This window comes from Vibrio sp. LQ2, from assembly GCF_023920125.1.
GTDB classification, from domain to species: Bacteria; Pseudomonadota; Gammaproteobacteria; order Enterobacterales; family Vibrionaceae; genus Vibrio; species Vibrio fluvialis.
Genome location: NZ_CP085308.1, coordinates 1,669,185 through 1,726,855, shown reverse-complemented (window position 1 = coordinate 1,726,855; position 57,671 = coordinate 1,669,185). Strand labels below are relative to the sequence as shown.

Genomic DNA, 57,671 nt, shown 5'->3' with positions numbered 1-57,671 from the left:
GCGGAACACATCACTTTGCGGTGAATTGCCCAGAAACGACGATTCAAACAGTAGTGGCAGCTCTTTCACCACCACGCTAAAACGATCAAGTAGTGACGCGCCGAGATACTGAGTCGATGATTTTTCAAACGTCTTGTCGTCGGCCAGATCCAAATTGGACACTTCGCCCGCTTTGTACAGCACGGTATCGTCCTGAGTCACTGCGACAAACGTCAGCTCAGGGTACTTATCCAGCGAATCTTTCAGGTAGGCATCCATACCGCGAATCTGATCGAATGGTACGCCCGCATCAACCGCCGTAGTCAGATCATCATGCACACTCTGCGCAATGGCATTCGCTTTCTTCAGCAGCTCAGGTTTCACCGAAAAGTTGAATTCCACCAGCGTGTAAACCGCGCTCAGTCCCGAGGCAATAAAGGCGCTCAGAATCGTAATCAGAATCAGACGGCGGTTAATAAAACTGGCCATACTTTTGGCTTTGTTCATGAACGAACCTCAGTGTTTTGAGTCGATGGCTGACTGACCGTCAGGTCCTGAAGTTTTTCCAGCTCTTCAGAAACCAGTGACTTCATCTTTTCGCTTTGCTTAATTTGCTCTGCCAGACTTTGGGTCATCTGACCTTGCGGGATCTGTTCAAGACGTTTTTGATCGCCAGTGGAGTAACCGTGGATGAGCTTAATGACGTTGGTGACATCACCAAAACCAATACGGATGATGAAAAACACCAGCAACGACGCGAGCAGGAAAATCACCACGGTGGCTTCGAGCAGATGCAAACGCACCAACGCGTACACACCAAACAGGGCGGATTTGTTGTAGACGATGACAATGCTGCCAGCGAACGCACCGAAGCTGTCGTAAATTTGCAGGCCACTGTAGAGTTCTGAGTCGTCGCTCAGCGTCCACCTCGGCTCACTGGATTTAAGGGCGCGGCGAACCACGTCTTCAGGCAAGCTTTGTACAGGGCTATCGTCAGCATAAGACTGCACCAACGGTTTGCCATGCTGATCGATCAATGCCACCGCAACCACATTCGGTTCACGAACACGGGCTTGCTCAATTTGTTGTTTGAGGTTTTTAGCGGACTGGTAGGGAATGCCGAGACGTTCGACCCTTTCCACCGAATTGGCGAGTGAGGAGGAGATCACTTCCAGTTTTGAAGACACCACGTGCGACATCAGGCTGTCGAACTTCATGTAGTTCATTAAGTACAGCAAACTGAGTACGGAAAGGAGGATCACCCAAACGGTAATCACCAACCGTAGATGCACTTCAAAGAAAGCTCTCATATATACAGTTACCCAGCCAATATATTGTTATTCACTTATTCACAAGCGAGATACTAGATTGGGAATTTGCATAAATTGTGCAGCTTGCGATTTTTCTCACTCAGAGTGAACTCAGATCACAAAAAAATATCGTTTTTGCCGAATTATTAATCATAATTTAGCATTAACTTATAAATAAAAAGCTAAATTAACATTACTTAAATTACTAATATTTAAAGGAATTTTTTAGAATATTAGGCTGCGTTATTAATAGGAATATATTGAAGGTTGCGGAGAGAAATCATCAGTGAATATGCGGCTTTCTCATTGAGGAATAATAGCCAATATAAATGTAAGGATATAAAAGCAGCGAAACTCTTTTTGCTAAATCAAAGCGATTCATCAACAAAACTATCGATAAGTACAGCACACTCCATACGCCACCTTTAGCGGTAAATCTGCCACTACGACACTTTTGCCTGAAACATTGGACAATAAAAAGCGCCACACTTAACCAGTGGGGCGCTCTTGAATTTACTGGGCGAAAAAATCGCGCTTACAGATATTCGCACAAATATGCAGTCGCAACGGCTACCTGCAGATCAAAAGAGGAATTACCTTCCACTTCAAACGCTTCACCTGAGTTGAACGTTACCCAGTCTGCATCAGTCGCGCGTTTAATGGTCAACGCACCTTTCACAACGGTCATGCGCTCTGGTGCACCTGTACCGAAGGTGTATTCGCCCGGCGCCATAACGCCGACGGTGATTTCATTACTATCCTGCTGAAAACCCAAAGACTTTACGTTGCCTTCGAAATAGCTGTTCTCTTTAATCATTGTTCTTCCTTGTCAAATTTAATGCTTGCCGAGTCGCTGCCTGCGCGAACGGACGTTCTGTTTTTAACTCAAGAGCGCGCTTTACACAAGCGATTGTCACCCCTTTGGCTGCGACTTTTACACCGACACGCCACATCACTATTGACCTCTTTGGTGCGGCATCTTCCTTCCGTTGGTAACAGCATTGATAGAAAACTCAATTTTTGAAGCAAGATCATAATTTATTGTGGGAAATTTGCGCTCACTTTGCGCCTACTCCACTCTATGTTTCTCTATTTTTGCGATACTTTTGCAACAGATAGACGCCAACTGCTCCATGTTATTTTCGCGCGACCATTTTATGAAAAAAATAAATGGTGCCGCCGAGATAGCCTCGCCAGACGAGGTCACGCGTGCAGACACAGAGTAGCCGGGACAGGAGTAAATCACGGTGGCAACAGGGAACAAGCGAACCAAAACAGACAAGATGAGAGCGGGATCGCCCAGACTATCGAAAGCCAACATGTTCAGAATCGTCTTCTGGAGTGGTTTGTCTCTGCTCGCCTGTGCATTCGCGGCTCTGCTGCTGTTTAGCTACAAAGATTATGTCAATCCCGAACAGGTATATGGCTCCTGGATAGAAATCGGCACACCCAGTTATCAGACAGAGATCCTGACGTTCAATGAGCAAGGCGTATTTCGTAACAGTCGACTGGTGAGTACCAACTTCGAGTACGATGGCAAAAATATTGAGGTCGAAACCGGTTTGGGTCGCATGACCTACCAAATCGCTGGTACAAGAAATTCACCGCAGTTAAAACGGGTAGAGCCCACAATACCAATTCAACGCTTCATCAAAGAAGGGTATGAAGACACGATTGAAGAGGGTGAAGGCACCGCAGGCCAAGCCAGAAGATCGGCACTCTCCGCCCACTTCAATGAGAAATAGCACTTAACCCGTCAGAACATTATCTTCCGGATATTTGAGGAGTGTCGCCTGTGGGCGAGCCAGCATGTAAGCCAGAGTGAGCGGGCCAATACGGCCGATGATCATTACGGCAATCATGATGTATTTACCCGGCTCACTCAGCTCCGCGCTTAATCCCGCACTCAGTCCCACCGTTGCAAATGCGGAGATGGTTTCAAACAACACCACTTCGAAACGCGCGTTCTCTGTCAACATCAGCAGAAACATCGCCGTCGTCAATAAGGCGCCGCTTACCACAATGATGGCCAACGCTTTGGTCACTGTCGGCCAGTTAACCGTGCGGTGGAACATCACCACATGATTTTTCTGCCGCAAGAAAGCCCAGGTTGCCACAAATGCCACGGTAAAGGTTGAAACTTTAATCCCGCCCCCGGTAGACGTAGAACCTGCCCCAATAAGCATGAGGATGATCATGATCAGCATCGCTGGCTGAGTCATCTGCGCGACATCAATACTGTTAAAGCCAGCGGTACGGGCGGTTGCTGATTGGAAAAAGGCCGCCAGCCACTGCTGCCAGAGCGGCAGGGATTGCATCGTCTCCGGGTTGCGATGTTCCAACGCCCAAAACAGCAACGTTCCAACCAGCAGCAGACCCGGCGTGGCAATCAGCATGATCTTGGTGTGCAAGCTGAAGAAACGCCAGCCTGAGCGCCAGTGCGCCCATACATCGCCAACCACCGTAAAGCCAAGGCCGCCAAAAATAAACAGCCCCGCCAAGGTGAGCAAAATCGTCGGATCGCTGGCATAGCTCGTCATACTGTCGGAAAAGAGTGAGAAGCCCGCATTGTTAAATGCCGAGACGGCGTGGAACAGCGCGCAAAACAGCCCTTCCGCCCAGCCCAGTTGCGGCACCCAACGAAACGACAAAATGACCCAGCCAATTCCTTCGGCAATGAGAGCAAAAATGATGATGCGTTTTACCAGCCGCTGCAGGTTGACCGAACGATCCTGCCCCAGCGCATCTTTGGCTATCGCCTGTTGTTTGAGGCTCAGACGCACGCCAAACATGTACAGCAGCACCGCTGAAAGCGTCATCTGACCAAGGCCACCGATTTGCATCAGCAGCATCAACAGAATCTTGCCTTCAATCGTAAAATGCGTGCCGGTATCGACCACCCCAAGCCCGGTCACACTGATGGCGGACGTGGCGGTGAAGAGCGCATCGGTAAAACTGAGTCCGGTTTTTGAAAACACAGGTAACGTCAGCAGTACGGCCGCTGGAACGAGTACCGACAGAAAACTGACCAGAATGATTTTCGGTTCTGATCCGCTTTTGTTGTTCTTATCTTTATCCAGCGCGTAAAAAATGCCGCTGCGTTCGAGAGACATCATAAAGTTTTCAACTGTTTGGTGAGGGTTTGTTGGGGGCCAACGACAATCAGCATGTCACCAATTTCCATCACGGTATCGAGCGATGGCGCTTTCGTCATTTCAGGGCCACGCTTAAAGCCCAGCACCTGAACACCGTGTTCCTGACAGATCGCCATTTCATCAATCCGCTTGCCCATCATACGTGAACCAATCACGACCTCAGTCAATGCCAACCCGCTGCCCAGTTCGATGAACTCCAGCACGCGGCGGTCGAGCATTTTACGGGCTACGCGAATCCCCATATCCCGTTCCGGCATGATGACGTGGTCTGCGCCCACTTTCTGCAGAATCTTCACGTGGAACTTATCGTTGGCTTTGACCCACACCGATTTGGCACCGGATTCCTTCACCACCAGGGTTGCGAGAATGGAAGCGTTGATGTCTTCACCAATCGCGACCATCACCATGTCGTAGTCTTTCAGTTTGAGCTCAAATACGGTTTCTTCAATGGTGCAGTTCGCCACAATTGCCTGAGTCGCGTAGTTCATTGCCGCCTTGACTTTTTCTTCGTCGATATCGACCGCCAGCACTTGCGCGCCAGCTTCTGTCAGCTCCTGACAGACCGACAGCCCAAAACGTCCCAACCCAATCACTGCAAACTGCTTGTCACGAATTTTCATTATGTTGCCTTATACGAATACTGACGTAAGGCAGAGCCTTCACTCTGCAATCTAATAGCGGGTAGTGCTCCTCATTTTATAACTCAAACGCAGAGCGGATGGAAATCATCCGCCGCGCCATCTATAGAGAATCCCTGCATTTTCTGCTAGTTTTAGCCACAAATTTTCATCGATAAGAATACTCATGAGCATAGACGATTTACTGATGCGCTTTCAGGCATCCCCCTATTTAAAAGACTGGGACAACAGTGTGTTGTTTATCACCCTCGCCAGCTTTGTGGCCTGGGGGATCTGGCGACTCTCTTATCGCTATCTGTTCAATCTGACCGAAAAAACTAACTTTCATTGGGATGATCTGATCCTGCACGCGCTGAAAACGCCAATCAGTACCTTGATCTGGTGCTGGCCGGCAACCATCTCGCTGGGTCTGCTGCTTGATGACCATTTTCAGACCAAATTTAACTGGTTGCAAAACACCAAGAAACTGATGTTGATCACCATCTTTGTCTGGATTCTGCTGCGTCTGGTGTCTGAGGTAGAACACTACATTCTCAAGCAGCGTAAACGTGATGAGACCACAGTGCAGGCTGTATCGAAAGTGACGCGTTTAATCGTGATTATCACGGGAATGTTGTCGATCATGCAGGCATTTGGTTTGAGTCTCAAAGGGCTGCTGACATTTGGTGGTGTCGGTGGTCTGGTGGTGGGTCTGGCGGCCAAAGATCTGCTGTCGAACTTCTTTGGCGGTCTGATGATTTACTTCGATCGCCCATTCAAAGTCGGTGACTGGATTCGGTCTCCGGATCGCCAGATAGAGGGGACGGTTGAACGTATCGGCTGGCGTATGACCATTATTCGCACCTTCGATAAACGCCCGCTGTATGTACCGAACTCGGTATTCAGCAACATCGTGGTGGAGAACCCGTCACGCATGCAAAATCGTCGTATTAACGAAACCATCGGCCTGCGTTATCAGGATGCAGACAAGATGGAGACCGTGATCAACGAAGTGCGTGACATGCTGAAAAATCACCCGGACATCGATGCACATCAAACCCTGATTGTGAATTTTAACGCCTTTGGTCCATCGTCGTTGGATTTCTTTATCTACACCTTCACGAAAACCGTCAACTGGATTCGTTATCACGAAGTGAAGCAGGATGTGCTATTGAAGATTATGGCCATCATTCAGAAAAATGGTGCCGACATTGCGTTCCCGACCCGCACGCTGATCATCGACCCGACCAGTGCCGGCGAAGTGCCTGAGCCCCCCGCGCGTCCATGATAGTTCTGAAGCGATAAATAAAAAACCGCCAATATGGCGGTTTTTTATTGTCTATGCAGCTCTCAGTTTTGTGCTGCCACTTCACGCTGCACCGGATCTTCCTGATGTTCAGCCAGCCAGTAAAGCCAGATCATCCCCAGACACAACACAATACAGACACCAAACAACCAACTAGGATTGAGTGATTCAATCACCACACCACCCACTAATGGTGCGATAGCAAAGCCCAGTGAGTAGAGCGCCGCCGCACCGAAGTACGAGCCGCGTAAGTGAGCCGGCGCCATCCGGTCAATCTGCACATTCAGAGTCGGGAACGCGATTACTTCACCCATGCTGAGAATAAACCCGGCAATGTACCAGCCATAAGGCCAATCGGTCGGGGTAAACAAAAATCCAACCTGCGCCAGCATCATTAACACCATGCCGATACGAGTACGCACAAACAGCGGCACATGTTCTAGCCACTTGAGCGTCGGGAACTGAAAAATGATGATGGTCAGCGTATTGACCAGCACCAAGCTGGCGACAAGCTGCGCCGCATCCGAGACGCTGGAACGTACAATCACCTGCGGAATCGACGACTCCATCTGCGCATAGACAAACATCATGATGAAGTTGGCAATCATCATTTTGACGAAGATGCTGTCTTTGCTGATCACACGCAGTGTGCGGGCAAAGTTCGGCAACAGAGAAGTATCCGGTTTGACGTGATGGCCTTTGCGTTCAATCGCCATCAGCAGCCACAGTGCATAGATCAGGTAGGTGATGCCCGTTGCGATAAACAGCACCTGAGGATGCGCTAAGCCGAGAGTGATACCAATCAGCGGGCCAATCGCACCACCGAGATTGAGTAAGAAATAGCGAATGTTCATCGCCAGTTCGCGATCTTTGAGGTTGCTGAGGTTATCGCCCAACACGGCTTTCGCCGGCGCTTCAATCATCGGGCGCATCAAGCCCGCCAGAATGATCAACACGTAGAAATGCCAGCTCTGATTCGCCATGCCGATACCGGTGTACGCAACTGACGCCGCCAACGCCCCCGCCACCATGACCCATTTGCGACCAAATTTGTCAGACAGGTAACCAGAATAGAGCCCGGTGACCGCACCGACAACCGCCGAACTTGCGAGCATAGTGCCCACTTCCACTGCTGTCGCGCCATAATCCTGATAGAGAAACACAATCAGAAACGGCCAGGCCATAAAGAAACTGGTGCGAGCAAACAGGGTGCCGGCCAATACCGTCCAGACTGAGAAGTTAAAGCGCTGTATCCTCTGCCATTCAAATAAACTTTCTTGTTTTTCCATACATTCTCCTAGATCCGCCTGACGTTATAATTGCGCGACAATTGTCACACTTTTGGTTGTTTTATCGCCAATATAGAGAGAAAAGGTAAAGAAAGATAGCGATATTTGGCCTTTGATTCATGAAGAAACGGAATAAGAAAAACGTTTAATAAAACCTAATTTATACAGTTAGTTAGATCATCTTCTCTGCAAATAAAAAGCCGCACAATACAGCGTATTGCACGGCTCTGAATGTTTATTTCCAGAATATTTACAGTGTAAAGAAGGAAAGCTGTTCTTTCTGCTTTTCTGCTAAGCGAGACAGTTCGTTACTCGCGCTGGCGCTCTGGCTGATACCCGTCACGTTCTGCTGCACAAGCTCCGACATATTGACCACGTTGCGGTTGATGTCTTGCGTGACCTGAGACTGCTCTTCAGCGGCGGTCGCAACCTGAGCGTTGGTGTCGTTGATTGCCGATACCGATTCCGTGATGCCAATCAGAGCATCGTTGGCTCGCTGCGCCAGTTCATTATTGCGATTCAGCATCTCTAAGCTGGTTTGCATGCTTTCATTGGCTAGCACCGACTGACTTTGCAGCTCTTCGATGATGGACTGAATCTCTTCGGTTGATGCCTGAGTACGGGCTGCCAGCATGCGTACCTCATCCGCCACCACTGCAAAACCACGGCCTGATTCGCCTGCGCGCGCCGCTTCAATTGCAGCATTCAGCGCCAACAGGTTGGTTTGGTCAGACACGCCACGAATCACTTCAATAACATTGCTGATTTGTTCAGACTGCTCTTTGAGGCGCTGCACCACTTGCGCCGCATCGTTGAGCGCCACAGACATCTGCTCGCTTGCCTGACCGCTTTCCATAAAGATAGACAGACCCGATTGCGCCAGACCGTCTGCTTCACGCGCCGTCGCATCGGCTGACGTCGCGTTATCACTGACGTTATTGGCTGTGCTCGCCAGCTCGTTCACTGCCGACGCCACCTGTTCAATTTCCATCAGTTCCTGCTGCGCGTTGCTTTCTGCCTGAGTCATGACCGCCGCCAGCTCCGTCGCCGCCGAAGCCACATCTTCACTGATGCGTGTCAGTTGGTCGACCGTCGCGTGCAACTGCTCTGCGGTTTGGTTGACGTCTTTGTTCAGGCGTGCAATTTCGTTATCGCCGTCCGCATCAGCACGCACTGACAGATCGCCTTGCGCCAGTTTACGCATCACCGCTTGCAGACGTTGAATCGGCGCCACAATTTTGCCCGACAGCAACCAAGCCGCACCGAGTGAAACCACAAGTACAGACAGTACCGTCCACATTGCATTTTGCATCACTGCTGCGCTGTCTTTGGCGCTCTGTTCCATCGATTGGGTAGCGTAGTGGTTCACTTTCTGCGACAGGTCATTGATCGATTCCACCATGTGGTTACCGACTTCGCGATATTGTGTCACAAAGCGTTGATAATCCTGCTCGGTCACTAAGCCTGCATCACGACGAGTGAAAAATTCCACCGCGCGCTCAGACATATCGACATATTCGACGATGTTCTGCTGAACGTGTTCGATTTCTTCGTCGTACAGCTTTTGCTTCTGCATCTCTTCCAGCGTTTGATCAACCACTTTCAGGCCGGTTTTCAGCTCGCGCAGGAACACTTCGCGGCGTGCTGGATCGTAAATCGCGTATACCGCGCTGATGCGTAATGGATAGATAGTGTCATCAACACGTGCCAGCGTATCTTTGTACTGCACCAGCGCGTGTGTATTGTTCGCAACGGCGTGCTGTTCGTGAATCAGATTGGATTTGGTCACCCAAAGTGCGATCAGCAGGGCCACCGTGAGAAAAGCGACAGGCAGTAAAACCTGAACTCTTATTGATATGTTTTTCAATGAAAACTGCATGCTACACCTCAAGAAAGAAAAGATTGCGTCCATGCAGCGGGCGTTAGCCCAGAGAGTTAATTCGGCGCCGAGATTAGACAAAGATCACATTTTTGTCCAGCGTTAAAACCACATAAATCATAATGTTAACAGCGGAAACGTTTGGTTTCTCTCGCGCCGGAGAAATGTGAATCAATCATGACAATTTATGAAGAAATATATAAAAATGGCCACCCAAAGGTGGCCATTGAAAGTCAGCGCATAAACAGGCTGCTTACTTGCGCAAGGCGTTAAGTTTGGCCTGTGCTAAACCGAAGATGGTATCCACCGGATAACTGCCGTCATCCGTTGCAACGCCAGCGGGTTTTCCGGTGAAAATTTCAATCGCTTCAATCACATGGTCTATCGCCCAAATGTGAAACTCACCTTTTTCCACCGCTTTGACGATATCGGCGCGCAACATCAGATTATGCGTATTCGAACGAGGAATGATCACCCCTTGAGTATTGTGGCGCCCTTTGATGCCACACACGTCGAAGAAGCCTTCAATTTTCTCATTCACCCCGCCAATCGGCTGCGATTCACCGAACTGGTTCATTGAACCGGTAATCGCAATATCCTGACGGTTCGGCTGTTTGGAGAACGCCGACACAATGGCACAGAACTCTGCCATGCTGGCACTGTCACCATCCACACCACCGTACGATTGTTCGAACGTGATGGTTGTGGTCAGTGGCACCCGCGCCGTGCGGCCAAAGACCGAACTCAGATAAGCCGACAGAATCATTACCCCTTTCGAGTGAATGCTGCCGCCCAGATCCACGCTGCGCTCGATATCGATGATGTCGCCATCACCGTATGACGTCGTCGCGGTAATCCGGTTTGGCGCGCCGAATGCGTGATCGCTGGTCGCCAGCACCGACAGCGCGTTCACCTGACCAATCGCCATGCCTTCGGTTTGCATCAGCGTAGTGCCGTTCACAAAGCTCTCCATCACCCCTTCTTGCAGGCGATTGACGCGCATTTCCTGATTCTTCAGCGCCTCATCGACGTGGTTCTGACGAATCATATTCGAGTTCGCCTGACGAGCCACGTAGTTAGACTCACGCAGCAGATTGGCAATGTGCGCCGAGTGCAGCGACAGCTTGTTTTGGTCGCCGGTGATGCGCGAACTGTGTTCAATGATGCGGGCAATCGCTTTACGATCACAATGCAGCATGTTGTTGTCGTGCACGATGCTGGAGATAAAACGGGCGTAATGCAGCTCAGAATCGGCGGTACGCTTCATTTCATCTTCAAAATCAGCGGTGACACGGAACAGCTCACTGAACTCAGGATCGTAGTGCGTCAGCAACTCATAGGTGCGGTAATCACCAAACAGAATGATTTTCACATCCAGAGGGATCGGTTCCGGATCAAGCGATACAGTACCCGTCAGCGTCACTTCTTTTTCCAGAGAAGTAAAACTCATCTGACGTGAACGTAGCGCGCGCTTGAGGCCATCCCACACATAAGGCTGCTCCAGCACTTTCACCGCGTCCATCAGCAACACACCGCCGTTGGCCTTGTGCAGGCTGCCAGCACGAATCAGTGAGAAATCAGTAAACACGGTCCCTTTGTAGGTCGCGGTTTCGATGTAACCGAACAGCGAGTGATAGTTCGGGTTCTCTTCCACCACAATAGGAAAATCTTCTTTGTTGCGGCTGACCAGCACGTTCACTTTGTAACGACGCGGCAATTTTTTGTCCAGCGCCGCACTGGCCAGTTCACCCTGTTCACCGGTTTCATCCAAAAAGATATCGACGTTTTCGACGATATCTTTTTGCAACTCGGTCAGGTAGGTTTTGACTTCGGAGTACTTGGAGTAATCGTGTTTCAGCTGCTTGATAAAGTGACCAATCACATCCAGTGTGACGTCGTCATTCAGCTTTTTAATTTTTTCGCTGTACGACTCTTCCCACTCGGTCAGCTGGCGCACCATATTGCGCAGCGCTACTTCCAGCTCATCGATTGTCTGGCTGAACTGTTCCTGCTCTTTTTTGCTTAGCGCATCAAAGGTCTCTTCGGTATGCAGCTCTTCGCCGTTCATGGCAACGAACTGATAATCCCCCTGAGAGGTAATAGTCAGGCTGATATTGCGTTCTTTGGCTTTGCGGGTGATCTCTTCCAGCTCATCCTGCTGCTTTTGAGCCAGCTGGTTTTTCAGCTTTTCGGCACGGGAGAAGTAGAGCTCATTGTCAAAGGCAAGCGGAATAGCGTTCATCAGCTTCACCATCAGTTTTTCGATATCCTGACGGAAAGCCTGACCCACACCGCACGGCAGTTTGAGTACACGCGGAGTACGAATGTCATCAAAATTCGCCACGTAGCACCAATCGAACAACTCGGCGATTTCATGTTTGTGGCGGCTGAGGTAACGCAGAATCATGGTGCGCTTGCCAAGGCCATTGCGCCCGATGGCGTAAATGTTGTAGCCCTTTTCCTTGATGGACATGGCAAATTCGACCGCTTTTTGTGCGCGTTCCTGGCCAACGATTTCATCAATGGGAGCCAATTCTTTGGTAGATTTACACGGCAGTTTTTCTAGCTCTGCAACATGGTAGAGCTGCGCTGCGTTCAATTGTTGAATCGCCATACTCCCCTCCTTTGGTATTTATACTTCTTGTTTTGTAGCCTAAGTGTAGATGTAAAGCATTGACTTTTTAGTGACTTAGACTGGATTCGCGCTCAAGCGAACAAATAATAATCAATTTACACCCTCAAGCGGGTAATCACTGCGGCGAACAATATCCAACTTAAAAATGACAATCATTTGCAATTGATAGTTATTTGCATTTAAATATTCTCCATCGATGCACAGGAGGCGGACTATGAATCTGCAACAATGTTGGACCACGTATCTTCAGGCGGAAAAATTGCTCGAACAGGGCCACTGGCCGCAGGCACACTATTTGTTTGAGGATGTGCTGCATCATCTGCCGCACCACATTCAGCATGCTACGCACGACGAGAACACCAAGCCCTGTCAGATGAGCTGCCTGATCGCCGGATTGCGCGACGCGGCGGTTTATCAGTCAGAAATCCTCAACAACATGGGTCAGTACCAGCGTGCGTTTGAGGTACTTAATCAGTCCTATGCGCTGCTGCAGTTCATGTCGATTGAAGAATCGGATTTGGTCGCCGCCGTCTCTCCTGTGCTGGAAAAAAACAGTAATGATTTGCTGCGTCACATCGGCGCGTTCTGTCTCGCGCAGCGCAATGCCTCTTGGCAACTGGAATATGAACAGGTGGAAAAAGCACACCACTATTTCACCCAACTGAAGTCTTATCGCGAGCTGCAAAGCGGCGCGCCCGTGATCAATTGATAAGGATGTACAATGTCACACTCTCCTCTGTTGCAGGTCCGAAACCTGTCGGTCAGTTTTCAAACCAATGACGGCGTGGTTAATGCGGTCAACAATGTCAATTTCGAACTGAATGTCGGTGAAACGCTGGCCATCGTCGGAGAGTCCGGCAGTGGCAAATCCGTTTCAACCAACGCGCTGATGCAACTGTTGCCTAACAATGCCCGGATTGATGCCCAGTCGAGCATCGTGTTTGAAGGCGAAGAGCTGCTGGAAAAAAGCGAAGTGCAGATGCGCCGGGTGCGCGGCGATCGCATCGGGATGATTTTTCAGGAACCGATGACCTCGCTCAATCCATACCTGCGCGTGGGCATTCAGGTAGCGGAAGCGATGATGTGTCACCGCAAAGTGTCGATGGCTCAGGCCAAACAGCGCGTGTTGGAGTTGTTTGAACTGGTGCACTTGCCAAATCCGCAGCAGGCATACAGCAAGTATCCGCACGAATTTTCCGGCGGCCAATTACAACGCATCATGATTGCGATGGCGCTGATCAACGAGCCCGACATTCTGATTGCCGACGAGCCCACCACCGCACTGGACGTGACGGTGCAGGCGGAAGTGCTCAAGCTCATCAAAGAGATTCAGAGCAAAATGGGCATGGCGATTTTGTTCATCACCCACGATTTGGGCGTGGTGCGTTATGTCGCGGACCGCGTACTGGTGATGTGCAAAGGCGATGTGGTCGAAGAAGGTGATACACAGGAACTGTTTACCAACGCTAAGCACGACTACACCCGTATGCTGATTAACGCCATTCCTAAAGGCAGCAAAGATCCGGTTGATGCAAATGCACCCGCGCTGCTCAAAGCAAGCGACATTCGGGTCAAATTCCTGATCAAACCGCATTTTATTGCCAGCCGGAATCAGTATTTCGAAGCAGTGAAAGGCATTTCACTGGAACTCAAACAGGGTGAAACGCTCGGCATTGTCGGCGAGTCCGGCAGCGGCAAATCGACACTGGGCCGCGCACTGATCGGCCTGCTGCCATCAACAGGCGAAATTGAGTTTAAAGGCATGGACTATCGCAAGCTGAGCGAAGTGCAGCGCCTGACGCTGAAAAAAGACATTCAGATGGTGTTTCAGGATCCCTACGGTTCCCTGTCGCCGCGCATGACGGTCGGCGAAATCATCACCGAAGGATTGCTGGTGCATCAACCGCACATCAGCAAAGCTGAACGTCTGCAACGGGCACGCAAAGCACTGGAAGAGGTGCGTCTGGATGCCAGCGCGATCAACCGCTATCCGCACGAGTTTTCTGGGGGTCAGCGTCAACGCATTGCGATCGCGCGTGCGCTGATCCTGGAACCATCATTCATTCTGCTCGACGAACCGACGTCGGCCCTCGACCGTTCGGTGCAGCTGACCGTGATTGACTTGCTCAAAGACATTCAACAGCGCCGAAATATCGGTTTTCTGTTCATCAGCCACGACCTCAGCGTGGTGAAAGCGCTGTCGGATCGCGTGATGGTGATGCAAAAAGGCGAAGTGATGGAACAAGGCAGCGCCGAGGATATTTTCCATCGTCCGCAGCACGACTACACCAAGAAACTGATTGCCGCTTCGTTTGATATCGAAGACGAGGTCGCCGCGTAATCAAACTGTCATTGAGCGTCGCCATACTGGCGCCGTCAATATGATTGATATCGGTTTGGCCGCCGATCGATAATGCCGCACGGATGCGGCATTTTTCTTTTCTGGTGCGAAGCCATAACTACGAACCAATAACAAAAGGCTCAGAAATAGTGGGAAATGGCCAAGTAACGGGCGCGAATGTGCTCAATCAGCAAACGGACTTTGTTCGGCGGCTGGCGGGTAAACGGATACACCGCGTAGATGCCGAGTTTCTTGCCGACCTGCTCCGGGAAAATGTCCACCAACTCACCATTTCGAAAATCGTGATACACCAAGCAACGCGGTACGTAAGCAATGCCATGACCACCGAGCGCCGCTTTACGCAGCGCCGTAGCATTATCCGTCGTGAAGGTGCCTGACACGCGCACAATGTAGTTGCCTTTGGCGCTTTTGAACTCCCAATCGGTCGCCCCTGTCGTCTGGTAAGCGTATTGCAGGCAGTTATGATTGACCAAATCTTCCGGCTTAATCGGTTTGCCGTTACGCGCAATGTAGGATGGCGACGCGCATACCACCCATTGTGAATCCAGAATATGGCGCGCGATAAGGCTGGAATCTTCGAGATAACCCGTGCGGATCACCAAATCAAAGCCACCTTCCACCAGATCCACGAAGCGGTTATCGAGCGACATTTCCACCGTCAGCCCCGGATGCAGGTTACAAAATTCCGCCACCGCATCCGCCAGAATCAAATCACCCGAGATGCTGGGCACCGACATGCGTATGTGACCGCTGACATTTTCGCCAAACCCCGCCACCGCATCCATCGCTTCCTGAGTGGCTTGCTTCACATTTTTCGCACTCGCCAGCAACGCCTTGCCCGCTTCGGTCAGGGTCAATTTACGCGTTGTTCGATATAATAGCTGAACGCCCAATTCCTCTTCCAGTCGCGCCATTCTTTTACTAACTACCGAATTCGTAAGGTTATTTTGTTCAGCTACCTTACTAAAACTGCCCAGCTCTACCACCTGAGAAAACAGAATTAAGTCGTCTGCACGCATTCGATTATGCCAATTTTGGAACTAATTATTTTCATTATTTCCCTATATCACCAAAAAATAAAGGGGTACATTCACGCCGAATTAACAAACCCATCACAACTATAAAAATTTGTAACACCGAGCTCTAACGTCTTAACCCGTATCCTACAGCACGCGTTAAGCCATCATTTACGGATGGAGAGCTCAAGGACGAGGAAGTATTCCATGAGCGACACTTTATTAGCATTGGTTGCGTTTTCACCGATTGTGGTGGCAGCCATTCTTCTGGTTGGCCTGAACTGGCCAGCGAAAAAAGCCATGCCGGTCGCCTTTGCGCTGACCGTGGCGATTGCTTTGACATTTTGGGACATGACGGCCAACCGCGTGTTGGCGTCGGTTCTGCAAGGATTGGGGATCACCGTCACCGTGCTGTGGATCGTGTTTGGGGCGATTTTCCTGCTCAACACACTGAAATACACTGGCGCGATTACCGTGATTCGCAATGGGTTTACCAACATTTCACCTGACCGCCGCATTCAAGCCATCATCATCGCCTGGTGTTTCGGCTCATTCATCGAAGGCGCTTCCGGTTTCGGCACGCCCGCAGCCATTGCAGCGCCTCTGCTGGTTGCCATCGGTTTTCCTGCGCTGGCAGCGGTGCTGATGGGCATGATGATTCAGTCCACGCCGGTTTCATTTGGCGCGGTAGGTACACCGATTCTGGTCGGTGTGAACAAAGGGCTGGATACACACAACATCACCGAAGCTCTGGTGGCGCACGGCTCAAACTGGGACGCATACCTGCAGCAGATCACCGCCAGCGTGGCGTTAATCCACGCCAGCGTCGGCACTTTGATGCCCGTGCTGATGGCGATGATGCTGACCCGTTTCTTTGGCAAAAACCGCAGTTGGACCGAAGGTCTGAGCATCCTGCCATTCGCGCTGTTTGCCGGCCTCGCGTTCACGGTTCCTTACGCGCTGACTGGCGTGCTACTGGGTCCTGAATTCCCATCACTGGTGGGTGGTCTGTTCGGTCTGACGATTGTCGTCACCGCAGCGAAAAAAGGCTTTCTGGTGCCAAAACAGAGCTGGGATTTCCGCCCGGAAAACGAATGGCCAGCGGAATGGCTCGGCTCACTGAAAATGGAACTGGATGACATCAAAGGTAAACCGATGGGCCTCGCGCTGGCGTGGCTACCGTACGTGCTGCTGGCGGTCATTCTGGTGCTGAGCCGCGTGAGTGCGGATTTCAAAGGCCTGCTGCTGAGCGTAAATCTGGCGTTCAACAACATTCTCGGCGAAGTGGGCGTGAGTGCCTCGATTGCACCACTCTACCTACCAGGCGGCATTCTGGTGTTCGTGGCTCTGCTGGCCGTCTTACTGCAAGCGCGCAGCCTCAAACCGATGGGTCAGGCGCTGGGCGAATCGACCAAAACTCTGATTGGCGCAGGTTTCGTGCTGGTATTCACGATTCCCATGGTGCGTATCTTCATCAACTCAGGCGTGAACATGTCAGATCTGGCGAGTATGCCGGTCACCACTGCGAACTTTGCGGCGGGTCTGGTGGGCAGCGCCTTCCCGGCTCTGAGCGCAACGGTAGGAGCACTGGGCGCCTTCATTGCCGGTTCGAACACGGTCTCTAACATGATGTTCAGCCAGTTCCAGTTTGAAGTGGCACAAACGCTGAGCGTGTCGAGCGTTATCGTCATCGCACTACAAGCGGTCGGCGCGGCAGCCGGCAACATGATTGCCATTCACAACGTGGTGGCGGCGTCGGCAACGGTCGGCCTGCTCGGTCGTGAAGGTGCGACACTGCGCAAAACCATCATTCCAACTTTCTACTACCTTGTAGTAACAGGATTAATTGGTCTGGCCGTGATCTACGGTTTCCACATGACCGACGCGTTAATGAACTCTTAAGTCAACGATACCCCGCCAACCTGACGCTGCGCACCAAGCCTCCCCCCAGCAGCGTCCGGGTTGTCCGGGATAAACAGGCATCTGACCTGTATGAGCTAACATTAGGAATGTATCTATGATTATTTCGGCATCTACCGACTACCGTGCTGCGGCGAAAGCCAAACTGCCTCCGTTTCTGTTTCACTACATCGATGGCGGCTCCTACAGTGAACATACCCTGCGCCGCAATACCGACGATCTGTCCGACATCGCGCTGCGCCAACGTGTGCTCAACGACATGTCACAGCTTGATCTGTCGACCGAACTGTTTGGTGAATCGCTGGCGATGCCGATTGCCCTCGCGCCAGTCGGCCTGACCGGCATGTACGCTCGCCGCGGCGAAGTGCAGGCGGCCACCGCCGCAAGTAACAAAGGCATTCCGTTTACGCTCTCCACCGTCTCAGTATGTCCGATTGAAGAAGTGGCGCCCGCGATTGACCGCCCGATGTGGTTTCAGCTCTACGTACTCAAAGATCGCGGCTTTATGAAAAACGTGCTGGAACGCGCCAAAGCCGCCGGCGTGACCACGCTGGTGTTTACAGTGGACATGCCAGTGCCGGGCGCACGCTATCGCGACATGCATTCCGGCATGAGCGGCCCAAACGCGGCTGCACGCCGCGTGATGCAAGCCATGACGCACCCAAGCTGGGCGTGGGATGTGGGTCTGCTGGGCAAACCGCACGATCTGGGCAACATCTCCACCTATCGCGGCACACCCACCAAACTGGAAGATTACATCGGCTGGCTGGGCGCGAACTTCGACCCGTCGATTTCGTGGAAAGATCTGGAATGGATTCGTGATTTCTGGGACGGCCCGATGGTGATCAAAGGCATTCTGGATACCGAAGATGCCAAAGATGCGGTACGTTTTGGTGCTGATGGTATCGTGGTTTCGAACCACGGTGGCCGTCAGCTCGACGGCGTCCTTTCGACCGCGCGTGCGCTGCCAGACATCGCGGATGCGGTGAAAGGCGACCTGAAGATTCTGGTCGACTCCGGCATCCGCACGGGCCTCGATGTGGTGCGCATGCTGGCACTGGGCGCCGACTGTACGCTCCTCGGCCGCGCCTTTGTTTACGCACTGGCCGCCCAAGGACAGGCCGGGGTGGAAAACCTGCTCGACTTGTTTGAAAAAGAGATGCGGGTCGCCATGACGCTGACCGGCGCCAAAACCATTCAAGACCTGTCGCGTGAGTCGCTGGTCAAAGGATAAACCCCAAGAAGGCTTCGAAATTCCATTTTGAAGCCTTCTTTCATGACACTGGAAGCTATGATGAATCAGTCACCTACTGCCGAACATTATCGTCAATTAGAACAGAAACTGAGCAGCAAAATCGACCCGGAACGTATCGTGACTCAGGAGGCCAAGCGCCTCGCTTACGGCACCGACGCCAGTTTTTATCGTCTGGTTCCCAAAATCGTGCTGCGCCTGAAATCACTCGACGAAGTGATTTTTGCCATTGAATGCTGCGGCGAACACGGCATTCACTTCACCTTTCGCGCAGCAGGCACCAGCCTGTCGGGTCAGGCGGTGTCCGATTCTGTGCTGATCACCCTGACCGACGATTGGCGTGGTCACCAGATCCTCGATAATGGCGACAAAATACTCCTTCAACCGGGCGTGATTGGCGCCGATGCCAATAAATACCTTGCGCCGTTCCAGCGCAAAATCGGCCCGGACCCGGCGTCGATCAATACCTGTAAAATTGGCGGCATCGCGGCCAATAACGCCAGCGGCATGTGCTGCGGGACGGCGCAGAACTCGTATCGCACCGTCGACAGCATGAAAATCGTCTTCGCCGACGGGTTTGTGTTGGATACCAAAGACGCCGCCAGCGTTGAACACTTCAAGCAGCACAAAGCGCATCTGGTTGCGGGCCTTGAAGCGCTGTGCGCTGAAACGCTCGCCAATCAGGAATTAACCGAACGCATTCGTCACAAATACCGTCTGAAAAACACCACCGGTTACGCACTCAATGCGCTGGTAGATTTCAGCGATCCGATTGAGGTGCTTGAGCACCTGATGATCGGCTCAGAAGGCACACTCGGCTTTATCGCCGAAATCACCTACAACACGGTCATTGAACACGCGCACAAAGCGTCGGCGCTGTTGGTGTTTGCCGATATCGAACAAGCCAGCCAAGCCGTGACTACGCTGTCTAAATCGCCGGTAGCGGCGGTTGAAATGATGGATGGCCGTGCGATGCGCTCGGTGGCCGATAAAAAAGGCATGCCAGCGTTTATCGCCGGATTGGATCTCGAAGCAGCCGCGCTGCTGATTGAATCCCACGCCAGCGATCAAGCTACGCTGGATACGCAGTGCGACGCGATCATGAGCGCGCTGAGCGATTTTCACATTCTCGAATCCGTGCCCTTTACCACCGACAGCCGCATGGTGGCAACATTGTGGGGCATTCGCAAAGGCATGTTTCCGGCCGTGGGCGCCGTGCGCGAAGTCGGCACCACCGTCATCATTGAAGACGTGGCGTTTCCGGTTGAAGATCTCGCCGCTGGCGTACGCGACCTTCAGGCACTGTTCGACAAATACGCCTACAACGAAGCGATCATTTTCGGCCATGCGCTGGAAGGCAACCTGCATTTTGTGTTCACGCAGGGCTTTGACAGCCAGCAAGAGATCGACCGCTACGGCGCTTTTATGGACGATGTTGCCGAACTGGTGGCGGTGAAGTATCAGGGCTCGCTGAAAGCGGAGCACGGCACCGGACGCAACATGGCGCCGTATGTGGAGCTGGAATGGGGCAAAGATGGCTACGCGTTGATGCAAAAAATCAAAGCGCTGTTTGACCCGCGCGGCCTGCTCAACCCGGGCGTCATCATCAACACCGATCCCCATTCGCACATCAGCAATCTCAAGCCGATGCCGGCTGCCGATGATTTGGTCAACCGCTGCATTGAGTGTGGCTTTTGTGAGCCGGTGTGTCCGTCGCGCACCTTAACGCTCTCTCCGCGTCAGCGCATTGTGCTGTTCCGTGAATTGCAGCGCCGTATTGCCGCGGGTGAAAACGTGCAGGCGAGCGAACTTGAGCAAGTATTCGAGTATCAGGGGCTAGATACCTGCGCCGCGACTGGCTTGTGTGCCGAGCGCTGCCCGGTGGGCATCAACACCGGCGATCTGGTGAAGAAACTGCGCACCGCTAAATATCAGAAATTCACCCCGATTGCGCGCTGGACGGCCGAGCACTTCTCCGCCACCACCGCCATTGCACGCAGCGGACTGAAAGCGAACCAACTGGCGACCAAGGCGCTGGGTGAGAAAACCGTCGGTAATCTGACCAACGGCCTGCGCAATCTGACCAAAGGCAAAACGCCGCTGTGGATGCCGGAGATGCCACAGGCCAACACTCATCGGCTGGCACTGGCTGCCGAGAATCTGCCGCGCCGTGAGAAAAAAGTGGTCTATCTGCCGTCGTGTGCCAGCCGCAATATGGGCCAGCAAAATGACGCGCAGGATCAGCGCCCGCTGACCGAGGTGACTTTATCACTGCTCAATAAAGCGGGCTTTGAAGTGATTCTGCCGAGCGAACTCAGCAGCCAGTGCTGCGGTATGCCTTACGACAGCAAAGGCATGACCGAACTGGCGCAAAGCAAAGCCCAGCAACTGGAAGAGGCGCTATGGGAAGCGAGCCATCACGGCACCTATCCGGTGCTGATGGACACCAGCCCGTGCGCCAAACGCAGCATGGAGCAGTTCACCAAACCGCTGGAAATTCTCGAACCAACGGGTTTTGTCAGCAAGTATCTACTGGATCATCTGGCAATCACGCCGAAACAGGAAACCGTGATGCTGCACATCACCTGCAGTTCGCGTCGCATGGGGCTGGAAAGCGAGATGCTCAAACTGGCGCAGGCGTGCGTGACTAACGTGGTGGTGCCAGAGCACATTCAGTGCTGCGGTTGGGCGGGCGACAAAGGCTTCACCACACCAGAGCTGAACGCGGCGGCGGTGCATCCGCTGAAAAAGCAAGTGCCGTCAGCCTGCTCGCGCGGCTTTAGTAACAGTCGCACGTGTGAAATTGGCCTGTCGCATCACAGCGGCATTCCGTACCAGTCGATTCTGTATCTGGTGGATGAAGTGGCACGTCCGGCTAATTAAAGTGGTTACCGGATACCACTTGGCTGAACGCTGAAAAAACAGGGAGCCGAGGCTCCCTGTTGATGGCTTGAAAATGGGCGTTAACGTCAGAATAAGCGCCGTTTCAGCCCCGCTTTTTCAAGAATACGGGTAGAGATCTCTTCCACCGACAACGATGAAGTGTTGATGTATGGAATCGCTTCACGGCGAAACAGCGCTTCGACCGTGGCCAGTTCCGTCTGACACTGCTCGGTGCTGGCATAGTCACTGCCCGATAAGCGGTTTTCGCGGATTTCGGTCAGGCGCTCAGGGTCAATGGTGAGACCAAACAACTTGTGACGGTGAATTTCAAATTCCGGCAGCAGTTTGAGAGCACGAATGTCGTCGGCAATAAACGGATAGTTCACCACGCGCAGACCAAACTGCATTGCCATGTACAAACTGGTTGGGGTTTTGCCACTGCGCGACACGCCGAGCAGAATCACATCGGCTTGATCGAGGCCTTTGGTGGAGATGCCGTCATCGTGCGCCAGGGTGTATTCAATCGCGGCGATGCGGTCAAAGTAGGTGTTGGAATCTTTGCCGACACTGCGCGAACGTTGCAGTTTGGGCGTCGGCTCCATCTGAATGTCATCTTTGACGCGCTGAACAATGCTTTCCAGCACGTCATAACAGTGCGCGGGCGCATTCAGCAGACGCGAGCGAAACTCAGGAATGACGATGGAGAAGAACACCAACGGGCGAACGCCGTTGCGCTGAAATGAGTGCTCGATCTGTTTGATGAGTTCGCTCAGTTTGTCGTCGGTTTCGACAAACGGGAAGGTCTTTTCGTTCGGCACAAAAGAAAACTGGCCGAGAACGACGTGACCTAATGTTTCACATGTAATCGCGGTTCCATCCGAAACGTAGAATACATCACGGCTTTGACAATCTATTTCCATTTTCGTTTAAACATTCAAATAAATTTTATTACGATGGTTTACATAATACCGATAATAAAACCCGGCATGCCATTACGGCCCCCACAGCTTTGAAAAATTCCTCGGAATTTTTTTCAGTTGCCACGTAATCGATTGCCCTCCCCTACAAAGCTGCAATGTTTCTGGAGAAAGACATGCAAAAGAACACCCTCTGGTTCAATAGCCTATCCATGGAAGATGTCGATAAAGTCGGCGGTAAAAACGCATCACTTGGCGAAATGGTATCTAACCTCGCCAACGCCGGTGTGTCCGTACCCAACGGTTTTGCGACAACCTCTTACGCGTTCAACCAATTCCTTGATTTTGAAGGCTTGGACGATCGCATTCATACCCTGCTCGACGAACTGGACGTTGACGATGTAGAAGCCCTGCGCAAGACAGGTGCCACCATCCGTCAATGGGTATTAGACGCCCCATTCCCTGCAGATTTAGAGCAGGACATTCGAGACAACTACGACACCCTGATTGAAGGCAACCCCGAGCTTTCTGTCGCGGTTCGCTCTTCGGCTACCGCTGAAGACCTGCCAGACGCTTCGTTTGCGGGCCAACAAGAAACCTTCCTTAACGTGAAAGGCATCGATGCGGTGCTGGAAGCGACCAAGCACGTGTACGCGTCGCTGTTTAACGACCGCGCGATCTCGTACCGCGTGCACCAAGGCTTTGACCACCGCGGCATCTCGCTGTCGGCGGGTATCCAGCGCATGGTGCGTTCAGACAAAGCGGCATCTGGCGTGATGTTCACTCTCGATACTGAATCTGGTTTCGACCAAGTTGTCTTCATTACCTCGGCTTGGGGTCTGGGCGAAATGGTGGTGCAAGGCGCGGTGAACCCAGATGAGTTCTACGTGCACAAACCGTTGCTGGAAGCAGGCCAAGCGCCGATCGTGAAGAAAACCTTCGGTTCGAAGCTGGTTAAAATGATCTACGCCAACAGCCAAGTGATCGGCAAACAGGTTGAAATCATCGACACCACCGACGCCGAACGCAATCAGTTCTCTCTGAGCGATGACGAGATCAAAGAGCTGGCAAAACAAGCGATGATCATCGAGAAGCACTACCAGCGTCCAATGGACATCGAGTGGGCGAAAGACGGCATCGACGGCAAGCTGTACATCGTACAAGCGCGTCCAGAAACCGTATGTTCACAAAGCGAACAGAACGTCATTGAGCGTTACGAGCTGAACAACAAAGCCGACATCCTGATTGAAGGCCGTGCGATCGGTCAGCGCATCGGCAGCGGCACCGTTCGTCTGGTGGATTCGCTGGATCAAATGTCACTGGTGAAAGAAGGCGATGTGTTGGTCACCGACATGACCGACCCAGACTGGGAACCAGTGATGAAGAAAGCCGCAGCGATCGTCACCAACCGTGGCGGCCGTACCTGTCACGCGGCGATCATCGCGCGTGAACTGGGCATTCCGGCGATCGTCGGTTGTGGGAACGCCACCAGCACATTGACGGACGGCGCGACCGTGACCGTTTCGTGTGCGGAAGGGGAAACCGGCTACGTTTACCAAGGCCTGTTGGACTTTGAAGTGCGCCGCTCATCGGTTGATGAACTGCCACTGCTGCCCACCAAAGTGATGATGAACGTGGGTAACCCGGATCGTGCCTTCGATTTTGCACAAATCCCGAACGAAGGGGTGGGTCTGGCGCGTCTGGAATTCATCATCAACAAGATGATCGGCATTCACCCGAAAGCGCTGCTGAACTTCGACGCGCAATCCGATGAACTGAAAGCCGAAATCACCAACCGCATTCGTGGTTACAAAGATCCGATCGATTTCTACGTCAGCAAACTGACTGAAGGCATCGCGACCATCGCCGCGGCATTCTGGCCAAAACGCGTGATCGTGCGCATGTCAGACTTCAAATCGAATGAGTACAGCAACCTGGTGGGTGGCAAGCACTACGAACCGCACGAAGAGAACCCAATGCTGGGCTTCCGCGGCGCGTCTCGCTACATCTCACCGGTGTTTGAAGACTGTTTCGAACTGGAAACGCTGGCGGTGAAACGCGTGCGCAACGAGATGGGACTGAAAAACGTCGAAATCATGATTCCATTCGTGCGTACACCAAGCGAAGCGGCATCGGTGATTGACCTGCTGGCGAAGTTTGACCTGCGCCGTGGCGAGCAAGGCCTGAAAGTGATCATGATGTGCGAACTGCCATCCAACGCGGTACTGGCAGATGAGTTCCTCAAGTACTTCGATGGATTCTCTATCGGCTCAAACGACATGACTCAGTTGACCCTTGGCCTTGACCGTGACTCCGGTGACGTGGCGCACCTGTTTGACGAGCGCAACCCTGCGGTGAAAGTGATGCTGAAGATGGCGATTGATGCGGCAACCAAAGCGGGCAAGTACGTCGGCATTTGTGGTCAGGGTCCATCCGATCACGAAGATCTGGCGGAATGGCTGATGGAACAAGGCATCAGTTCGGTCTCGCTCAACCCAGACACCGTGATTGATACGTGGATCAAACTGGGTGAAGTGGCTGCGAAATAATTCGCTCACTGCTCCATCGAAAAAGCGCCGTCTTGCGGCGCTTTTTTTATGCTTGCTGGCCAGCCAATCAGGGCCTGCGCTGGCGGATAAATTGTTTGGGCGTGATGCGGGCAATCTGTTTGCATTCGCGCGTCATGTGGGCCTGATCGGCAAAACCCTGTTCGAGTGCCAAATCGGCGAGCGACACATGAGGTTGCGCGCGCAGTTGCTCCAAGGTCTGTTTCACCCGCACGATGCGTTGATACTGTTTCGGCGTGATCCCCAGCCATTTCTGAAACTGGCGTTCGCGCTGACGCTGACTGAGCGTCTCGGGCTGGCGATGAATGATATGCCCCACATCCTGCGGCTGATACTGCGCGATCAACGCGTGGCACCAACGATATAACGTAGTAATTCTGGCGGCCGGAGAACGCGCGCTTTGCAGCGCTAAAAAGACGGTCTGTGCGGATTCGGCAAGTGGGTGGTCGCCAGCAATACGCAGCGGCGTCTCCAACCGTTCACCAAACAGCTGATAGCCTACCGCTGGATGAAAGCGTACCCCCGCCACCACGGCTCCCGGTGGCAAGCCAACCTGATGGGCCAAGGTGCTGACCGGCAGCAACACCACGCCCGGCGCCTGCCATTCGTTGTCCATTTGCACCTGCTGTTGCAAAATGAAGGTCACGCCCGTGCCTGCATCGCTGAGGAGTTGCCTGCGCACGGTTTGCTCGGTTTCAGGCGCAACAGAAACCGACCAGATTGCCTGAATCTGGTCGGCTAATAATCCCTGCGGTTTGAAAATCTCAAAATCTAAATCCAAACGGATGTTCCCACATTGCGATTAGTTGGGTTGATACAGTCCCACCTGCGGCTTAAACACTTTCACTATCCGGTTCCAGCTGTTGATGGCATTCACCGCCACCGTCAGGTTCACCATAGCTTTATCGCCAAAGGTATTCAAGGTGAGCTGATAGGCGTCATCCTCCACCGGTTGACCCGCCGTCAGCAGTTCTGCCCACGCCAACGCCACGCGTTCGGCCTCGCTGTAAAGTGGCATGTCTTTCCAGGCACTCAGTCCCCAGATTCGCTCGGGCTGCTCACCCATTTTGAGCGCGTCTTTGCTGTGCATGTCGATACAGAAAGCGCACTGATTAATTTGCGACACACGCAACTTTACCAGTTCCCAGATGGTCATATTCATGGTGTCCGACTGACGAAACTGGTCATGGAAGTACGCTTCTTGCGTGTACAAAATTTCCATGGCTTGCGGTGCGATGTGGATGTAGTTGATGCGTTTTGACATGGTCTTTCTCCTCTGTTTTTCACAGCATAAGGAAAGAGAAGCATCAGAGATTGAAGATTTTCGACATCCACCCGGCCAAGGTGAAGAATCGGTTCAGACTTTGATTGACCCGCCCTAGGCAAACCGACACAAATCGTTATGATGACAAGCTAAAACCCGATGAGAAGGTGCCCTATGACCGATGCCCTTATTGAACGATTTCCATTGCTCAAACAGCTCATTGCGCTACAAGAAACGCAATGGTTCAACCCCAACATCACCACACTGGCGGAAGGCCTGCCCCATGTTGGCCTGAGTGAGCAAGACGTGCAGGATGCGGCTGCAAGGCTGCGCCGCTTCGCGCCGTATATTGAACAGGTGTTTCCTGAAACCGCCGTCAACCAGGGCATCATCGAATCGCCGCTGGTGACCATCGATCACATGCGCCGCGCGCTGCAATCTCACTACCAAACCGACATGCCGGGCAAGCTGCTGCTCAAACTCGACAGCCATCTGCCGATTTCGGGCTCGATCAAAGCGCGAGGCGGAATTTACGAAGTGCTGGCCCACGCCGAACAACTCGCGCTGCAAGCGGGTTTACTCCACCTTGAAGACGATTACCGCACGCTGGCAAGTGATGAACTGCGCCACTTTTTCTCGCAGCATCAGATTGCCGTCGGTTCCACCGGAAATCTCGGCCTATCGATTGGCATCATGAGCGCCAAACTCGGATTTCGCGTCACGGTACACATGTCGGCCGATGCCCGTGAATGGAAAAAAGCCAAACTGCGCTCACATGGCGTCACCGTGGTGGAATACGACAGTGACTACGGCGTCGCCGTTGAACAAGGGCGCGCACAAGCGCAAAACGATCCGAGCTGCTTTTTCATCGACGATGAAAACTCCCGCACGCTGTTTCTGGGCTACGCGGTGGCCGGTGAGCGCCTCAAAGCGCAGTTGGTACAGCGTGAAATTCGCGTCGACGCCGAGCATCCGCTGTTTGTTTACCTGCCGTGCGGCGTGGGCGGTGGCCCGGGCGGCGTCGCCTTTGGCCTCAAACTCGCGTTTGGCGATCACGTGCACTGCCTGTTTGCCGAACCCACTCACTCGCCGTGCATGCTGCTTGGGGTACACACCGGTTTGCACGATGCCATCAGCGTGCAGGATTTGGGCATCGATAACCTCACCGCAGCCGATGGCCTCGCAGTCGGGCGTGCATCGGGTTTTGTCGGCCGCGCCATGGAACGCCTGCTCGATGGCTATTACACCGTCAGCGACGAAACGTTATTTACGCTGCTGAAAATGCTCAGCGATTACGAACAGATTCAGCTCGAACCGTCAGCCTTGGCGGGCATGAAGGGGCCGGTGGTCGCGCAGCGCGATCACGGCTATCTCGCTCAGCATGGTTTCAGTGACGCCCAACTCAGCCGCGCCACGCACTTGGTGTGGGCAACCGGGGGCGGCATGGTGCCGAAAGACGAAATGGACAAATACCTGCGCAGCTAGCTCGTTCTCACTTTCTCTTGGAGAAATTTGCCGCTAGCGCTGACCCGCAGCTCACCGTCAACGTGTAGCTGCGCGGTCAGCAGGTAAATTCCTCGGCGCACCGTATCGCAGTGCGCCGAAATCACCACCTGTTCCCCCACCACAATCGGGTGATGAAAACGTACGTCCAACTGCGCCGTTAACGCTTCGATGCCTTGATATAACAAACAGTGCGTCATCGCGGCATCCAGCAGCGAACTGGCAATCCCACCATGCAGCTTTCCCCGATACCCCTGATGACGCGAACAGACGGTAAAGTGACCACTCACTTGCCCGCGTTCGTCGCAAGCCAAAGCCACGCCCAATGAATAAGGATTGTGCTCGGCTGGCGAGCACACCGCGCACATTGCGTGCGATTCTAATGCCTTGGTCATCATCCACCTCACTCTCAAAAATAAAATTAGCATATGCCAATAACAAATCGGATTCTGAGGTGGAATCAATGTTTGCAGCGAACCCATGCACCTGATCGCGATTAATGAACCGAGTAACGATTCTCGAACCTGACACTAATATTGACGTGTGTAGAGCTGCTTGAGTTGCGCCTCGGTCGCGGTTTGACAGCGCGCGGCTGACCATTCGCCATTGAGCCACGAGGTCCACTTGCGGCGCGGGTTCAAAATAAAATGCACTTGGCTGCCGATGCCGCTTTCGATCGCCACATCACCGGGTTCATGGTCGAACCCTTGCGTCACGTGTAAGTGCTCACTCGTGACCTGATCGCCGTTTTTCAGCGCTTGCGACACTTCGCGGCTGTAAATGCGCAGCGTCACCGGGCCGGTTTCTTTGACCACAATACCGCCTTGCTCAAAGTTACCCGCCACGATGTGCAGCGGCGCCACAATGCACAGTTCGCCATCCTCATTGCGACTCAGGTACGCGCCTTTACCAGCTATCCCATGCAGATAAACCAGATGCCCCTCCGCCACAGTCGGCACGATGACCATGCCTTGCACATCGCTGGGGAGCCATGTTGCCGTCTTGTCTTGTCCATGTTCGCTCACCCGCGGGTTTTCCGTTGCCTGCGCCGCGCTTGATAGACCAAATGCCCATACGAGTGCCAACCAAGCTGCTATTTTAATTCGTCTCATCTTCTATTCTCCCTATTGCGCGATATCAAAGCGATTGCGGTACGGCTCGCTGCGCTGCGCCATCAGCACCAACAGCACGACCACGCCAATCACCGGAATAAAGAACACCAAACTCCACCAGCCAGAACGTCCGGTGTCGTGCAAACGGCGCACCGTCACCGCCACCAGCGGTAAAAAGCTGAGAATACTGTACGCCACTTCCACCCACGGCGGCGAACCGGCGTTGATCTCCAGCGCCACCAATACAAGGCTGACCAGCAGATTGACCAAAAAGAACATCCAGTACGCCTGACGCGTCGCTCGCCCGGAAAAACTCAGCCCAAGTTGCCACGCCTGCCAATACCAATTCATCATCGCGCTCCTTTTTCTCGCCTATGACCTCTGTCGTTAAAAATGATGTCCGGCAGTTGCGCCGAACAGGGTCACTTTGGCGCAATCCCTTGGCGGGCGAGTCCTCGATCCGGTTCGAGGACTTCCTACATCCGGTTTGAGGACCGCAACATCTTCACGTGACGCGGAGAAATCGGTAGGCTTAGCACGTTGGATTATGAAACGTTACCCATGTAAGGAAAGCCGATGATCGCCATTCCCCTGCCCTTTGTTGTCTCATTGCTGCTGTTGATGTTGGCGATCGTGTTGTGGGTCAAATCCGATGCGGCGACCAAACCCGCCAGCCTGTTTACCGCGCTCTGCGCCTTAACCACGGCCATTGTCGGCCTGCGCTGGACACTGGATATTGCACTGTTTCGCATGTTGCAGCCGGTGTGTGCCGCGCTGGTGCCGATGGCGGCCTGGCACTGTTTTCGCCGCGCCCACCAATCCGGAAGGCTCGCGCGCCTGCATTGGCTCGGGCCACTGGTGATTGCCGCCGGGTCGCTGAGCTATCCGTATTGGCATGCGCCACTGGATTTGATGCTGACGGCGCTGTATATCGGTTACGGTATCGCGCTGCTGCTGGCGTCGCGCAATGAAGCGTCGCGAGTCCGGTTGTCCGATATGGACTGGGTGCGCTACGCCGAGCGCATCGCCGGTTGCATGCTGCTGTTTTCTGCCTGCATTGATGGCGCGCTGACACTTGATTTCGCACTGTATGAGGGCCGCCACGCGATGTATGTTCTGGCGGTCGGTTACACCCTGTTGTTGCCAACCTTAGCGTTAGCGGTGGTGATGGTGGCGCAAAGTACCTTGCACGCGGCCGAAGAAGAACCGCAAGCGAGCGCGCCGGACTCTGCCGTTGAGCAAAGCGATAACAGTGCCATGAGCGATGAACACGCACAGGCGATTCTGACGCGACTCGATGCACTGATGAACGAAAAGCAGGCATTTCTTGACCCGGATTTAACTCTGGATCGTCTGGCGCGCAAACTGACGATTCCAGCCAGGCAGATTTCAATGGCGGTCAATCAGATTCACGGCCGCAACATCTCAAAAATACTCAATGAGTATCGCATCGAGTACGCCAAGCAGCGTTTGCTGCACAGCGATGAGAGCATTACGCAGGTCTATCTGAATTCCGGTTTTCAAACCAAATCCAACTTCAATCGTGAATTCAGCCGCGTGACCGGACTGACGCCCAGCGGCTTTCGCAAGAGTGTGAACTGACATGAGCTCATCCCTTGTCGAGTCGCCAACCTGAGCTAATACTTGTAGCAAGTGATTAGGAAAGTCGATGAGATGTGTGATTTCTCTTGTGCAGAGAAAGTAACGGAGGGCACATTCATGTTTAACACCGATAAGTTTATTGAGAATTGCATTCAGGCCGTCGCAGAGGGGGAACAAGCGGTTAATGCGGTGGTGTCAGAAGCCATGTCTGAGACCAGAATGGTGGCTTCAGTACTTGGCCAACAAGAGCACGCTGGTATCCATCTGCTCTACCGCTCACCTGCGCTCACAATCATCAATTTCAAGTGGGCGCCTTACATGAATTTAATGCCACACAATCATCAGATGTTTTCGGTGGTCGGTATCTATTCGGGCAGAGAAGATAATATTTTCTGGCAAAGGACGCCAAACGGCATTGAAGCTCGCGGGGCAAAATCACTCGGAGCAGGAGACGTGTGCGTACTCGATACCACTACGATCCATTCCGTGCTCAATCCGATCGGGAAAATGACGGGCGCCATTCATGTCTATGGCGGTGACTTTTTCGCGCCTCACGAACCCAGAAGCGAATGGGATCATGAAACCCTGGTCGAACATCCATGGGATGTCGAGCGGGTGAAATCCGTGTTCCGGGACGCCGAAGAGAGATTCAATGCCAGCAAAAAGCCCATCTGACGTCGATTGAGGCAGGAACGCCTCAATCATTGAATGGCTGATATCTCCAGTTAGTAGCGAAGACTCACGGTCAGGCCGACATAGGTACCGTGCTCCTCGGGAGCAATGACAGGGGCGAGCAAGTAGCGGTCGGTCACATATGCCCCGATAGCGGACCCAAGTGCGTGCGACGCCGCATCCAGAAATGCCTCTTTGCCCGTATTTGTCCCTCGCTCATATTCATAGTATTGCGACACCGCCCCTAAAGCCGTGCTGATATAAAAACCGACCCAGCCCCTATCCTCTTTAGACCACCAAGCGTCCGACGCCCATACAAATGCCCCGGCCATCGCCGCGCCGCCAACGGCATGGCTGAATTCGCTATTCACGCTGTTGTTACCGGCTTTTACTGGTGATGCCAATAACGCCAATACGACCAACAATAAGGTGCGTTTCATCGCTTTCTCCTCATTCTCATTTCAGGCTCACGGCATAAAACACCCGCCCGACCTTTTATGAGTGTAGAAGACATTATGAGTAAGGTGGCGCACAGACAGGCTGCTTATGCGCTGCCTTCGCGTACTTCGCGGCTCTTATTCGCAAACCACGCCTGTAAAAACTCGATACATAACGCTAACTTAGCGGGCACATGATGCCTGGCTGGGTAAAGCGCGTAGAGCGTCAGTTGAGGCTTGTTGGAATCCGCGAGTATTTCCACCACCTCGCCGCTATCAATGGCGCTTTGTGCGACAAAGTCCGGAATAAACCCGATTCCAAGACCTCGTTTGATGGCTTCCATCATGAACATCGTGCTGTTGACTTTCAGTCGGCCACTGATGGCGACGCCATCCTCTATCGGCCAGACATGTTTGCCTTGAAAATAGCTGTAAACGAAGCAGTTGTGCGCCTTCAGATCTTTGGGCATCAGAATGTTGGGATGACTGGCTAAATAGCCCGGTGATGCACACACCTTGTAACTGAAATGAGTGAGCTCTTTGCCGACATAGTTGACATCAATCGGCTGGCTTGACGCGCGAAACCCCAAGTCAAAGCCATGCTCGACCAGATCCATCTGTTCGTCGCCCAGATGAATATCCAGCTCAAGGTCGGGATGAGCCAACATGAAATCGGCAAACAAACCGGATAAATCAGTGATTCCCAGAGCCATCGGTGCATTGATCTTCAGCTTACCACGCAGGTTTTGTTGTAAATCCTGCGCAAAGCTGTCAGCTTCGGCGAGTTTTGCCAGAATGTCATTCGCGCGCTGCAAATAGCCCTCTCCGACGGGCGTCAGTTGAACATTACGGGTGGAGCGATGCAGTAAGCGCGCGCCAATATCCGCTTCTAAACGTGAAATCTCTTTGCTGATCATCGATTTTGAGATGCCAGTCTGCTCAGCGACCTTAGTGAAACTGCCCAGATTGGCTAAGCGCACAAAGAGCTCAATAGCGCGTAGTTTATCCATCCTCAACTCTCCCGATAAAGCCATCATTGTTCTCGATTTGAGAACAGTATATGCACATTATAGCTATATATGAAACCAATAGTGCGGACTAGGATAAGTCCATCACCGAGCGTTGCTTGCCAAGCCGAATCGGTGAAGAAATTTGTCTAGTTAAGGAGAACACCATGTACACACTCTATTATTCCCCTGGTACCTGCGCCATTGCGACACAAGTCATTTTGCTTGAACTCGGGCAAGACGTAAAAATTGTCGACAGAGCACACGTCGCTGATTTTGCCGCAATAACGCCAATTCAAGCGGTTCCGGTTCTGGTGGATGGAGAACATACGCTGACGGAAGGGGCGGCTATCATTCTGTATTTGTTAACCAAGCACGAAAACACCCTGCTTCCCAGCCACGGTTTTGCGCGCCAGAACGCGATTCAGAACATACTGTTTGCGAACGCTACGATGCACCCCGCCTACAGCCGACTGTTCTTTATCGCCGCGAATATCGATGATGAAGCCGTCAAGCAATCCGCGTTGAATCAGGCAGCTGATGCAATCAGCACTCTATGGCGATATGTCGAAAGCCTGTTGCAGGCCCAACCATACCTCGGCGGCAATGCCCCGAGCGCGGCCGATATTTTGCTCGCGGTCTACGCCACCTGGGGTGCGTATTTTCCGGTGGATATCAATATCGGGCCTCGCTCTCGTCATATGATTGAAACCGTGCAGGCGATGCCGAACTTTCAGCGCACTATCGAAGCACAACGTGTTGAATCCGAGCAAAACAAGGATAAATGATGCCCACAACGTTTAACGGCAATGATGATCGTCAGCAGATCATCGCCATCATCAACCACTATTTTGACGGGCTACACCGAGGTGATGCCGCACTGCTTGGGCGCATTTTTCACCCGGACGTGAGCCTGAAAGCCCCCGGCGTTCGACGCAGCATGACTGAGTGGCTTAACGATGTGTCGGAGCGGAAAAGTCCTGAGCAGTTGAGCCTCGCATTTAACTTTAAGATTGAGTCGCTCGATATCGTCAAAGATCAAGCGATGGCGAAAATTCATTGTCCGCTGTTTAGCTTTGATTACATCGACTTTTTGGGGCTTCTGAAGGAAGACGGACAGTGGCGCATCGTCAGCAAAATGTACACCGACGTGTCAGTTGAGTTTGAGAAACCTTAAGATTAGGAGAAAGAAAACATGCCTTATATCAACGTAAAAGTCACCGATGATGGTGTGACCAAAGAACAAAAGCAGGCGATCATCAAAGGTTGTACGCAACTGATGGTCGATATCCTGAATAAGAACCCGGAGAAGACTTTTGTGGTCATCGACGAGGTCAACACAGACAACTGGGGCGTCGGTTTTGATCAGGTAACGGAACTGCGCCGCTGACTGTCATAGCGCAGTTAACCAAGCATCCACTCTCAACCAAGGGTGGATGCTTTGTCTCAATCAAGCATCGGTAAACACACTCAACAGCGGCTTTGACACCCCGCCAGAACCAAATCCACCGAGGGCAACCCACTTCTCTGTCTATTGAGATAGTATTTTGCTGGAAAACGCGCATAATCGTCCGGTACAACTCTCAGAGAAGACATGACCTATGACTGATTTTCAATATTACTTCCATCAACTGCCTTGTTTTAACTGCAAAAAAACCACAGTAAGCACCGATCTTGGTTGGTTAACCGCAGCGATGAAAGATGATGTTCTGGCACAAGTGACCGCGATTATCGAACAAGGCAACATTGAGCCGGATATTTCGGTGAACGTGACTTGTACTAAAGACGAAGCGCGTGAGTATCTATTGCTGAACTTCTACGGCTATTCAGAAGAAGAGCTTGAGAATCAAGTTGAAGCAGAAGATGAACAAGAAGTCGCCGATGAGGTAGCCGAGCTAGCGGCAGAAGGTAACGAAGCCATCGTGTTTGAACACGAAATCGCCCTGCAAAGTTGCACCAATTGCGATGTTGAATAAGAGCCTAACCCCGCTCAATCAGTAACATGAAAGTCATCTGCCACCTGAGGCGGGATGCCATCAATGATAAAGGCGTTAGTCAATCTGCTAACGCCTTTTTTGTTTCTGCGCTTTTCAAGCGGTGGTTACCGCTTGTTCTACTTAGAACTGGCAGCTTTTTATCTTAGCCGCTGTAGGACATCAGCCCGTCGGCACGATGATCGTGGCTGATCTCGAAGGCGATAGGTTCAGTGAAAAAATTGGCCCAACGTCGTCAGTAAATATGGGCTCATCATTAAACAATGTTTCAGCACAATACTCGCAAATAGAATCTTCATAGATTATTTTTTGTGTAGCCGCGACAGGTTTTAACTGCAACTAACCGTAATGACTTCTTAACTATCCAAAACCGATGAAAGGGACTGAGCAATGAGCAAACTATCTATTCACTATTTTGATTTTCCCGGTGGACGAGCGGAACCCGCACGCATTGCATTACGTTATGCTGGCATCGATTTCGAGGATGTGCGTTTTTCACCCAAAGAGTTGGCTGAAAGGGCGAAGGATTACCCGCTAGGCAAAGTGCCCGTAATGGACGTTGAAGGCCAACGGGTAACTCAATCCAACGCAATCAACCGCTATGTGGGCAAATTGACGGGGTTATACCCGAATGACCCCATTCAAGCGCTGCTGTGCGATGAAGCATTGGACGCGGCAGAAGAACTCACCGCGAAAGTTGCAGAAACATTTTCTTTGCAAGGCGAAGAACTGAAAGCCGCGCGAGAAAAGTTATGCGCTACGGTCTTTCCGGCGTATCTGACCTTCTTTTCAAAGAAACTAGCTCAAGCGGGTGACTACTTTGCGGACAATCGTCTCACGATCGCCGATCTTAGAGTAATGATGTTGCTTCGCCACCTTTGTTCCGGTGCGCTCGATCATGTTCCGGCCGATTTGGTCGATAAACACGCCCCTAACCTGCAAGACTATCTGCAACGAGTCAGCCAACACGAAGTGTTTGTCAAAGGACACGCGTCATAAATGGCTCAGTTCCACTCTCACATTATCTCAACGGGTTGCCATCAATCACGTGATTGTCGGGATGTGCGAAGAATAAATAAGCGCCTTTTTAAGGCCTTATTTGGGCAAATCGTGATAGTGGCGGCAAGAAGAAAATCACTCACGCCACTTCTGCCTTACTCTCTTCTTCCTCTTCAGATTCAGATTCCATCTCTTCATCGTCAGTGTCCGGAGTTGGCGTCATCTGCTCTTGTACTGATTCAATATCAACCCGCGGATCGAGCGCCGCCGCCAGTGGCGAAGAGACTAAATCGCCCGTCGCCATGATGTAATCTTCGGTGGTTTGCACTTCGGCTTTTTGCTGTGTGTTGATGTATTGCAGCGTCAAGAACAGCACGCAACCACACGCTCCCATAAAGCCATACAACATATTATTGCCCAGCCATTGCATCACGCCTGAGGCAATCAGCGGGCCGATACTGGCTCCCAAACCAAAGGTCAGCAGGATAGTCGCCGATAGACCGACTCGCTCACTTTGTTCGACGCGAGAATTCGCCAGCGCGGTAGCCAGCGGATAGAGAGTGAACGCTAAGATGCCAAACAGAAATGTCATCACCAGTGCCGCAAAGTGATGGTAAGGCGTGAATGCGATACTCAGTGTCAACCCGACCAGCAACACACAGTTGATGCGAATCAGGCTACTGCGCGAGATGACATCAGAAAGTTTACCCATCGGCCACTGAGCAAGCAGGCCAGCTAAAATGGTAGCGGTCATGTAGGTGGCGACCTCTTCCGGCGCCAGCCCAAGATTACTGGCATAAGCCGGTGCCAGGCCGTAAAACGAACCGACCACCATGCTGCCAATCGCTACCGTAGTAAGCGCTTGCGGTGCTTTTTTCCAGTAATAGGTGATGTGCAGCGGCGCGGGCACCAATGGCGCCGGGTGAATACGCCGGGTAATGGCAATCGGCACAATGCAGAGCGCAAAACAGATGGCGATCAGCAGTAGCGGTTCCAGACCTAAATCGGGGTAGAGACTGATTGCGCCCTGGCCCAGAATCAACGCAAGGTACGACACGATCATGTAACTGGCGAACACCGTGCCCCGTTGACTGTTGTCTGCCTGCTCGTTCAGCCAGCTTTCCAGCACCATGTATTGGCACATCATGCCGATACCGACTATCAGCCGCAGCACAATCCAAATGGTGAGCTGATCAACTAATGCATGGCCCAGAGCGGATGCGGTGACAATCCCGGCACTGGCTACGAACGCACGAATGTGGCCTACCCGTGCAATCAAACGGTGACCAATCTTAGAACCAGCAACCAGCCCCGCGTAGTATGCCGACATCATGCCACCAATCCAGATTTCAGGCACTTGCATGGCTGAAAGGCGAAGTCCGAGGTAGGTCGTCAACAGGCCGCTGGCCAGCACAGTCAGCAGTGTCGTGCTGTACAAAGAGGCAAAAGTACGCAGAGGGTTTGTCATCTACAAGTCCTTGTAAACATGCCGAGGGTACTGTCGGCAATGCGTCGCCCGTTGATTGGCGCGACGAGAAAAATGAACGTCTTGTTCGCAGGAATCTCCTCTCAATCTAGCAGTTCTTTAAGCGCAATGTACATGACTGAAACGCGTAACCGTGGACTGAATCTCTCAACCAGCCCACTTCCAGAAAGCAAAAATGCCCTGAATAAAAATCCAGAGCATTTCGAGCGCTTAATGACGCGTTATACGGAGGTGGGCGTACTCACTGTTCGCTTCTCAAACGCAGGCTGTTTTTTGTTCTGGGGATAGAGCACCAAACCAATTCCCAGTAAGAAGGTGCTGCATGATACCCACTGAGCGAGCGACAGTTGCTCATCGTAGATCGCGTAACCGCTCAGCAGTGCAAACACCGACACCAACAGCGTCATCGGCGCCAATTGACTCATCGGGTATTTAAGGACCATTTTGTTCCACACCCAATAGCCGAATACGGTGGTCGGGTAAGCCTGAAACAGCACCGAAATCCACGCATTGCTGTTCCACTGTTGATAGGTGGTACTCAGCACGTCCCATCCATTCATGCCGACGCTCAGCGCGACCAAAGGCAGCGGCGCAAACAACATACCCCAAATGTTGAATGCAAAAGCCGAGCGCGTGCCCGATTTGCGTACAATCACTCCCGCCAGTGGCCAGCAAATTGCCGAGATCATGATAAACACCACGCCTGCGAGCGTAACGTTGCCATTGGTGTAAATGATGGAGACCACTAGCCCAACCACGGACACCACGATCCCTGCCGCCATGCGGGCGGAAATCACCTCTTTATACAGCAACACCCCGACCAGCACGGTGGTCAGCACATCGGTTTGCAACAACACCGATGCCATACCCGACGACAAACCAAACGTGATGGAGCACGATGCCATGCCCCAAATACCAGTACCGAACACCAAGCCATAGGCCATCAGATAGCGCCATTGCACATTGGGTTTGCGGACAAAGAAAATGATTGGAAACGTGGCGCAGAAAAAGCGCGCGGCGGCGATCAGCAGCGGATCCATCTCGCTCACGCCCAGTTTGATCATCGAAAAATTGAATCCCCAGATTGCCATCACGCTGATGATGAGCAGTAAATCTCGTCCCTGCATTGCTTATCTCCTGACTTTTAACCTTGTCACCCAAGTCTCCCTTGCCGAAAAAAAACAGTACAGATACAATTTTATAAAATTTAACCAGTACAATTTGGTGACAGCATGGCGCGGTATAAACAATTGGCAGAGAAATTTGTTCACGATATTGAGGCAGGGAAACTGACGCCAGGCGATCGTATGTTGTCGCTGCGCCAGTTCGCCAGCCAACATGGCGTCAGTGTCTCGACTGCCGTCAGTTGCTATGCTGAACTCGAAGCGCAAGGCTGGTTGATTGCCCGGCCGCAGGCCGGATTCTTTATTGCTCAGCAAAGCCAGATTGCACCGCCGCCGAGCTGGCCACCTTTTCGCAGCACCGTCACCACACCAACCACCATTCGCAGCCGCACGCTGGCACCTTGCGGGCCACTCGGTACATCGCGTTTGCAACTGGATAATCCCACGCAGCAGGCGCTGGATCGCAGCCTGCGCCGCGCAATGAAACGGGCCGCCAACAAAATAACCTATTACCCGGAACCTCAGGGCGAACCAACCCTGCTCAACGCACTCGCCACCCATTTCACGCACTGCGGCTTTGCGCTCAACGCACAAGAGCTGGTGATCACCCACGGTTGTATGGATGCGGTCAAAAACGCACTACAGGTTTGCACACAACCCGGCGACACCGTGGCCGTCAGTTCGCCCTGTTACAATGGCTTGTTGGATTTGCTCTCCCAACTTTCATTGCGCATTATCGAAATTCCCTCTCTGGCTGATGGCATCGACCTCGATCAGTTCGAACAGCACCTTCAATGTGGCCAAGTGCAGGCGGGTTTGTTCTGCACCACCCACATGAACCCTCAAGGTATTACGCTCTCCAGCCAGCAAAAGGAGCGCTTGGCTAAACTTGCTAATCACTACCGGGTGCCCGTAATTGAAGATGACGTGTATCTGGAACTGCCCCATCGCCATCAGCCACTGCTGCCCGCCGCGTATTACGATGACGGCGGATACGTTCTGTGGTGTGGCTCAGTATCGAAAACTTTGTCCCCCAGTTACCGGATTGGCTGGTGCCGCCCGGGGCGTTTTTTTCAGCCATATCTGAAACGAGCCTTGGGCGTGCCAACGCTGATTCAGTATGCACTGGCCGATTTTATCGACTCCGGCGCTTACGCCAGTCATCTCAAACGGGTGCGTTACCAGCTCAGTCAGCACAAAGCCTACTACCTCAATTACCTGAGTGAACATCTGCCAACAGGCAGCCGGATTACGCAGCCCGATGGTGGTTTGGTGTTATGGATGCAGATCCCCGGCCTCAATGCCAAAGCCGTCGGTAAGGCTGCTGAACAGGCGCAGCTTGATATTCGTATCGGCCCTTGGTTTACAGAGTCTGAGCGCTATCAGGACTGCCTGCGCATTAATATCGGCTTTGCGCCAAGCGAAGAGATAACCGAAGAACTGGCTAGGCTGATGACGGTCATCAAGCAGCACGTGCGCCTATAAGCGCGAATGCCAGCGCAAAGCGTCTTGTGTCTAAGATTTTAAGCACAAAATTGCACAAGAGATAGACAGTTTCATCGCCAGCTCCTAGACTTCTCATGCCGTGATTAACGTGCTGAAAATCATAATAATAACGTCAACGCCAGCTGGCTTAACTTTCAAAGGAACGACGAAATGAAACACACCCCGGTATGGGCAGGTCTGCTACTGCTACTCTGCTCAACATCAGGCTTTGCGAAAACCGTACTGACTGAGAAAAACCTCGATACTTACATGCAGGTGACCGAAGAGCTCGACGCAACCGCAGAGGATTCTTTTGACACCGACGAGACAACGATGCCACTGACCTACGCGGCGCACTGTGACTGGCAACGCCACTATCAACAGGCCGTCGCTTCAGCCCCCGCCAAGGAGGTCGCGGATGTGGAAGCAGCAGCCAAACATCATGGCATGTCACCGGTTGAGTACTTCGAGTTCACCCACAAAATGCAGTGGATGATGATGGAAGAGATGCAGATGATGCTCAAATCCAGCGAATCGTTACTGAAATCCCTGCCAGCGGAGAGCCGTAACGAGCTCGAAGCGGAAATTGCCAATCAGAACAACGTGATTGAACTGCTGAACCGCTGCATGACTGATGAAGACAAAAAAGCAGCGCAACGCCTCAAACCGATCCTGATGAAAAAAGCCATGCAGATGATGGAAAACTAATTGGTTATTGTCGGGGCGGGCTTTAAGCCCCGGCTTTTCTCTGTGCTTCCCCGTTGCTATATGCCTGATTTTCTGTATGTTGGACAATCAAACATCAGAGGGAATCGGGAGAAAATATGGAACTGGAACTGTTTGTGGTTGATGCCTTTACCACCGAACGCTTTAAGGGCAACTCGGCCGCCGTTGTCCCTGTCACGGACTGGCTGAGCGACGAGCTCATGCTCGCCATTGCCCAGGAAAACAACCTCTCTGAAACCGCGTTCATCAAACGCCTTGCTGCGGACCATTACGCCATCCGCTGGTTTTCTCCTCTGACCGAAATTGATTTCTGTGGCCATGCGACACTGGCCTCCGCTTACGTGTTGTTCAATCACTTTGGCGGAGGCGATACATTGACGTTCGATACTGCCGCCGTCGGCACACTCAGCGTTACCCAGTCGGCGGACAAGCGCATCGCGATGAGCTTTCCCAATCGCGCGCCGCAACCTGTCAGTGACATTCCGGCCGCTTTGCTGGAAGGGCTTTCCATCAAGCCTGATGAAGTGCTTCTCAGCCCTCAAGCCTATTTTGCGGTGTACAAGGATGAAGCAGCGGTGACTCAGGTGCTGCGCGATAACCAAAAACTCAAACAACTCGCACCGTATGATGTGGTTGCGACGGCCAAATCGACCGACTATGATTTTATCTCGCGCTATTTCTGGCCCGCCAATGGCGGTGATGAGGATCCGGTGACGGGTTCAATTCATGCCGGACTGACGCCATTCTGGGGCGAACGTCTGGGTAAAACCAAGCTTCTCGCTTATCAGGCGTCACAACGTGGCGGTTTGCTGCAGTGCGAATTGCAAGGCGATCGCGTCATCGTTTCCGGCCATGGCGTGCTCTATCTGCGTGGCAACATTCACGTTGCTTAGCACGTTTGATGCCGTTGAAACCTCAACTCAGGAAGGACGACATTATGATTCGTGGACACTGTCACTGCGGCAACATCAGTTTGGAGATCCCGCGTCTCACCACGACAGCCACTGAATGCAACTGCTCTATTTGTCGCCGTTATGGTGCGCTGTGGGGTTACTTTACTCAACCTGAAGTTAAGGTCATCGATCAGGGGGCGGGTCTTGAACAGTATGTATGGGGTGATCAATGTATTGAGTTTCAGCGCTGTAAAGGATGCGGCTGCGTCACCCATTACAAGGCGGCTCCGGGCACGGGCAGCGAGCGCCTTGCTGTCAACTATCGGATGTTTGATGCCGTGGTCCAACAGGCCTTGACCATTCGCCACTTTGACGGCGCCGATTCGTGGCGTTATCTGGATTAACAATGCGCAACCGTCTGTCGATTCGCTCCTACACTGCCCACTCCACCAGCCACATGCACCACTATCACCAGTTGGTGTTGCCGCTATCGGGCTACATCGACATTGTGGTCGATGATGTCGTGCTCAAATCTGGTTTGGGCGATTGCGTGGTGATTCGCGCCGGATCGCGCCACGATTTCAGCGCGCCGGAAGCGTTCCGTTTTCTGGTTGCCGATCTCAACGAACTGCCTGCCAATCTGACTCAGTCGGAAGTCGTGAGTTTTCTGCTTGATCCTTCAGCGTTGGCGTACATTCAGTTCGTCGACAAGCAGCTCAGTGCGCAGGTTGATAAACACATTGAAGCCATGACGCTGGAGCTGTTTCTGGCGCTGTTGGCTCGCCAGAGCTTTGCGCGCAAAATCGACCCGCGAATTCAAAAAGCGGTGCAGACAATGCGCGATAATCTGGCCCGTTCACTGACCATCAATGAGCTGGCCAACATTGCGTGCCTGAGCACCACTCAATACAAGAACCTGTTCAAAGCCAATCTGGGGATGACGACGTTTCAGTACCTTACCCAACTGAGAATGGAGCGTGCCCGCGCACTGCTGACTCACTCCGACTACCCGATTGGTCTGATTGCTGAGCAAGTGGGCTTTCAGGATCCTTCCGCTTTCAGCCGCAGTTTCAGCCGTTATTTTGGCCAGCCGCCCAAGTTCTACGCCAAGTAAGTTTTCCATCCCAACAATACATATGGTGAACTTGTGGCGGAGGCAACACGAAAAGCACCATCTCGGCGTAGCAAAGTGTCCTTTCCGCACAATTTAATAAAATAATCGCTCTACTATCGGTGTTACTGATTTTTGTTCACCGAGAATGTCTCATGTCGCGTTCAATACGTTTCAACCAACCTTATTCCCTGCTGACACTGGCGCCGATTCTGTTTCTTCTGATGTGGAGCAGTGGTGCGGTGATGGTCAAGCTCGGCTTAGAACACGCTTCCGTCTGGAGCTTTCTGATTGCCCGTTCGGCCATTTCTTTCACGCTGACACTGTTATTACTGCGCCTGATGCGCGGCCGCTGGCGACCCAATCTGTCTCACACCACTGGGGCTACCCGGTGGAACCAACTGGGCTCCGGCTTGCTATTGCAGGCCGGCTATCTCAGTGGTTACTTTCTGGCGATCTCAACAGGTCTGTCTCCGGGCATCGTTACCGTCATTTTGGGCTTACAACCACTCCTGACACCACTGCTGACCGGGCAGCGTCAGAGCCGACGCGCAATGCTGTTTCTGCTGTTTGGATTTATGGGTCTGAGTCTTGCGGTGGCAGGGTCGGCGCAACTGGACGCGCTGAACTGGAGCGGGATAGGTCTGGCGGTACTGGCACTGGCGGCGATTACTTTTGGCACCATTTGCCAAGGCCGAATCAAGCTCGACAATCTGGATTCTGTGGTGTGTCAGAACAGTGTGGCACTGGTTATTTTCAGCCTTATCCAACTGACGCAACCCTGGCAGATGCAGTGGAATACGCCGCTTGTTATCTCACTACTGTGGATGAGTGTGGTGGTGTCGACCGGCGCGTTGCTGCTGTTGATGCTGATGCTCAAACATCAGTCCGCCAGTCAGGTCAGCGTGCTGTTCTACTGCATTCCGGTGCTGACGATTCTGTTTGATTACGCGCTATTTGGTACCACGCTCAGCCTGATGTCTTGGGTGGGAGTGCTCACCGTTGCCGCAAGCGTATGGGGTTATCAGAACGACAAAGCCAGACGCGCGTTAATCGCAAACGCAGCGTCTGGCTAAGTGGGAGATAGCACCTCGAGTGAAACGTTACTGGTTGTGAATATCGAGCTTATTCAGCAGCGATGGAAAACCCCAACCATTTTGACCCGGCACCACCGGTTCACCGGTTAAATACTCAAACAATGTTGGTGCCAATGAGCCGTTCGCTTCACTCAGCAGCGGCTTTTTATTGGCTCCCACCGGCGCGCCCCAAAAGCCCAGAAACGCATCTTTTTCCAGATAACTTTCCCCGGCATGACGTCCCGGCACTTTGGTGTTGTAGCCAATACCATCACGCGGGAACAGGTTGACGGTGCCAGCACGGTCCTCTTCGTAGATGGCTGCTAACTGATTGACGGAATCTGGCCGCGCGCTAAAGCGGGTCAAATCTCGCCACTGATTGGCATCACACCAACTTGCGACGTGATCTGCGGTCGCTTTATACAGGCATTTATCCACCAGTTTGGCGTAATGGCTGAGTGCCTGCTCGCTCGGGCGTGGCAGATACGGGTTGAGCACCTGTACATCCAGCAGACGCGCTTTACCATTTACGCCAGCGTAATAGAGCTTGTCGCCCTGCTTGCGGATAATTTCATCCACCCGCTGACCGTCGCGCTCGCCAATCAGACGCACCGCACATTGGTTCAAATTGCAGGCGCTTTCGCGGACCGCCAGATAATCCAGCGTATCGCCAAGACGGGTCACGCTCTCGGCAATCACATCGATGGGTTTCTCGCTCTCTGCGGGTTGCCATTGGGTCAATTCCTGATACACCGGCTGCACTGTCCAGCCTGCTTTGGCGTTAAAGAAATCCAGCATGAAGTTACCGCCCGCGGTCGACGCAACCACCACATCAACCTGATGATAGCCAGGCGGATTGAGCGCGTTGGTCAGCTTCGGACCTTCCCCTTCATCTGAGGAAATTTTCTCCAGATAAATCGTGATTCCGAGTTCTTTCGCCAGCGGGGTGAAGATCTGCTTTTCCGGATTGAGCGCAAAATAGACCGGCGCCAGACCGTGGTCCCCCGCCATCCCCCACAAAGTGCGCTCATACACACCTGCATCCCGATAAGCACTTTCCATCCGCCCTAACCAGTAATCAAGACGGTTAAGCTCGCCCGTTGGCATGATGACTTCATCGCTGAACGGGCCGGTAAAATGCGCGAAATGATCCGGCCACGGGTTGTACACTAGGGTGTAATCCGGCAAGCCGTTGATGTCTTGCTCGGCGTATTCGGCCAGCGCTTGTTGCAACGACCATTTGCGGCTCAGGCGAGTGTAGAAATCCCATTTGGAAATATCCTGATAGTCACTCACCTGCTCAATCAGTGTTGCGCGCACGCCATTCAGCGATTGCTCCACTTTCGCCCGCGATTCAAGGTCGCGCAAGCAGCGTTTCTCACCAAAATCGCGCTGCGCCTCGCCGACACCGAGGTTGATTAAGCCATCGTACGTGACGTGCGCATTCCAGTCGTATTGCGCGTTGCAGTTAAGCGTTTTGAGGTAGTCCAAACGATCAAACATGGTTTTGACATGACGTTCACCGACCAGCTTATCGAGCTGCAATGCATCATTGCCGTAGAAGTAATACGCCCGGTCTTGTTGGCGATCAACAAAGTGGAAATTGGGAATGCCGGTACCGCCATCGCCGGAGACTTTCGCACCCGTTTTGATCAGCGGCAGGTTGCGCACACTGATGGTGGGCGTCGAGGAAATCCCTACCTGAACGATATTGCTGTGCTCACTACGATAAAGGCGCTTAAAGAACGGCAGGTAATAGGGATCGTGATACGGCTGTTCGGCGAGGATTTGCATAAAACGCACCTGCTGCTGATGCTCAGGCTGTTCATGAGTCAACGGCGAACGTACCGACTCCGCATTTACCTGACGGCGGTACACTTCGCCGATAAATGGCTTACTCGGGTCAACCAGCCCCTGCATCAAGCCTTGTTGCAAACCATCGACGGTAATCTGCACCGCAAAACGGCGCTGCTGCTGAGAACGCAGAAAATCCGCGACTTGTGTCGGGTCACTGTCGAGCATATCCACCAGCCAATCCGTCAAGCGTTCAGTACGCTCCTGCTGATACAAAAACTGACGATACCCTTTGAGCACATTGAGGCGCACAAAATCGATCAGGCTGACGGTCACAGCTTCTGCTTTATTGTTGATTTTGCTGGTATTGTCGGGTTTGGCATCTTCCATCACCGCCAGCAGCGCATTTTTCATATCGCCGTCCTGCATGCCGGATGAGGCTTTCTCCAGCAGCCCAACCACTATGGGTTGAATTTTAGCGACCAACGCTTTGTCTTGCGCACTGCCGCTCAGGTATTGATACTGCTGCGGCAACTGAGCCACATTTTGCCACTCGCCCACCTGCACCAACGCATCATACAGCGTCACCAGAGTCGCGATGAAATCCCGGTCAACTTTAATCCCTTCCTGATGTGCCTGATCTTTGCTGCGCATCTGGGTTTCATCCGTCGGCTTATCACCCACATGATACAGACTGTGTTCAAAGCCTTTGAGCGCTTGCTCGTCGTACACGCTGCTAAGATACGCTTTGAACTGATCACCCGGCTCAATCCCGGTGTAACGGTCGTAATACTGATAGAGGAAGTAGCCGAGCGGAATGGCGTACCCCGGATCGGAAATTTGCTTAATGACGCGAGCTTTGACTTTCGCGTCCAGCGGTAAAGTCAGAATGTAGGTATCGAGCGACACTCCCGCGATAGTAAAAATAGTGGCATCACGCGCCACGGTGGTCGAATAGCTGAGCGATGAGACAATCTGATTTTTGAGGATCTCAGCGGAGTTAAACACGCCGCCGATGATGGGCGTGTCCCCCAACGCCGCCTGAGCGGGAGAGGCCAGTAAACAGGCAGACACCGCTGCAATGAGCGGTGTCTGATGAGTCAATTTCAAATAAGACATAGACGGAGATTCCGTAAATCGTTATTGGCTAAGCTGCTCGCGCACCCAATCCAGCACTTCAATCAGCTGGTGATCAGGCATGTTGAGCAACCGGTCACCCACATACCACTCAATGAAGCATTGATTCGGTTGCGGTGCACTCTGCGGGTTGCCTAGCCAGATTTTCTTGTCTGACGCCAGACGGTTACGCAGTACGATCGCATTGTCGACGCTTAGTGGCAGATAGAGGTGCAGCATGTTGGCCTGCGGCTCAATCGGGTTGAGCACAAATTCCGGATATTCAAGCAGGATTTGATAAACCTGTTGCGTGCGCTCGTATAGCGCGGGCATCATCGCAAGGCGCTGTTCAAACTGCATCGCAGCCGAGACCACATAAGGTGTGCGATGATATACGTTGCCGCCCTGACGGCGCATCCACACGGCCGCTTTCTGAATAAAGGCTTTGCTGCCAAGCAACATTGAGCCACCAAGGCCATTCACGCCTTTATACAAAGAGACATACGCGGTGCTAAACCCCTCAGCAATATCACGATAACTCTTCTGATAATACGCGGCCGATTCCCATAAGCGCGCACCGTCCATGTGCAGGTGGATACCCTGCTCTGCGCAGTATGTTTTGACCTCTTCCAGCTGTTGCCAACTTGGCAGCTGACCACCAATCTCACGCATCGGCAGTTCGTACACCGCCGCCGCAATTTCATCCGGCCAGGCTTTAAGATCTTTGACATTCCACGGGCGATGGCGATCGCCGACGGGCAGTACCTGAAAGCGTTGCTGCATCTGATAGCCCTGCGCTTCATGCGCAAAGATGTGACAGGTTTCGTGCATCGCAACCACCGGGCAACGTTTTTCCTGACACACCAACTGCAACGCGGTTGGCTGGGTCATGGTACCCGTGATCACAAACAGCGCGGCCTCAAAGCCCAGTAGCTCAGCGACCTGCTGTTCAAAATTCTGAATGGTTTTTCCTTCTCCGTAAGCATCATGCACAGCATCATGCTCCTGGCACCAGTCTGCCATCTGGCGAAACAGTGTCGCCGGATCCGGTTCATGGTTGCCCGCGATAAAGGTGTGGCATTGTTGGCGAAGATCGGCATCCATACGTTCTCATCCTATTGCATATCGTCCAAGCAGAACGATATCACTCCCGAATGAATTTTCGATACTGATGCACTAAAACTGTGAAACGTAGTGAGGAACGAGCAACCCCAAAGCGTGATTAGCGTCCTTTGGCGGCCCGAATTTGTGTTTTCTGACGGTACATTACCTGATCAGCCTGTTCGAGTAAGGTATCGATACTGACATCCGTCACTCCATCCCCTGCCACGGTGCCGCTGCAAAACGCCAGCTGATAAGGACGACCAGCGGTGTGGTTAAACTGTGCTACGGATTGACGGAAACGTTCGATCGCGTTTTCAGCATCCGCTGGCAGTGTCGCCGACATAAACACCACAAACTCGTCGCCGCCGAGGCGAGCAAGCAGATCCGATTCGCGAAAGCTTTGTTTCATCAACTGTGCAAAATCTTGCAGCGCATCGTCACCGATGGAATGGCCAAGTTTGTCGTTAATCTCTTTGAAACCATTGAGGTCAAAAAACGCCAAACTGTAAGGCATGCTGTTGAAACGGCAGTGCGCTAAGCTCTTTCCTACCAGAGATAAAAAGCCGCGACGATTGGAAATATTAGTGAGCTCATCCATAGAAGCATTGTGCGTTGCCGACAGCTCACGTTCCGCCATTTTGGCCAGATCGAGCAAATCGACAATCTGGTCCTGATCCAGGTTACGCGGCTCGGTATCAATAATGCACAACGTGCCGAGCTTGGTACCATCCTGGAACACCAGTGGCACACCCGCATAGAAGCGAATGTGAGGTTTATCGGTCACCAGCGGGTTGTCGGCAAAGCGTTCGTCCACTTCAGCGTCATTGATGATAAACGGTTCATCGCCCAAAATTGCATGCCCGCAGAAAGAAACATCCCGCGGCGTCTCTTTCACATCCAGACCAAAACTGGACTTGAACCACTGGCGTTTCTCATCCACCAGAGTCACCAGGGCAATCGGCACATCAAACAGGCGTCTTGCCAGGCGAGTAACACGATCAAAACGCTCTTCCGGTGCGGTATCTAGAATGCCGAGTTTGTGCAGGTTGGCAATACGTTGTTGTTCGTCGAGAGGTTTGGCTGGTATTTGCATGGCGACTCGCCGTTTACACTGTTAACATAGTTCTACAATAGTTGAGTTGCGAAATCAGGTAAACCTTTGTCTCGTAGAACATTGGCGTTGATTTCGACATTTTCAACCGCATATTACCTGACATAACTGCTCGTTCAAATTCAAAAAAACATAGGTTCTTATGCAAAACCGCCAAACAATTACTCCCCCCTCGCTGTCACGTCAGCTGTTTCAGATGACCTGGCCGATGCTCTTTGGCGTGCTGTCGCTGATGAGCTTCCAACTGGTCGACAGTGCTTTTATCGGCCAACTCGGCGTTCTGCCACTGGCGGCGCAGGGGTTCACCTTGCCGATTCAGATGATCATCATCGGCATTCAGGTTGGTCTTGGCATCGCGACCACCGCCGTGATTTCACGCGCGCTGGGGGCAGGTCAGGATAAATACGCCAAGCAGCTGGGCGGTTTAGTCGTGGCGATGGGCAGCATTGGCGTCGCCGTATTCGGCGTAGCGCTGTACTTGTTACGTCACCCGATTTTGTCGCTGTTAAGCGCGCCGGAAAGTGTGTTTACCATCATTGATAGTTACTGGATTTGGTGGGTCATCAGTGCGTGGACGGGCGCGGTGCTCTATTTCCTCTACAGTCTTTGCCGCGCCAATGGCAACACCATGCTGCCAGGGACCATGATGATGATCACCAGCGTACTGAACCTGATTCTGGATCCGCTGTTCATCTTCACTTTTGATCTCGGCATCAATGGCGCCGCGATTGCGACCATTCTTGCTTTTGGTATCGGTATTGTGATCGTGGCACCGCGGGTATCGGCCAAACATTGGATGCTGTTTGACTGGAGCGATCTGAATATTGCCCAGAGTGTGCGCTCCATTGGTCACATTATGGGACCGGCAATGCTGAGCCAACTGCTGCCGCCTCTTTCCTCAATGCTGGCCACCAAATTACTGGCAGGCTTCGGCACAGCGGCTGTTGCGGCCTGGGCATTGGGCTCACGCTTTGAATTTTTTGCCATTGTGTCGGTGTTGGCACTGACCATGTCGATGCCGCCAATGGTGGGCCGTCTGCTCGGTTCAAGCAATATGGCTGACATTCGAAAACTGGTGACTATAGCGATTCGTTTTATTCTGGTATTCCAGCTACTGATCGCCTTGCTGACATTGGTACTGGCAACGCCTCTTGCCAGTCTGATGACCAGTGAACAGAGCGTGGAATCGATCCTCAACTGGCACCTGACGGTGGTACCGCTCAGCCTTGGGCCATTGGGCATCTGTATGCTGATGGTATCGGTGTCTAACGCGCTGGGTAAATCCTACGTCGCGCTGACCATTTCTGCACTTCGCCTGTTTGCTTTCTTCCTGCCCTGCTTGTGGCTGGGCGCGCAGATTGGCGATTTGAAAGGGCTATTTATCGGGGCGTTCATCGGCAATATTCTGGCGGGTGCGACCGCCTGGAGCATCTATCAGCGAGCATTGCATCGCATCGAAATGAATGTCCGTCAGGCTTAATACGAAAACAAAAAAGGCGCTCATCTGAGCGCCTTTTTTAATCATTGAGTGTTAGCGATTGCGACGCGCTTCCACTGCGGCAGCCAGTTGGCGCAGCACAGTTTCTGTGTCGTCCCAGCCAATACACGCATCGGTAATAGACTGACCGTACGTTGGCGCTTTGCCTTCAACCAAATCCTGGCGACCTTCGACCAGATGCGATTCAATCATGACGCCGAAAATCGCGTGTTCGCCACCTGCGATCTGCGCCGCAACATCTTCTGCCACCACCATCTGGCGTTGGTACTGTTTCGAGCTATTCGCATGGCTGAAGTCGATCATCACTTTCTGTGACAGACCAGACGCTTCCAGTTTCTGTTTGATTTCACCCACATGTTCTGCACTGTAGTTCGGCTCTTTACCGCCGCGCAGAATGATGTGGCAATCCGGGTTACCTGCGGTTTCCACAATCGCAGAATGACCGTATTTAGTCACTGACAGGAAATGGTGCGAAGCGCTGGCTGAACTGATCGCATCGGCTGCGATCTTGATGTTGCCATCAGTACCGTTTTTAAAACCAACCGGACAAGAAAGACCCGATGCCAGTTCACGGTGAACCTGAGATTCTGTGGTACGCGCTCCAATAGCGCCCCAGCTGATCAAGTCAGCAATGTACTGCGGAGTGATCATATCAAGGAATTCGCTTGCCGTTGGCATGCCCATATCGGTCAAATCCAGCAGCAGTTTACGGCCGATACGCACGCCGTCGTTGATTTCGTAAGTGTCGTTCAGGTACGGGTCGTTGATCAAACCTTTCCAACCCACCGTGGTACGTGGTTTTTCAAAGTAAACTCGCATCACGACTTCGAGCTGTCCGCTCAGTTCATCACGCAGCACTTTCAGGCGTTTGCCGTACTCGATAGCCGCTTCAGTATCGTGGATTGAACATGGACCAATCACCACCAACAGGCGATCGTCTTTGTCTTGCAGAATGTTGTGAATAGCTTCGCGGGCTTGAAATGTCGTTGAAGAAGCGACTTCAGTCGCTGGAAACTTCTCCAGTACAGCAACTGGGGGTAACAACTCTTTAATTCGTTTAATATTTACATCATCAGTTTGGTACATCGCTTACTTCTTCCTATTACTTGTCGCTGCTGGCTATTCGAACGGAAATAGCCTCTCCCAAAGCAGCGTCATTTGCTCTTCCCGTAACTTATCCACTTCAAGCACCAAGCGCAACCATTATTTTTTACCAAAAGCAATATGTGTAAATTATTTACACTTAAAATGATGTGTAATTATTTTTTTACACCGTAATGACTGAGAAAGAACTGGGCACTCTGCTGCGCCAGTTTGCTACGTTCTTCCTGTGATAACGACGGTTTCAAACCGAGGATTTGTGGCCAGAAACAGCTGCCCTTGATCAGGCTATGCAACTGGATATTAGCCAAATCGATATCCTCAATATTCAGTTGCTTATTATCCACCTGATGCTTGAGCCAACGGGCGAGTTGAGTCTCTTTCATCGCCATCTGTTCGGAATGCTGTGTCAATTCTTCTGGACGATACAGATAGTGCCCCAGCACGACTCTCGCCAAGTCGAGATATTCACCGGATGCCAGAATATCAATTTCACTCAGCAGCAGCTGTTCTAACTGCTCATGCAACGGCAAAGAGGCCAATTTGTCTGAATCCATTAGGTTCGCTGTCGCTTGCCACAGATCCGCCAGCAGGGTCATGACCAACATCTCTTTAGAAGCGAAGTGGTTGTAGACCGTGCGCTTGGAGACCTGTGCCATCGCGGCAATCTTATCCATGCTGGTGTTTTGCGCGCCAAACTCGCGAAAAGCCGCCATCGCCGCCGATAGTATGGCTTCGCGCTTCAATTCACTGCGGGTCTTTTTCATTTTTCTTGCCTTGGTCGAATGTTCATTTTTGGTCAATATTACACTAAGCAGTTTACTTTTCACCACTCAATATGTAAACTACACCGACTAGTTTACTTTAAAACTTATAAGAAACGTCACAAACACTTCATGTTGATCGCTAAAGATACACCCAAGCGTTTGTGCCACAGCACAACACAGGAGGAAGATATGAATATCGAAACAACCTGCTCAACGGCGACTGAACTTCCGATGCGCGACGGCAAATTTGCCAACAGCGAGGTCGTGACCAAAACCACGATGCGCGACTTCCTGACCATTTCCTGGGCTTACCTAACCGCTGATCGCGAGGAAGCTGAGCCAAAAAAGCCGATACCTGTTCAGTCGATCACTACTGAGCAGCTCAACGATGAAAGCGAAGACGTTGTCTATCGTCTTGGCCATTCCACTGTACTGATGAAACTTGACGGACAATGGATCCTCACCGATCCGGTCTTCAGCGACCGCGCATCACCCGTACAATGGATGGGGCCGAAACGCTTTCACGACACACCGATTTCTCTCTCAGAACTGCCTTTTATTGATGTGGTGTTGATCAGCCATGATCACTATGACCATCTCGACAAAGCAGCGGTAAAGCTACTGGCCGATAAAGTCGGACGCTTTCTGGTGCCACTTGAAGTGGGCAAGCTGATGGTGAAATGGGGACTGCCGCAAGAAAAAATCAGCGAGTTTGGCTGGTGGCAGAGTGCAACCGTTGGCGAGACAGAGTTTATCTTCACGCCGACGCAGCATTTCTCCGGACGTGGCCTGAATGATCGCAATACGACCTTGTGGGGAAGTTGGGTGATCCGAGGTCAGGATAAATCGATCTTTTTCAGCGGTGATTCCGGTTACTTTGGCGGCTTTAAACAAATTGGCGATCGTTTTGGACCATTTGATCTGACTTTGGTTGAAACTGGCGCCTACAGTGCGCTCTGGTCTGAAGTCCACATGTTTCCTCGTGAAAGCCTGCAAGCGCATTTGGATCTGAAAGGCAAAGTGATGCTGCCGATTCACAACAGTACGTTTGATTTGTCGCTGCACCGTTGGTACGAGCCACTGGAGCAGGTCACTAAACTGGCGCGAGCACTGAATGTAACCGTCACCGCTCCGATGATTGGTGAACGTATGGCCATCGCCGAGCCAGCACCGTTGGAAAAATGGTGGCTGAGCACCGTCAACGAGAGCGAACCAACGGCCGCAACCGAGCCATGTTTGAATACGTCTAACTAACTCTCATCGCTGGCGCCTCAGAGGTAATGATCCAGTAGCAACGCGATAAATAGCATCATCAGATGATAAATGGAATACTTGAAAGTATTCATCGCCGAGCTGTTGTCCGGATCGTACTTCAGCGCCCACGCAGAGTAGATAAACCCGGCGCTGAGCACACTCGAAGCCGCGAAATAAATCACGCCACTCATTCCCACCAGCACTGGCAACAAACACACCAACGCCAGCAAAAAGGTATACAGCAGAATCGAAGTTTTGGTGTATTCCACCCCATGCGTCACGGGCAGCATCGGAATGTCCGCTTTGGCATAATCGTCTCTGCGATGAATCGCGAGTGCCCAAAAATGCGGCGGCGTCCAGATAAAGATGATCATCACCAGCAGCCACGCGTTGGCGTGCAACTCGCCCGTCACAGATGTCCAACCAAGCAGCGGCGGCATCGCGCCAGCCAAGCCAGCAATCACAATATTCTGCGGTGTCGCGCGTTTGAGATAAAGCGTGTAGACCACAGCGTAGCCAAGCAGGCTGGCAAAGGTCAGCCAAGCAGTTAATCCGTTGACTCCCCAATACAAAATGGCAAAGCCGCACGCGCCTAAACTCAAGGCAAACAACATCACGCGGCTGGCCTGAATCTCGCCTGAAGGCAGCGGCCGCTTGTAGGTGCGAGCCATCATCGCATCAATGCGTCGGTCAATCAGATGATTAAATGCCGCCGCTGACCCGGCCATCAAACCGATACCTGACAACCCCAAGACTGCCGCTTTGAGTGGCATCAACCCCGGCTGCGCGAGGCACATTCCAACCAATGCAGTCAGCAACATCAGAGCGACCACTTTCGGTTTGGTCAGCGTGAGATAAATGTGCCAGCGACTGGAAGCTGATGCGGTATGGACCGCCGCGATAGATTTACTCATGAGACACACTCCTTGTTTGACTGACGGCGAGCGTCTGCGGCCAAAGCAGATAATTGCATTTGAGTACCGATATCAACAGCAACGCGGCGCCGAGGTTGTGCAACACCGCAATCGTCAGCGGCAGGCTCAGCAGTACATTGCCCATGCCAAGCAGTACCTGCACCGACAGAGCGCCGAGCACCATCTTGGCGGGTCGGAGATAGCCGAGCGCCCGTAACCTCAAGGCCAGTAATCCCAGCACGGCAATCGTCAGCATGGCGCCAAAGCGATGTGCGACATGGATAGTGAGTCTGGGTCCGTAATCGAGCACGCCAAATTCATAGCTATCGTGGCCATAATGAACTGGCGTAAAAGCAGTGCGAAAATCAAGATACTGACTCCAATTGCCTTCACACACTGGCAGGCTGCTGCACATCAGCGCCGCATAGTTAGATGACGTCCAGCCGCCGAGCATGATCTGGATAACCACAACCCCGAGTGACAGCATAGCGAGCAGGCGCAGGCTGATCGGTGCTAAGGCGTGGGAAGCCGGCGTTGATACGACCGCCTTCAGGCGCCAATACAGCAGCCACAAACAGCTCAGCAGGCTGAACCCGCCAATGAGATGCCCCATCACCACCAGCGGCAAGAGTTTGAGTGTCACCGTCCACATGCCCAGCAGCGCCTGAAACACCACGATGGCTGCAATCATCAGCGGCAGCGTCATCGGAATGGGCCGATAGCGCAAACACAAATAGGTGATGCTGAACACCACCAACCCGAGTGTGCCGGCGAAATAACGATGAATCATTTCCGGCCAGGCTTTGTGTGGCTCAACATCAAGATGAGGATAGAGAAACTCGGCTTTTTGCAGCGCGCTGGGCGAAAGCGGCACAGTGTAATGGCCGTAACAACCGGGCCAATCCGGACATCCCAGCCCCGCATCAGATAACCGGGTATACGCGCCGAGCGCGATGACCGCGAGCGTAAGTACGAGACTCAAGCGAACCAGATTCAGCCAACTGACGCTTGGGGTAGAGATTGCGAGACTGTGCGTTTTATTCGACATACCACCCTCCCTGATGTGTTCAGCCGACGCGCGATAACTTGAGCAGCTTACGCAAATCCGCCAACACGTTGCGGCTCTGCGCGATTTGTTGTGACGCTTCCGGCTCGGCAAAACGCATCACCAACTGACCGAGCGGGTCGACGATCACAACATCTCCGGCTTCGACGTGCTGCATAAACTGCGTGTTCACCGGAATCTGTTTGAGCACACTGCCACCAAGCGCCGTCATGTCACTTTGATCGCTCACCAGCAGTACTGGCGTGACTCGGCCTTGTTCTTTGCCAAGCGCCGTATGGCTTTGGGCCAGCAAGTAAATCTGCTGCTGACATTCCGCGGCACAATGCGCGGGCACCACATACCCCATTTGCCAACTCACCTGTTCAAGCGGGTTAAATACTCCGAGCGAAGACATAGTGACCCGCGGTTCAATCAGTTGACCTTTGTTGGTTGCACCGGACTGATACCAGTGATTGGAGAGTACTGCCTGAGCGACCAGCGCGGGTAGCGCAAAGAACAGTGCGATACCGATCAGAATCAAGCGGCCTTTATTTTTTGATGTCATTGATGCCTCCTTGCTCGCCAAACTCTTAAGCCAATGACCAGCGCGATCACGGCCAGAACTGCTGCCATGGTGAACCACTGCAAGGCATAGCCGAAATGCTTCTGCGCGCTCATCGCCAGTGGCTGCCAAGGTTGCGGATAGGGCCAGTTCGTCTGCTGTGGCTGAAATGCCAACGGCAGAATCGGCGTACCAAGCCACTGCGACAACTCGTCCATGTTGAGGTTCTGAATCCGGTGCGGATTGCCCGCTTCCAGACCCAATGAGGAACTCAGTGGATTAAGAGAACGGGCATACAAACGCCCGGTCAGCGTCTGCGGTTCAGAGAGCCAGTCCACTTTCGGTAGCACGCGTCGGTCGTTCCCCGCTGGCACAAAACCGCGTTCAATCAACATCCAGTGTCCATCCTGTTGTTTCGCCAGTTGATAGGCGAGATAGCCCACTTTGCCGTCGAACGTTTGGTTATCGAGCAGGAATGTCGCGTCGGTATGCGGGTCAAACGTCACCGTAACCCGTAACCCGGTGAGATCGGTCATGGGGTAACGTTCGAGCGCCACCGCCAAACTCAGCGGAGCCATCTGCGCTCGCGCGGCCAGGCTGGCTTCTAAACGCTGCTTTTCTTCACCACGCCCCAACTGCCAAAAGCCCAATTTGACCAGCAGCGCAAACACGACCACAGTTAATACAGCACCCACCCAGATTTTGCCCGACCACACACGCCTTGAAGGAGCCGCCATGCTGCCACTGGTTGTAAAAATTGCTTTGGTTTTGCTTTTACTGTTCATCATATTCAATCTGGCCCGCGCACTGATTCGAATGGTGAGTGAACCCAAAGAGGGTGAAGAAGAACGCCCGATGAGCTACTATCTCGGTCGCCGTTTGATGTTCTCGGCATTGGTGGTGATTCTGCTCATTTTCGCTCTCCTGAGTGGCTGGCTACATCCGAATGCCACGCCTTACTAATCTTAAAAATCGTTATAAAACATAAACAAAGACGAACAGACACAGCCAAACCACATCGACAAAATGCCAGTACCAACTGCCGGCCTGAAACGCAAAATGGTCTTTAGGCGTGAAGTGATCTTTGGCGATGCGCGCCAGCAGCACCGTCAGGAATAGGGTGCCGAGACAAACGTGCAACCCGTGAAAACCCGTCAGCATAAAGAAGGTGTTGCCGTACACGCCCGACTGCAGCGTCAGTCCCATCTCGTGATAAGCATGCAGGTATTCGGTAGCCTGAAAATAGAGGAAAAACGCCGCCAGTATGATGGTGATTTCCAGCCACACCACCAGTGCCATCCGTCGGTTGCGCTCTAAACTCAGGTGCGCCATGTGCAGCGTGATGGACGATGTCAGCAGAATAATGGTGTTTTTGAGCGGAATGCCTTCCCATGGCATAGCCTCGGTCGTAGTGCCGCCCGGCGTAGTCAGTAGTGGCCACACGGCCTCAAACCCCGGCCACAGCACTTCGTGCGTCATCGCATTGTTGCTGGCCCCGCCCAGCCAGGGCACCGCGACCATACGCGCATAAAACAGCGCGCCGAAAAATGCGCCGAAAAACATCACTTCAGAGAAAATAAACCAGCTCATGCCTTGACGGAACGAACGGGCGATTTGCGCCGAATAAAGCCCGGCAAGCGACTCGCCGATCACATTGCTGAACCAGCCGGAAAGCATGTACAGCAGCACAAAAAATCCGGCAAACAGGATGACTTTGCCAATCACCCCACCAGCGCCATCTGTGCCCACGTGTTGCACGGTGATGCCCGCGCCGACCGCCACCATAAACAGCGCCAGCGCGCCGACGATCGGCCAGCGGCTCTGAGC

Annotated in this window: 54 protein-coding genes (2 of these 54 cut by a window edge); 25 read left to right on the top strand and 29 right to left on the bottom strand. The window is 52.6% G+C overall.

Annotated features, from left to right (window positions below; translation table 11 throughout):
• The 3 genes from LGV68_RS08080 to LGV68_RS08070 all read right to left on the bottom strand — a co-directional run.
• On the bottom strand, nt 1–486 hold the start of the coding sequence (locus LGV68_RS08080) for an MFS transporter (RefSeq protein ID WP_252536491.1). It extends 1,626 nt beyond the left edge of the window; 486 of the gene's 2,112 nt are visible here — the first part of the coding sequence; its start codon is at nt 484–486; the stop codon falls past the left edge of the window.
• The gene (locus LGV68_RS08075) at nt 483–1,289 is read right to left on the bottom strand and encodes a hypothetical protein (protein ID WP_104965037.1); all 807 of its coding nucleotides are present in this window, start codon (nt 1,287–1,289) and stop codon (nt 483–485) included. The genes LGV68_RS08080 and LGV68_RS08075 overlap by 4 nt, the downstream gene beginning before the upstream one ends.
• 535 nt (nt 1,290–1,824) lie before the next feature.
• Nucleotides 1,825–2,106 carry a pyrimidine/purine nucleoside phosphorylase gene (locus tag LGV68_RS08070; RefSeq protein WP_024375139.1) on the bottom strand — a complete coding sequence of 94 codons (282 nt, stop codon included), beginning with the start codon at nt 2,104–2,106 and terminating at the stop codon, nt 1,825–1,827.
• Between the two features lie 466 nt (nt 2,107–2,572).
• Here LGV68_RS08070 and LGV68_RS08065 point away from each other — a divergent pair, with 466 nt between their 5' ends.
• The gene (locus LGV68_RS08065; RefSeq protein WP_100267992.1) at nt 2,573–3,034 is read left to right on the top strand and encodes a DUF2850 domain-containing protein; all 462 of its coding nucleotides are present in this window, start codon (nt 2,573–2,575) and stop codon (nt 3,032–3,034) included.
• 3 nt (nt 3,035–3,037) lie between these two features.
• Here LGV68_RS08065 and LGV68_RS08060 read toward each other — a convergent pair whose 3' ends face one another.
• Nucleotides 3,038–4,405, bottom strand: a complete 1,368-nt coding sequence (locus LGV68_RS08060; protein WP_020328885.1) for a TrkH family potassium uptake protein — start codon at nt 4,403–4,405, stop codon at nt 3,038–3,040.
• On the bottom strand, nt 4,402–5,064 hold the full coding sequence (locus LGV68_RS08055; RefSeq protein ID WP_020328884.1) for a TrkA family potassium uptake protein: 663 nt from the start codon (nt 5,062–5,064) through the stop codon (nt 4,402–4,404). Before LGV68_RS08055 ends, LGV68_RS08060 begins: the two co-directional genes overlap by 4 nt.
• Nucleotides 5,065–5,248: 184 nt before the next feature.
• Here LGV68_RS08055 and LGV68_RS08050 point away from each other — a divergent pair, with 184 nt between their 5' ends.
• Complete coding sequence (locus LGV68_RS08050; RefSeq protein WP_020328883.1) at nt 5,249–6,349, top strand: mechanosensitive ion channel family protein; 1,101 nt, start codon at nt 5,249–5,251, stop codon at nt 6,347–6,349.
• A 62-nt stretch (nt 6,350–6,411) separates the two neighbouring features.
• Here LGV68_RS08050 and LGV68_RS08045 read toward each other — a convergent pair whose 3' ends face one another.
• The 3 genes from LGV68_RS08045 to LGV68_RS08035 all read right to left on the bottom strand — a co-directional run bounded on the left by LGV68_RS08045 (nt 6,412) and on the right by LGV68_RS08035 (nt 12,149).
• Nucleotides 6,412–7,656, bottom strand: coding sequence for an MFS transporter (locus LGV68_RS08045; RefSeq protein ID WP_252536490.1), 1,245 nt, complete (start codon nt 7,654–7,656; stop codon nt 6,412–6,414).
• A 250-nt stretch (nt 7,657–7,906) separates the two neighbouring features.
• Complete coding sequence (locus LGV68_RS08040) at nt 7,907–9,535, bottom strand: methyl-accepting chemotaxis protein (protein WP_020328881.1); 1,629 nt, start codon at nt 9,533–9,535, stop codon at nt 7,907–7,909.
• A gap of 253 nt (nt 9,536–9,788) precedes the next feature.
• Entirely contained in the window at nt 9,789–12,149 is a 2,361-nt protein-coding gene (locus LGV68_RS08035; protein WP_020328880.1) for an ATP-binding protein, read from the bottom strand.
• A 235-nt stretch (nt 12,150–12,384) separates the two neighbouring features.
• Between LGV68_RS08035 and LGV68_RS08030 the strand changes: the two genes are divergently transcribed.
• Both LGV68_RS08030 and LGV68_RS08025 read left to right on the top strand, forming a co-directional pair.
• Nucleotides 12,385–12,879 (top strand): hypothetical protein, encoded by a 495-nt coding sequence (locus LGV68_RS08030; protein ID WP_024375144.1) that lies wholly within the window; start codon nt 12,385–12,387, stop codon nt 12,877–12,879.
• A 12-nt stretch (nt 12,880–12,891) separates the two neighbouring features.
• The gene (locus LGV68_RS08025) at nt 12,892–14,511 is read left to right on the top strand and encodes an ABC transporter ATP-binding protein (RefSeq protein ID WP_024375145.1); all 1,620 of its coding nucleotides are present in this window, start codon (nt 12,892–12,894) and stop codon (nt 14,509–14,511) included.
• Between the two features lie 140 nt (nt 14,512–14,651).
• Here LGV68_RS08025 and LGV68_RS08020 read toward each other — a convergent pair whose 3' ends face one another.
• On the bottom strand, nt 14,652–15,551 hold the full coding sequence (locus LGV68_RS08020) for a LysR family transcriptional regulator (protein WP_004727550.1): 900 nt from the start codon (nt 15,549–15,551) through the stop codon (nt 14,652–14,654).
• A 204-nt stretch (nt 15,552–15,755) separates the two neighbouring features.
• Here LGV68_RS08020 and LGV68_RS08015 point away from each other — a divergent pair, with 204 nt between their 5' ends.
• The 3 genes from LGV68_RS08015 to LGV68_RS08005 all read left to right on the top strand — a co-directional run bounded on the left by LGV68_RS08015 (nt 15,756) and on the right by LGV68_RS08005 (nt 21,603).
• On the top strand, nt 15,756–17,450 hold the full coding sequence (locus LGV68_RS08015) for an L-lactate permease (RefSeq protein WP_020328877.1): 1,695 nt from the start codon (nt 15,756–15,758) through the stop codon (nt 17,448–17,450).
• A gap of 115 nt (nt 17,451–17,565) precedes the next feature.
• Entirely contained in the window at nt 17,566–18,702 is a 1,137-nt protein-coding gene (gene lldD / locus LGV68_RS08010) for an FMN-dependent L-lactate dehydrogenase LldD (protein ID WP_024375146.1), read from the top strand.
• 42 nt (nt 18,703–18,744) lie between these two features.
• A complete protein-coding gene (locus tag LGV68_RS08005) occupies nt 18,745–21,603 on the top strand; it encodes an FAD-binding and (Fe-S)-binding domain-containing protein (protein WP_252536488.1) in 2,859 nt (952 codons plus the stop codon).
• Nucleotides 21,604–21,689: 86 nt separating this feature from the next.
• On the opposite strand, the gene LGV68_RS08000 is transcribed toward LGV68_RS08005, so the two are convergent.
• Nucleotides 21,690–22,523, bottom strand: a complete 834-nt coding sequence (locus LGV68_RS08000; RefSeq protein ID WP_202645015.1) for a pyruvate, water dikinase regulatory protein — start codon at nt 22,521–22,523, stop codon at nt 21,690–21,692.
• Nucleotides 22,524–22,678: 155 nt separating this feature from the next.
• Between LGV68_RS08000 and ppsA the strand changes: the two genes are divergently transcribed.
• Entirely contained in the window at nt 22,679–25,069 is a 2,391-nt protein-coding gene (gene ppsA / locus LGV68_RS07995; protein WP_252536486.1) for a phosphoenolpyruvate synthase, read from the top strand.
• A 67-nt stretch (nt 25,070–25,136) separates the two neighbouring features.
• Here the strand turns inward: ppsA and LGV68_RS07990 are convergent, their stop codons facing one another.
• Together LGV68_RS07990 and LGV68_RS07985 are read right to left on the bottom strand one after the other, a co-directional pair.
• The gene (locus tag LGV68_RS07990) at nt 25,137–25,868 is read right to left on the bottom strand and encodes a helix-turn-helix domain-containing protein (protein WP_252536482.1); all 732 of its coding nucleotides are present in this window, start codon (nt 25,866–25,868) and stop codon (nt 25,137–25,139) included.
• A 21-nt stretch (nt 25,869–25,889) separates the two neighbouring features.
• Complete coding sequence (locus tag LGV68_RS07985) at nt 25,890–26,351, bottom strand: carboxymuconolactone decarboxylase family protein (RefSeq protein ID WP_020328871.1); 462 nt, start codon at nt 26,349–26,351, stop codon at nt 25,890–25,892.
• A 174-nt stretch (nt 26,352–26,525) separates the two neighbouring features.
• On the opposite strand from LGV68_RS07985, the gene dsdA reads away from it, so the two are divergent.
• Nucleotides 26,526–27,836 carry a D-serine ammonia-lyase gene (gene dsdA / locus LGV68_RS07980; protein ID WP_222750041.1) on the top strand — a complete coding sequence of 437 codons (1,311 nt, stop codon included), beginning with the start codon at nt 26,526–26,528 and terminating at the stop codon, nt 27,834–27,836.
• Here dsdA and LGV68_RS07975 read toward each other — a convergent pair.
• From LGV68_RS07975 to LGV68_RS07965, 3 genes are all read right to left on the bottom strand, one after another.
• Complete coding sequence (locus LGV68_RS07975) at nt 27,833–28,249, bottom strand: PaaI family thioesterase (protein WP_222781464.1); 417 nt, start codon at nt 28,247–28,249, stop codon at nt 27,833–27,835. The two genes, dsdA and LGV68_RS07975, sit on opposite strands and share 4 nt — an antisense overlap.
• Nucleotides 28,250–28,384: 135 nt before the next feature.
• Nucleotides 28,385–28,966: a hypothetical protein gene (locus LGV68_RS07970; protein WP_154183071.1), complete on the bottom strand. Its 582-nt coding sequence runs from the start codon at nt 28,964–28,966 to the stop codon at nt 28,385–28,387.
• A 12-nt stretch (nt 28,967–28,978) separates the two neighbouring features.
• The gene (locus LGV68_RS07965; protein ID WP_154183069.1) at nt 28,979–29,320 is read right to left on the bottom strand and encodes a DUF805 domain-containing protein; all 342 of its coding nucleotides are present in this window, start codon (nt 29,318–29,320) and stop codon (nt 28,979–28,981) included.
• Nucleotides 29,321–29,542: 222 nt separating this feature from the next.
• On the opposite strand from LGV68_RS07965, the gene LGV68_RS07960 reads away from it, so the two are divergent.
• Both LGV68_RS07960 and LGV68_RS07955 read left to right on the top strand, forming a co-directional pair.
• Nucleotides 29,543–30,568: a helix-turn-helix domain-containing protein gene (locus LGV68_RS07960; RefSeq protein WP_222726752.1), complete on the top strand. Its 1,026-nt coding sequence runs from the start codon at nt 29,543–29,545 to the stop codon at nt 30,566–30,568.
• Nucleotides 30,569–30,685: 117 nt separating this feature from the next.
• Nucleotides 30,686–31,243 carry a hypothetical protein gene (locus LGV68_RS07955; RefSeq protein ID WP_020328865.1) on the top strand — a complete coding sequence of 186 codons (558 nt, stop codon included), beginning with the start codon at nt 30,686–30,688 and terminating at the stop codon, nt 31,241–31,243.
• A gap of 50 nt (nt 31,244–31,293) precedes the next feature.
• Here LGV68_RS07955 and LGV68_RS07950 read toward each other — a convergent pair whose 3' ends face one another.
• Together LGV68_RS07950 and LGV68_RS07945 are read right to left on the bottom strand one after the other, a co-directional pair.
• Nucleotides 31,294–31,680, bottom strand: a complete 387-nt coding sequence (locus tag LGV68_RS07950) for a hypothetical protein (RefSeq protein WP_020328864.1) — start codon at nt 31,678–31,680, stop codon at nt 31,294–31,296.
• 104 nt (nt 31,681–31,784) lie between these two features.
• Nucleotides 31,785–32,687 carry a LysR family transcriptional regulator gene (locus LGV68_RS07945; protein ID WP_252536480.1) on the bottom strand — a complete coding sequence of 301 codons (903 nt, stop codon included), beginning with the start codon at nt 32,685–32,687 and terminating at the stop codon, nt 31,785–31,787.
• 164 nt (nt 32,688–32,851) lie between these two features.
• Between LGV68_RS07945 and LGV68_RS07940 the strand changes: the two genes are divergently transcribed.
• The 5 genes from LGV68_RS07940 (at nt 32,852) to LGV68_RS07920 (ending at nt 35,677) form a co-directional block, all read left to right on the top strand.
• Nucleotides 32,852–33,472 (top strand): glutathione S-transferase family protein, encoded by a 621-nt coding sequence (locus LGV68_RS07940; RefSeq protein WP_143683871.1) that lies wholly within the window; start codon nt 32,852–32,854, stop codon nt 33,470–33,472.
• A complete protein-coding gene (locus tag LGV68_RS07935) occupies nt 33,469–33,861 on the top strand; it encodes a nuclear transport factor 2 family protein (protein WP_252536479.1) in 393 nt (130 codons plus the stop codon). The genes LGV68_RS07940 and LGV68_RS07935 overlap by 4 nt, the downstream gene beginning before the upstream one ends.
• An 18-nt stretch (nt 33,862–33,879) precedes the next feature.
• Nucleotides 33,880–34,074 carry a 4-oxalocrotonate tautomerase family protein gene (locus LGV68_RS07930; RefSeq protein WP_020328859.1) on the top strand — a complete coding sequence of 65 codons (195 nt, stop codon included), beginning with the start codon at nt 33,880–33,882 and terminating at the stop codon, nt 34,072–34,074.
• Nucleotides 34,075–34,285: 211 nt separating this feature from the next.
• A complete protein-coding gene (locus LGV68_RS07925; RefSeq protein ID WP_020328857.1) occupies nt 34,286–34,660 on the top strand; it encodes a hypothetical protein in 375 nt (124 codons plus the stop codon).
• A gap of 408 nt (nt 34,661–35,068) precedes the next feature.
• Complete coding sequence (locus LGV68_RS07920) at nt 35,069–35,677, top strand: glutathione S-transferase family protein (RefSeq protein ID WP_172558484.1); 609 nt, start codon at nt 35,069–35,071, stop codon at nt 35,675–35,677.
• Nucleotides 35,678–35,816: 139 nt separating this feature from the next.
• Here LGV68_RS07920 and LGV68_RS07915 read toward each other — a convergent pair whose 3' ends face one another.
• Nucleotides 35,817–37,145: an MFS transporter gene (locus LGV68_RS07915; RefSeq protein ID WP_158148553.1), complete on the bottom strand. Its 1,329-nt coding sequence runs from the start codon at nt 37,143–37,145 to the stop codon at nt 35,817–35,819.
• A 239-nt stretch (nt 37,146–37,384) separates the two neighbouring features.
• Complete coding sequence (locus tag LGV68_RS07910) at nt 37,385–38,290, bottom strand: EamA family transporter (RefSeq protein WP_158148552.1); 906 nt, start codon at nt 38,288–38,290, stop codon at nt 37,385–37,387.
• Between the two features lie 105 nt (nt 38,291–38,395).
• Here LGV68_RS07910 and LGV68_RS07905 point away from each other — a divergent pair, with 105 nt between their 5' ends.
• The 6 genes from LGV68_RS07905 (at nt 38,396) to LGV68_RS07880 (ending at nt 43,578) form a co-directional block, all read left to right on the top strand.
• Nucleotides 38,396–39,772, top strand: coding sequence for a PLP-dependent aminotransferase family protein (locus LGV68_RS07905; RefSeq protein ID WP_252536477.1), 1,377 nt, complete (start codon nt 38,396–38,398; stop codon nt 39,770–39,772).
• 171 nt (nt 39,773–39,943) lie between these two features.
• The gene (locus LGV68_RS07900) at nt 39,944–40,480 is read left to right on the top strand and encodes a hypothetical protein (protein ID WP_252536476.1); all 537 of its coding nucleotides are present in this window, start codon (nt 39,944–39,946) and stop codon (nt 40,478–40,480) included.
• Between the two features lie 116 nt (nt 40,481–40,596).
• Nucleotides 40,597–41,391 carry a PhzF family phenazine biosynthesis protein gene (locus tag LGV68_RS07895; protein WP_158145994.1) on the top strand — a complete coding sequence of 265 codons (795 nt, stop codon included), beginning with the start codon at nt 40,597–40,599 and terminating at the stop codon, nt 41,389–41,391.
• Between the two features lie 44 nt (nt 41,392–41,435).
• A complete protein-coding gene (locus LGV68_RS07890; RefSeq protein ID WP_252536474.1) occupies nt 41,436–41,795 on the top strand; it encodes an aldehyde-activating protein in 360 nt (119 codons plus the stop codon).
• 2 nt (nt 41,796–41,797) lie between these two features.
• Entirely contained in the window at nt 41,798–42,505 is a 708-nt protein-coding gene (locus tag LGV68_RS07885) for a helix-turn-helix domain-containing protein (protein ID WP_055452032.1), read from the top strand.
• Nucleotides 42,506–42,657: 152 nt separating this feature from the next.
• Complete coding sequence (locus LGV68_RS07880; RefSeq protein ID WP_252536472.1) at nt 42,658–43,578, top strand: DMT family transporter; 921 nt, start codon at nt 42,658–42,660, stop codon at nt 43,576–43,578.
• Between the two features lie 27 nt (nt 43,579–43,605).
• Here LGV68_RS07880 and LGV68_RS07875 read toward each other — a convergent pair whose 3' ends face one another.
• The 3 genes from LGV68_RS07875 to LGV68_RS07865 form a co-directional block, all read right to left on the bottom strand.
• Nucleotides 43,606–46,491 (bottom strand): alkaline phosphatase family protein, encoded by a 2,886-nt coding sequence (locus tag LGV68_RS07875; RefSeq protein WP_252536470.1) that lies wholly within the window; start codon nt 46,489–46,491, stop codon nt 43,606–43,608.
• 21 nt (nt 46,492–46,512) lie between these two features.
• Nucleotides 46,513–47,592, bottom strand: coding sequence for a beta-eliminating lyase-related protein (locus tag LGV68_RS07870; protein ID WP_252536468.1), 1,080 nt, complete (start codon nt 47,590–47,592; stop codon nt 46,513–46,515).
• Between the two features lie 118 nt (nt 47,593–47,710).
• The gene (locus tag LGV68_RS07865; protein WP_222750332.1) at nt 47,711–48,685 is read right to left on the bottom strand and encodes a sensor domain-containing diguanylate cyclase; all 975 of its coding nucleotides are present in this window, start codon (nt 48,683–48,685) and stop codon (nt 47,711–47,713) included.
• A 160-nt stretch (nt 48,686–48,845) separates the two neighbouring features.
• Here LGV68_RS07865 and LGV68_RS07860 point away from each other — a divergent pair, with 160 nt between their 5' ends.
• A complete protein-coding gene (locus LGV68_RS07860; protein WP_154183038.1) occupies nt 48,846–50,183 on the top strand; it encodes an MATE family efflux transporter in 1,338 nt (445 codons plus the stop codon).
• 51 nt (nt 50,184–50,234) lie between these two features.
• Here the strand turns inward: LGV68_RS07860 and aroG are convergent, their stop codons facing one another.
• Nucleotides 50,235–51,287, bottom strand: a complete 1,053-nt coding sequence (gene aroG, locus LGV68_RS07855; RefSeq protein ID WP_020328841.1) for a 3-deoxy-7-phosphoheptulonate synthase AroG — start codon at nt 51,285–51,287, stop codon at nt 50,235–50,237.
• A gap of 173 nt (nt 51,288–51,460) precedes the next feature.
• Nucleotides 51,461–52,069 (bottom strand): TetR/AcrR family transcriptional regulator, encoded by a 609-nt coding sequence (locus tag LGV68_RS07850; RefSeq protein WP_038127576.1) that lies wholly within the window; start codon nt 52,067–52,069, stop codon nt 51,461–51,463.
• A gap of 189 nt (nt 52,070–52,258) precedes the next feature.
• Between LGV68_RS07850 and LGV68_RS07845 the strand changes: the two genes are divergently transcribed.
• Nucleotides 52,259–53,323 carry an MBL fold metallo-hydrolase gene (locus LGV68_RS07845; protein ID WP_252536463.1) on the top strand — a complete coding sequence of 355 codons (1,065 nt, stop codon included), beginning with the start codon at nt 52,259–52,261 and terminating at the stop codon, nt 53,321–53,323.
• Between the two features lie 17 nt (nt 53,324–53,340).
• On the opposite strand, the gene cyoE is transcribed toward LGV68_RS07845, so the two are convergent.
• Genes cyoE through LGV68_RS07825 form a run of 4 tightly spaced genes read right to left on the bottom strand, consistent with a single transcriptional unit; the run spans nt 53,341 to nt 56,581 of the window.
• Nucleotides 53,341–54,237, bottom strand: coding sequence for a heme o synthase (gene cyoE / locus LGV68_RS07840; RefSeq protein ID WP_202644289.1), 897 nt, complete (start codon nt 54,235–54,237; stop codon nt 53,341–53,343).
• The gene (locus LGV68_RS07835; RefSeq protein ID WP_202644288.1) at nt 54,230–55,285 is read right to left on the bottom strand and encodes a COX15/CtaA family protein; all 1,056 of its coding nucleotides are present in this window, start codon (nt 55,283–55,285) and stop codon (nt 54,230–54,232) included. The genes cyoE and LGV68_RS07835 overlap by 8 nt, the downstream gene beginning before the upstream one ends.
• Nucleotides 55,286–55,304: 19 nt before the next feature.
• Nucleotides 55,305–55,847, bottom strand: coding sequence for a hypothetical protein (locus LGV68_RS07830; RefSeq protein WP_032080884.1), 543 nt, complete (start codon nt 55,845–55,847; stop codon nt 55,305–55,307).
• The gene (locus LGV68_RS07825; protein ID WP_252536461.1) at nt 55,844–56,581 is read right to left on the bottom strand and encodes an SURF1 family protein; all 738 of its coding nucleotides are present in this window, start codon (nt 56,579–56,581) and stop codon (nt 55,844–55,846) included. Before LGV68_RS07825 ends, LGV68_RS07830 begins: the two co-directional genes overlap by 4 nt.
• Here LGV68_RS07825 and LGV68_RS07820 point away from each other — a divergent pair.
• Nucleotides 56,580–56,807: a DUF2909 family protein gene (locus LGV68_RS07820; RefSeq protein ID WP_020328834.1), complete on the top strand. Its 228-nt coding sequence runs from the start codon at nt 56,580–56,582 to the stop codon at nt 56,805–56,807. The two genes, LGV68_RS07825 and LGV68_RS07820, sit on opposite strands and share 2 nt — an antisense overlap.
• Nucleotides 56,808–56,819: 12 nt before the next feature.
• Here the strand turns inward: LGV68_RS07820 and LGV68_RS07815 are convergent, their stop codons facing one another.
• Nucleotides 56,820–57,671, bottom strand: the 3' portion of a protein-coding gene (locus LGV68_RS07815; RefSeq protein WP_047459547.1) for a cytochrome c oxidase subunit 3. The gene runs 33 nt beyond the window's last position; 852 of the gene's 885 nt are visible here — the last part of the coding sequence; the start codon falls outside the window, past its right edge; the stop codon is at nt 56,820–56,822.

Coding starts and splice junctions, on each gene's coding strand:
- LGV68_RS07890 (WP_252536474.1), top strand. CDS start 41,436: ATGATTCGTGGACACTGTCACTGCGGCAACATCAGTTTGGAGATCCCG.
- LGV68_RS08050 (WP_020328883.1), top strand. CDS start 5,249: ATGAGCATAGACGATTTACTGATGCGCTTTCAGGCATCCCCCTATTTA.
- LGV68_RS07915 (WP_158148553.1), bottom strand. CDS start 37,145: ATGACAAACCCTCTGCGTACTTTTGCCTCTTTGTACAGCACGACACTG.
- LGV68_RS07950 (WP_020328864.1), bottom strand. CDS start 31,680: ATGAAACGCACCTTATTGTTGGTCGTATTGGCGTTATTGGCATCACCA.
- LGV68_RS07860 (WP_154183038.1), top strand. CDS start 48,846: ATGCAAAACCGCCAAACAATTACTCCCCCCTCGCTGTCACGTCAGCTG.
- LGV68_RS07830 (WP_032080884.1), bottom strand. CDS start 55,847: ATGACATCAAAAAATAAAGGCCGCTTGATTCTGATCGGTATCGCACTG.
- LGV68_RS07880 (WP_252536472.1), top strand. CDS start 42,658: ATGTCGCGTTCAATACGTTTCAACCAACCTTATTCCCTGCTGACACTG.
- LGV68_RS07910 (WP_158148552.1), bottom strand. CDS start 38,290: ATGCAGGGACGAGATTTACTGCTCATCATCAGCGTGATGGCAATCTGG.
- LGV68_RS08040 (WP_020328881.1), bottom strand. CDS start 9,535: ATGCAGTTTTCATTGAAAAACATATCAATAAGAGTTCAGGTTTTACTG.
- LGV68_RS07965 (WP_154183069.1), bottom strand. CDS start 29,320: ATGATGAATTGGTATTGGCAGGCGTGGCAACTTGGGCTGAGTTTTTCC.
- aroG (WP_020328841.1), bottom strand. CDS start 51,287: ATGTACCAAACTGATGATGTAAATATTAAACGAATTAAAGAGTTGTTA.
- LGV68_RS07870 (WP_252536468.1), bottom strand. CDS start 47,592: ATGGATGCCGATCTTCGCCAACAATGCCACACCTTTATCGCGGGCAAC.
- LGV68_RS08035 (WP_020328880.1), bottom strand. CDS start 12,149: ATGGCGATTCAACAATTGAACGCAGCGCAGCTCTACCATGTTGCAGAG.
- LGV68_RS07835 (WP_202644288.1), bottom strand. CDS start 55,285: ATGTCGAATAAAACGCACAGTCTCGCAATCTCTACCCCAAGCGTCAGT.
- LGV68_RS07825 (WP_252536461.1), bottom strand. CDS start 56,581: ATGGCGGCTCCTTCAAGGCGTGTGTGGTCGGGCAAAATCTGGGTGGGT.
- LGV68_RS08065 (WP_100267992.1), top strand. CDS start 2,573: ATGAGAGCGGGATCGCCCAGACTATCGAAAGCCAACATGTTCAGAATC.
- cyoE (WP_202644289.1), bottom strand. CDS start 54,237: ATGAGTAAATCTATCGCGGCGGTCCATACCGCATCAGCTTCCAGTCGC.
- LGV68_RS07900 (WP_252536476.1), top strand. CDS start 39,944: ATGAAACACACCCCGGTATGGGCAGGTCTGCTACTGCTACTCTGCTCA.
- LGV68_RS07975 (WP_222781464.1), bottom strand. CDS start 28,249: ATGACCAAGGCATTAGAATCGCACGCAATGTGCGCGGTGTGCTCGCCA.
- lldD (WP_024375146.1), top strand. CDS start 17,566: ATGATTATTTCGGCATCTACCGACTACCGTGCTGCGGCGAAAGCCAAA.
- LGV68_RS07845 (WP_252536463.1), top strand. CDS start 52,259: ATGAATATCGAAACAACCTGCTCAACGGCGACTGAACTTCCGATGCGC.
- LGV68_RS08005 (WP_252536488.1), top strand. CDS start 18,745: ATGACACTGGAAGCTATGATGAATCAGTCACCTACTGCCGAACATTAT.
- LGV68_RS07970 (WP_154183071.1), bottom strand. CDS start 28,966: ATGAGACGAATTAAAATAGCAGCTTGGTTGGCACTCGTATGGGCATTT.
- LGV68_RS07895 (WP_158145994.1), top strand. CDS start 40,597: ATGGAACTGGAACTGTTTGTGGTTGATGCCTTTACCACCGAACGCTTT.
- LGV68_RS07865 (WP_222750332.1), bottom strand. CDS start 48,685: ATGCAAATACCAGCCAAACCTCTCGACGAACAACAACGTATTGCCAAC.
- LGV68_RS08075 (WP_104965037.1), bottom strand. CDS start 1,289: ATGAGAGCTTTCTTTGAAGTGCATCTACGGTTGGTGATTACCGTTTGG.
- LGV68_RS07920 (WP_172558484.1), top strand. CDS start 35,069: ATGAGCAAACTATCTATTCACTATTTTGATTTTCCCGGTGGACGAGCG.
- LGV68_RS07945 (WP_252536480.1), bottom strand. CDS start 32,687: ATGGATAAACTACGCGCTATTGAGCTCTTTGTGCGCTTAGCCAATCTG.
- LGV68_RS07960 (WP_222726752.1), top strand. CDS start 29,543: ATGATCGCCATTCCCCTGCCCTTTGTTGTCTCATTGCTGCTGTTGATG.
- LGV68_RS07930 (WP_020328859.1), top strand. CDS start 33,880: ATGCCTTATATCAACGTAAAAGTCACCGATGATGGTGTGACCAAAGAA.
- LGV68_RS08055 (WP_020328884.1), bottom strand. CDS start 5,064: ATGAAAATTCGTGACAAGCAGTTTGCAGTGATTGGGTTGGGACGTTTT.
- LGV68_RS07850 (WP_038127576.1), bottom strand. CDS start 52,069: ATGAAAAAGACCCGCAGTGAATTGAAGCGCGAAGCCATACTATCGGCG.
- LGV68_RS07820 (WP_020328834.1), top strand. CDS start 56,580: ATGCTGCCACTGGTTGTAAAAATTGCTTTGGTTTTGCTTTTACTGTTC.
- LGV68_RS07925 (WP_020328857.1), top strand. CDS start 34,286: ATGACTGATTTTCAATATTACTTCCATCAACTGCCTTGTTTTAACTGC.
- LGV68_RS08015 (WP_020328877.1), top strand. CDS start 15,756: ATGAGCGACACTTTATTAGCATTGGTTGCGTTTTCACCGATTGTGGTG.
- LGV68_RS07905 (WP_252536477.1), top strand. CDS start 38,396: ATGGCGCGGTATAAACAATTGGCAGAGAAATTTGTTCACGATATTGAG.
- LGV68_RS07885 (WP_055452032.1), top strand. CDS start 41,798: ATGCGCAACCGTCTGTCGATTCGCTCCTACACTGCCCACTCCACCAGC.
- LGV68_RS08030 (WP_024375144.1), top strand. CDS start 12,385: ATGAATCTGCAACAATGTTGGACCACGTATCTTCAGGCGGAAAAATTG.
- dsdA (WP_222750041.1), top strand. CDS start 26,526: ATGACCGATGCCCTTATTGAACGATTTCCATTGCTCAAACAGCTCATT.
- LGV68_RS08070 (WP_024375139.1), bottom strand. CDS start 2,106: ATGATTAAAGAGAACAGCTATTTCGAAGGCAACGTAAAGTCTTTGGGT.
- LGV68_RS07940 (WP_143683871.1), top strand. CDS start 32,852: ATGTACACACTCTATTATTCCCCTGGTACCTGCGCCATTGCGACACAA.
- LGV68_RS08000 (WP_202645015.1), bottom strand. CDS start 22,523: ATGGAAATAGATTGTCAAAGCCGTGATGTATTCTACGTTTCGGATGGA.
- ppsA (WP_252536486.1), top strand. CDS start 22,679: ATGTTTCTGGAGAAAGACATGCAAAAGAACACCCTCTGGTTCAATAGC.
- LGV68_RS07985 (WP_020328871.1), bottom strand. CDS start 26,351: ATGTCAAAACGCATCAACTACATCCACATCGCACCGCAAGCCATGGAA.
- LGV68_RS08025 (WP_024375145.1), top strand. CDS start 12,892: ATGTCACACTCTCCTCTGTTGCAGGTCCGAAACCTGTCGGTCAGTTTT.
- LGV68_RS08020 (WP_004727550.1), bottom strand. CDS start 15,551: ATGCGTGCAGACGACTTAATTCTGTTTTCTCAGGTGGTAGAGCTGGGC.
- LGV68_RS08060 (WP_020328885.1), bottom strand. CDS start 4,405: ATGATGTCTCTCGAACGCAGCGGCATTTTTTACGCGCTGGATAAAGAT.
- LGV68_RS07955 (WP_020328865.1), top strand. CDS start 30,686: ATGTTTAACACCGATAAGTTTATTGAGAATTGCATTCAGGCCGTCGCA.
- LGV68_RS07935 (WP_252536479.1), top strand. CDS start 33,469: ATGATGCCCACAACGTTTAACGGCAATGATGATCGTCAGCAGATCATC.
- LGV68_RS08045 (WP_252536490.1), bottom strand. CDS start 7,656: ATGGAAAAACAAGAAAGTTTATTTGAATGGCAGAGGATACAGCGCTTT.
- LGV68_RS07875 (WP_252536470.1), bottom strand. CDS start 46,491: ATGTCTTATTTGAAATTGACTCATCAGACACCGCTCATTGCAGCGGTG.